Here is a 57,315-nt window from a genome sequence, read left to right on the forward strand (position 1 = left end):
GCCGTACGAACATTGTCCATCTGCTTGGCGGGGGAATTCTCCGACGTGAACTCGACATAGTTCATACCGAGTTCTTTCGCGCGTTGCTTGACGCCATAGGCAACCCACTGCCAGTAAGAAATATCCAGCGATGGCGCGATATACGCCACCGTCTGCTTCGCCTGCGCGAACGACGTTTGCGATGTCATGGCGGCAGCGACCAGTACGGCCGCCGCGACCAGCTGGCCGAATGGCTTGCGCGCGCCGCCCTGCTTTTGCGTTGTGATCTTGATCATGTTTGTCTCCTTGAACCTTGTTTAACGCGGCTTAACGCCGTGCCTTGGTAATGCGGTCGACGAGCACCGCGATAAGAATGACGATCCCCGTCACGGTGCCTTGCCAGAAGCTGTTCACACCGATCAGATTTGCGCCGTTCTGAATAATCGTGATCATCAGCGAGCCGAGCAGCGCGCCGATTGCAGAACCCGTTCCACCGAAGAGGCTCGCGCCGCCGATCACGACGGCTGCAATCGCCTGCAACATGAGGCTCGAACCCGCCGTTGCTTCGGCATTGCTGATGTACGAGATGCTGACGATTCCCGCAAACGAAGCCAGCAGTCCTGACATCAGATACGCGGAGAGCCGCACGCGATTGACGGGAATGCCGATCACACGCGCCGACGAACTGCTGCTGCCCACCGCATACAGCCAGCGTCCGGCGACTACCTTGCGCAGACAGAACTCGATCGCGACGAGCAGCAACACGCACCACAGCGCATAGTTCGGCAAGCCCGGAATCAGCGAGCCGGAGTTGAGCAGGTAGTAGTTGGGATCGGAGATCGGCAGCGAGTGGCCGTCCGTGACGATGAACGACAGACTCCCTGCGATCGCATACGTGCTCAGCGTGACGACGAACGGCGCGAGCCCGACGAACGTGACGAGCCCGCCGTTGATCAGGCCAATCACAAGACCCACGGAAAGCCCGGCAAGACTGCTCGCGATCGCGCCGAATCCATGTGTCATCGCGAGCCCTGTGACCATGCCCGTCAACGAAAACACCGAACCGACCGAGAGGTCGATGCCGCCCGTGATAATCACGAGCAGCACGCCGAATGCCATCAACACGAGGGGCGCCGCCGCCTGCGTGACGTTCGCGATGTTGCCGCCCGACAGCGCGGCAGGCACCACCATGCCGACGGCCAGTTCGATGATGATGATGGCGATCGCGATCGCAATTTCGGTGCGATACGTCGACAGCAGGCGGCGAGCCGTCCTGCCCGATTGACGGCCCTCGCTTGCGATCGGGTGGGTGACTGTCTTCATGGTTGTCTCCAGATTGGAATGCTTGGTAAAGCGAGAGCGTTTTCAGGCAGCCATGCCCGTCGCGTTGGCCAGATTGGTTTCATTGACATCGGCGTGGCGCAGCACACCCGTCGGGCGTCCGTCCAGATCGAAGGCGAGCACCGTGTCGCACAGTTCGACGAGTTCGACATACTCCGTCGACCACCAGACCACAGCCGTGCCCTGCGCGGCCATCTTGCGGATCAGCGCGTAGATCTCGCGCTTGGTGCGGATATCGACGCCGCGCGTCGGCTCTTCAAGCACCAGCAGCTTCGGCTTGAGCGTGAGCCACCGCGCGACGAGCAACTTCTGCTGCGTGCCGCCGCTCAACGTCGACGGCAGATCCCAGAGCGAGCCGGCGCGAATGTTCAGCGCTTCGAGAAGCCGCGTGCCCTGTTGCACTTCCTGCTTGCGCGCAACGCTGCGCCGCTCGACGATGCGCTGCGCCGCGACGAGGTTGTCGACGATGGGCAGTGTTTCGAGAATGCCCTTGTTCGCACGGTCGCCCGAGATGAAGCCGACGCCATCGCGCGCCGCAGCCGATGGACTCGCGTAGGCCACCGTCGCGCCTTTGCGCTTGACGTTCCATGCGTGATCGGCGGCCAGTCCTGTCAATGCCGTAATCAGGGCGGACGGCCCTGTAGGCGCACCCGCCAGACCCACGATCGAACCCGGCCGGATGTCCACGCCTATGCCTTCGTGTTCGATAGTAATCGTGTCGCCTCCGCTGATGCTGAGGGTCGCGTGGGCATCACTCACGTCTTGCGTCTGCGTAGCGTTAGTAGCGATTGCATTCGCCTGCTCGTCGGGCTCGACACTCTGTCCCATGCATTCGACGATCTCGCGGTCAGTGATCGCGTCGAGTGCAATGCGATCGACAGCCGTCTTGCCGTCGCGGATGATCGTGCAGACGTCGGCGATCTGACGGATCTCGCGCATCCGGTGCGAGACGAACAGCACCGCAAGCCCCGTGTCCGCGATCAGCCTGCGAATGACGGCAAAGAGACGCGCGGTTTCAGCCGCCGTGAGGTTCGCCGTGGGTTCGTCGAGCAGCAACAGCTTTGCACCCGAACCGAGCGAACGCGCGATCTCGACGAGTTGCCGCTCGTGCAGCGTCAAATCACCCACCAGACGTTCGGCGGATTCGCGCGCGAAATGCGGGTCGATCAGTGACAGCGCTTCGATCGCGATCACTTTCGCGGCGCGCTCGCTGTATTTCTGCGTCGCGCGCCGTAAGCGCGGCATTGCGATGTTCTCTGCGACCGACAGATGCGGCAGCAGCGCAAGCTCCTGGTTCACCACGGCAATCGCGCCCGCTTCGACATGCGCGGCGGCGGAAGCGCCGATCTCCTTGCCGTCGAACTCGAGCGTGCCGCCATCGCGTTCGTGCTGGCCGGAGATGATCTTGATGAGCGTGGACTTGCCCGCGCCGTTGCCGCCGAGGAACGCATGCACCTCGCCGGGTGCGATCGATAGATCAAATCCTCTTAACACGCTCGTCGGGCCGAAGCTCTTGACGATCGAGCGTGCTGACAACACGTATGGCTGTTGCGCCATGTCGAATCTCCAGTCGCGATACACGGTTGATGCACGGCAGCCGACCCGCGAGGCCGATGCAATGAAATGAGGGAATCTGGACCGTGCCTTGCTCGTCAGGTAGCGAGAAGCGATCGCGCTTCAGGAGGGAAAACCGGATAATGCATTGCTGTCTCCTGCGCAGTTGTGCACTGCGCCAAGTTGGTATGCCGGTGGAAGTCGAGACTCCCAACCTGCCGCATCGGGGTTGACGGCGTAGGTGCTACGCGCGGTCTGTGCGGGTTGTCGACAGAATGGCAGTGCAGATGACGTGCGAACAAGGCGGTTTCATTCAACTGCAACTGAAAAAATTTCACTATGCGTATTCCACCGCTCAAGGCCATCATCGCTTTCGAAAGCGTGGCCCGAACCAAAAGCGTGAACCGCGCGGCGGAAGAACTGGGGCTGACGGCTTCGGCAGTGAGCCATCAGCTCAGCAATCTCGAGTCGATCATCGGCCAGCCATTGTTCCAGCGCTCGGGGCGCGGCCTCGTGCTGACGCCCACCGGCGAGCGCTATCTCTCCGACGTCACCGGGTCGCTCGCCGATCTGAGCCGCGCGACGGAACGCGCGTCGAGCCGCCAGGAGGTCGACATTTTGCGGGTGCATTCGAGCCCGAGCTTTGGGCTGATGTGGCTGCTTCCGAGGCTGTCTTCGTTTCAGGAAGCCAATGGTGATATCCAGCTTAATCTGGCCTGCTCATACGAGAACGTCTCCTTTTCGAACGGCTACTACGACATCGACATCCGCCATGGCTACGGCAACTGGAGCAATCTGGAAGTGAAGACCGTGCGGGGCGAGTTCATTGCGCCGCTGGCCTCGCCGGGCTATCTGGAGCGGCATCCCGTCGAGACGCCGGAAGACTTGCTGGCGCATCGTCTGATCTATTCGGAAACGCCGCTCGTCCAGTGGAAACAGTGGTTCGGCAGAACGGGCGTATCCGCCAAACAGAAGACATTCGACTTCTCGTTCGACCGCTCGTATATGTCGATCGAAACAGCGGCACTCGGCCTCGGCATTGCACTCGAAAGCCTCACGCTCGCATCCGTGAAAATCCGGGACGGCCTGCTGGTGCCTGTATTCGACGAGACGTACGCCGTTGAAGTGGGCGCGCATCATCTGGTTTACCCGATGCAGAACGCCGAATTGCCGCGTGTGGAACGGTTCCTCGCCTGGATCGAGAGGGAAGCGGCATCCACCTGAATTTTTCTCAGCCATGGTTGAACGTTTCCGCGTTGATGCCGCTGCCCTGTACACCGACACTACAGGCACCAATCAACACTCAGGAGACGAAACGATGTTGCTCGAGAACAAGATCATCATGGTGACGGGCGCGGCATCGCCCCGCGGTATCGGCAAGGCGACCGCGAAGGCGCTGGCCGCACAGGGCGCGCGTATCGTGATCCTCGACCTGCGCAAGGAAGACGCGCAAGCGTCCGCCGCCGATCTCGGCCCTGAACATCTCGGCCTCGCGTGCGACGTCACCGACAAGGACGCCTGCGTAGCCGCTGCGCGTGCAACGCTCGAAAAGTACGGCCGCATCGACGGCCTCATCAACAATGCGGGCATCACGCAGCCGATCCGCACGCTCGAAATCGGCGCCAAGGACTTCGACGCGATCATCGACGTCAATCTGCGTGGCACCCTGTATATGTCCCAAGCCGTGATTCCGGCGATGAAGGAGCAAAACGGCGGCAGCATCGTCTGCGTGTCGTCGGTTTCCGCGCAGCGCGGCGGCGGCATCTTCGGCGGACCTCACTATAGCGCCGCCAAAGCTGGCGTACTCGGGCTCGCCAAAGCGATGGCGCGCGAGTTTGGCGGAGATCACATCCGCGTCAATTCGATCACGCCGGGTCTTATACAGACAGACATCACGGGCGGCAAGCTGACGCCGGAGATGCGTGCCGACATCATCAAGGGCATCCCGCTCGGCAGACTTGGCGATGCCGCCGATGTCGCGAACGCCTGCCTGTTTCTGGTGAGCGACCTCTCGACCTATCTCACGGGCATCACGCTCGATGTGAACGGCGGCATGCTGATTCATTGATCGTCATAGACGCTCATTGACGACAGCGCCGCGCTTGCGCGGCATAAGTTCCAGGCACCCGGGACAACACGGGGCCGTTGCAGGAGACATCCATGAAATCCAGATACACCGCGCCGCCCATTCCAGGCGACACGATCCCTCGCAGTGACTCGCTGACGTTCGAAGCCAAGACCTACGGAAAGGTTAGCCGCCGGCTGATTCCCTTTCTGATGCTGTGCTATCTGGGCGCGTATCTCGATCGCGTCAACGTCGGCTTCGCGAAACTGCAGATGCTGAACGACCTGCGCTTCAACGAGACCGTCTACGGTATGGGCGCGGGCATCTTCTTTCTTGGCTACTTCCTGTTCGAAGTACCGAGCAATCTCATTCTTCACAAGGTCGGCGCGCGCAAGTGGCTTGCGCGGATCATGCTCACGTGGGCTGTCATCTCCGCGAGCTTCGTGTTCGTCAAATCGCCAACCGTCTTTTACATGCTGCGGTTTCTGCTCGGCGTTGCTGAAGCGGGCTTTGCGCCGGGCGTGATCCTGTATCTGACCTACTGGTATCCGTCAGCGCGCCGCGCAAAAGCGCTGTCGCTGTTCTTCATGGCGATTCCGCTCGCGGGCATGATTGGCGGCCCACTGTCAGGCTGGATCATGCACTCGTTGCAAGGCGCAATGTCGATGGCGGGATGGAAATGGCTGTTCCTGCTCGAAGCCGTGCCGTCGCTGGTGCTCGGCATTGCGATCCTGCTGTACCTCGATGACAGCATCGCGAAGGCAAAGTGGCTCACCGACTCCGAAAAGGCGCTGCTCGCCCGCAATGTCGCCGGCGACAATGCGCACAAGACGGCCCACCTGTCGATCAGGGCGTTCATCGGCGACCGCCGTCTGTGGCTGATGGCTGCGATCTACTTCTGTGTCGTGCTCGGCCAGTACGGTCTGACTTTCTGGCTGCCGACCATCGTCCGCAAAGCGGGTGTGTCGGACCCGCTGTGGGTCGGCATTTTCACCGCGATTCCGTATCTGTGCGCAATCATCGCGCTGCCGCTGATCGGCATGAGCGCGGATCGCCGCCGCGAACGACGCTTCCACCTCGCGATTCCGATGCTGATTGCGGCCGCAGCCTTCGCAACCTTGCCTGCACTGGGCAGCGTCGCGGCATCGATTGTCTGCCTGAGCGTTGCAGCCGCTGGCATCCTCGCTTCGTCTTCGCAGTTCTGGTCATTGCCTACAGCGCTGCTTGGCGGCGTATCGGCCGCGGCTGGAATTGCCGCTGTGAACTGCTTTGCCAATCTGGCGGGATTCTTCTCGCCGGCAATCGTCGGCTGGCTCAATGACCTGACTGGCAAATCGACAGCGGGCCTTATCTTCATCTCTCTGGCGATCACGCTCGGCGCCGCACTCGTATTCCTGGTCCCGGCCAGATCCGTCAACCGCTGAAGCATCAAGATTTCTTTCGATATCAAAGGAGCAACACATGGACAGCGAAATCATTACCGAGGACGTCACGCTCGCTGAGCGCGCGTATCGGGTTCGGAGAAACGCCTTGCTAATGGGCGAAGTACAGGGTCAGGGCTATATCGGCCAGGCACTCGACATTGCGGACGTTCTCGCCGTCGCTTACTTCGGCGCAATGCGTTACCGCCCGCAAGATCCTGAATGGGAAGATCGCGACCGGTTCCTGCTGTCGAATGGTCACTACGCGATTGCTTTATATGCGGCGTTGTTCGAAGCCGGCATCCTGCCCGCAGAAGAACTCGAAACGTATGGCAGCGACGAAAGCCGCCTGCCGATGTCCGGCATGGCGAGCTATACGCCAGGGATGGAAATGTCCGGCGGCTCGCTCGGTCACGGTCTCACGATTGCCGTAGGCCGCTGCCTTGGGCTCAAGCGCAAGGGTTCGAGCGCATTCGTCTACACACTGTTCTCCGATGGCGAACTCGACGAAGGCTCGATCTGGGAAGGCCTGATGTCCGCCGCGCACTGGAAGCTCGACAACCTGATCGCGATGATCGACGTGAACAACCAGCAGGCCGATGGCCCGTCGACGCAGGTCATGGCCTTCGAGCCACTCGTCGACAAGCTCGAAGCGTTCGGCTGGTACACGCAACGCGTGAACGGCAACGATATCGAGGCCGTCAAGCAGGCATTCGATAACGCCCGCAATCACGACAAGCCCCAGCCGCGCATCATCGTCTGCGATACGAAGATGGGCTGCGGCGTGCCGTTTCTCGAAGAACGCGAGAAGAACCACTTTATCCGCGTCGACGCGCACGAGTGGCAACTCGCACTCGAAGCACTCGAAGCAGGGAGAAAAGCATGAGCACCGTTGAGAAAAAGCCGCGCCTGAAAACGTCGGCGATGATCGCTTCGATTGCGGGAGAGGGCCAGGTCACACGTTCCGCGCCGTTTGGCCATGCACTCGCCGAACTCGCGCGTACCAAAGCAAACGTGATCGGCATGACAGCCGATCTCGGCAAGTACACCGACCTGCATATCTTCGGCAAAGAGTTCCCGGACCGTTACTACCAGATGGGCATGGCCGAACAGCTGCTGATGGGCGCAGCCGCCGGCTTTGCGCATGAAGGTGCGCAGCCGTTCGTGACGACGTATGCCGTGTTCGCCACGCGCCGCGCGTACGACTTCATCCATCAGGCCATCGCTGAAGACAATCTCGACGTGAAGATCGTGGCGGCGCTGCCGGGTCTCACGACCGGCTACGGCCCGAGCCACCAGGCCGCAGAAGACCTCGCGCTGATGCGCGCGATGCCGAACATGACGGTGATCGATCCGTGCGACGCGCTCGATATCGAGCAGATGGTGCCTGCGATCGCCGCGCACAAAGGCCCTGTGTATGCGCGTCTGTTGCGCGGCAACGTGCCCGCCGTGCTCGACGAATACGACTACCAGTTCGAACTCGGCAAGGCCAAGCTGCTGCGCGACGGCAACGAGGTGTTGCTGATCTCCTCGGGGATCATGACGATGCGCTCCCTGGAAGTCGCGAAAGCGCTGGAGGCGGACAACATCGGCGTCGGCGTGCTGCACGTGCCGACCATCAAGCCGCTCGATACCGCCACAATCCTCCGCGAAGCGAAGCGTACGGGCCGCATGGTGATCGTCGCGGAAAATCATACGGTGATCGGCGGACTCGGCGAAGCAGTGGCACGCACGCTGCTCGGCGCGGGCGTAACGCCGCCGTTCCGGCAGATCGCACTGCCTGACGAGTTTCTCGACGCGGGCGCCCTGCCAACGCTGCACGACCGCTACGGCATTTCAACGGGGACGATGGCCGCGTCTATCAAGACTTGGCTCGCGTAACCGATCAAATGACTGGCTAACCCTACCGATTTACGCAACGTAACAGTTGCTGCCAAGAACGGCCGCATCCCGACGGGAAGCGGCCGTTCGCTTTGGATGATCCAATGGCCGTTTGTGGCCCGAGTCGAGGCATTGCCGCCCGGAATCTGCTCGCCCGGGAACGGCCATTGAGCTATGGCCGACGAACGGCGACCTCGACCGGCTGCTTGTGACCGACTCCTGCCTGATACGGGGCGGCCGTAGACCGCGAGCAGGCTGACATACGACGGCTATCATCGAGCCTGCGGAAGTTGGCGACTGCTGACATCAAATCGCCCCGGGTAGCTCCCGCTGTTCTGCGGTGGGCGCGGGCGGCTAGGGCAGATCTGTGGATAACCGGCGTTGCGCTCCCCCTGCACTCCCTCAAAAGCATGAGAGCTATTTTCGCAACCGAAAAGCAAAGAACTGCATAGCGGCAGCCCGGCTACGCCGGGCTGAAAACGTAACTAAAAAGGCATATTCAACAGAATTAGATACATCACCTACTGCGACGAAGAGCTGAGTGGCTCGTGCCGTAGGGACTTCAGGAGCTATCGCCACACAAAAATGCTCATAAGAGCTTTAGCCAGGTCTGAGTCCGCATCGAAACGTAAGGCGCGTCGCGCCGCTTGAACATCAGACCCTCCAGCCCCAGGTCACACGCGGCCTGAAACACCTGCGCCGGCGGTGCGGCGAAATGCTGGCTGATTCGAATCCGCTCGGTGGGCTCGCCGATAAGCTGCTCCAGAAGCGCTCGCCGGGAGGTCAGGGGCACCTTGCGGAGGTCCTGGCCATCCCAGAAAGGGACGTCGAAAAGAAAGTACACGGTGTTTTCACTGCGGAGCCCGGTGATGGCATTCTGGAGCGCATTGAAGTCAGGGAGTCCGTCCTTGAGCACCACCAGCTCACCATCCAGCCAGGCTTCTGTGATTCCAAGTTTTTCGACTTCCGAGGTAAGACTCTTCAGCTTACTGGTCCAGTCGTGGCCGCCTCTCGTGAACAGGCGGGCGTGTCCATTGTCAATGCGCGCCATCATGCGATAGCCGTCGAACTTCGTCTCCACTACCCATCCGTCATCTTTCGGTAAGGATGCCGCCAAGGTGGCAAGCTGCGGCTCCAGCGTCGCGGGCAGGTCGGCGTTGACGGCGAGTGACAGGTCAATCTCTGATCCCGTCACGGATGACATCCCGGCAGTCGCTCGAGGCTCGCGCTCCTCGACCGGCCCAAGCGGCTTGCCGACGATGCTGTCGGGCAGCGCTTTGATGACGTCGTATTGCGCGAGCGGTCGGGCACATTCGTCACGCTTCTTGAAGAGCATCCACTGGTCCTGCCGGTCTTCAGGCCTGGAGATGCGCACCAGCTCCCAAAGCCCCGCGAGCTTTTGCCCGTGGAGCCTGAAAATGAGCTTACCGGCCTTCATCCCTTCATGCGGGTCTGCCACCGGCTCCCAGGTGCCGCAGTCCCAAACAATAACGGTGCCAGCGCCGTATTGTTTCGGCGGGATGGTGCCTTCAAAGTCTGCGTAACTGACGGGGTGGTCCTCCACGTGAATCGCCATCCGCTTTTCCTTGGGGTCGTAGCTCGGCCCCCTGGGGATAGCCCAGCTCAACAGGATACCGTCGAGTTCAAGACGAAAGTCGTAATGAAGGCGGCTTGCCCAGTGCTTCTGGATAACGAACAACAGACTTTCGACGGGCGTTGCGGGGCCGGGAACCTGAGGAGCAGGCTCGGGCGTGACCTTGAAGTCACGTTTCCGTTGGTAGCGGGAGAGCGGAGGGCGGGTCCTGTCGGAGCGGGCAGCCATGGCCTAGTCTACGGCGGGTCCAGCCGGTCCGCCAACGACTCAACCTGGCCGATTGTCATCTGATGCCGAAGAGTGCAACGGCACGCTCGCACCTGAGCACTATCGTTGCACAACGTGCCGGGCTAATATCGCCAGACCATTTACGGGTGACTCAGATGAGTGAAACTGACGCGCGACCGAGGCCGCGCATTAATCGGTCGACGCAACCAGTCGAACAGGGTGTCAGCGTCATGAAGCCCCGGTGGCGGAGGTCTGATAAAAAAATAGCCCATCTCCACTAAGGGACAGGCTACGAAACACACTCCGGGAATGGGAATCAAAAATTTTCCCGGACTGAAAACTCTAACCACCCAATATTTCACAATCAAGTACTGAGAGACCTATTTGCTTCGCGATTTTCGAAGTAGGAGCAAGGTTGTTCGTCCGAGAAAGACTCGGCAAAGCGACTTTGAACGGCCGAGTTCGACCCGAAGCGGTCGGACGCATTTCCCCAAAACGGTCATCCAATGTGCCACATAACTTCATTCCGTATCGTCCGGTCCAGGGACGAACCGCTGCCAAATTGCTGGCATTCGTTGGATAGTAGTTCCATCTACTTTGTAGATCTCGATTTCTCGGCAAACTCCATCAACGACATGCAGGAGAACACTGATTTGAACTCCATCTACATCAGGACCATATAACTCAGTTGGAACTCGATGTAACACTGGTGCCGAGATCGGCTGTGGAACGTTAATTTCAAGACTGCGGTCCTCATCGATCAGTCGCAGGACACAGTGCTGAAGTTGCTTGATCACTTCCGCACGGCCAGGAAACTCAGCAGCGGTCAATTCGGAGATCAGTTCTCTTTCGGCCGCCGATAGCGAGCGAAAATTATTGATGTCTGTACTTCTATACATCGCAGCCTCCCCTAGCAGCGGTCACTATCAAGTACACCAGAAAAGCCACTCCAGAATGCCCAAGCGCGCATCCAGATTATGCTGACGCAACTGGCCGCAGACATGGCCGTCGTCTGGTGACCTATGGCAAGAGGTCCTCGAACGGAGATTCAGCCGGGTACGGCCAAGCCGCACGCACCTGCACTTCGGCACATCGAACACTCATACTCAGCCCTATGTTTGGTTCAAGATCGAACAGAAACGTTCCATCGAGTTCGCGAGACAAGGTCACTTCACTCACAAAGCTGTCATCTAGCATCGCGTTTAGATCGATCTCGCATGCTTGAACGTCGAGCAGGGCTATGGCGACTCCATAATCAATCTGACCAACCCGGTCGGTGCGGCTGCGTGGGAGTCTATGTTTCAATTCAAGCAGTACGTCGACCAGTTCCAATTTCCGTGGATCGAACAGCACCCCCGGCGTGGCAGATTTCACGCGTTTCGCCCGCTCCATGCTCACTGAGCACACCATGGCATCGTGGAACGTTGGGTACTCGTTGAATAGCTTGAGCAAAAGCTCGTTTCCCGCAGCGAGGTGCCACGCCGATTGATTTCGTTCGTGTTTCAACGGATCCCCCTATCGGACACATCAGTCGTGGTTTCGGCCAGCCAGCAATATATGCGCGGAACGATTGACGATTTGGACGCCCGCGTCGAACGTCTCAAGTTGGCCGATGACTGCCTCATGCAAACCGCATGAACTTCGGAATCCCACTCCGTCGCGACCGGCAGTACGCGACCCTAAGCCGCCGGCCATGAGTCTTGGAAGCGGACGGTCATCACATTAAAGGTTCACCAGCACCAGCAACTTCTCTGTACAGTGATTCATCGCATGTCACTAAGAACAAGATTGGTGTTCCAGCTCCGAGTACGTGTATCGGCCGTAAGGCAGCAATCTGTGCCCAAAATTCTTCTGTCAGTGCATCGCCGTCCTTAAGCGGTGAAAATCCAAAATGATTCACAAATGACCGATGGGGGCCAAAGTTCCTACGATTATCGTAAACGTACCACTCGTCGAAGCCCGGCGTCGGCAATTGTGAAATAGTCTCGATCCGTGGGCTAACTGCCAAGTCTCCGAGGCTGTACCAACCGCTTGCTACTTCAAAATCTGTCGGCCTGTACGGGCCACTGTCGCAGGACGCGATTGCAACATGCTTTTCTATAACTATGTTCGGGAAGCGCTGAAGAATATCTTCAAGAGAAGGATCCCAATCACTTTCCCATTCGATAACCCGATAACCAGCTCGCAAGCCTGTACGCATGATCTCTGATCTCCAGAGAATGGTTTAGCAACGCAGCCCTTCTTCGATATATCTATCATACGAAACAAATAACTGCTCAATCATACTGAAATCTGGGATAAATATGTATTCCAATACTATAAATAGAATCTTCAGTAAAACGTGTAAACTGCCCCAAAAAAAACACCAAGGCAACAAACATCATGGCCCAAATAACCATAATGGCCAGCAACTTAAGACGATACTTCAGATACTGCGATTTGGACATTTTTTGTGGAGCCGGCCAAGCTATATAAAGAAATTTCAGCATTGTTCACCGCTAGCTATAGGTTAATTACTGATGGACTGACTGGCCTCAACCTAGGCTACGGTCAGAGTAGCTTCCATTAGTGGCTTGACCATCCGTCCGTCGATTGAAAATCATCTAGCGGGCCTCCCCACCGCCGCACTGAGACCGATGACAACCGTCTCAGGTCGACCCGCGGCGGTCATTCAAAACTCAGTCCACCGGCATTGCTGCTTGCTGGTGGCCCACAAAGGTTAAGTCACCTTATGGCCGCAGTGCACACATTTGCTAGACCAAACATTACCCCATCCAAATATCCAACCTACTTTGGTGAAGAAAGATCTTTCTCCGCAGCACGGGCATACAAATGTATAAAGCCTTACCAAAGCGCGATAAGCACGAAAGAACAGCACCCATACCCATAGCCCGAATGCCAACAACGAGATTGGGGGGAACCTAGTTTCGAAGAACCACACAAACTCCATGAGGCCGAACATAACCACCGGCCATAGAAGAAACGTAAGCGTCAGCGGATCCCGTCTTGAATCTGGCATGCTCGAGTGTGAACGTGTTGCTTTCGTGAGAATGGGGCAATGCGATGGAAGACGAGAACATTAAGGCTGCAACGGCGATGGGCGCACGTCGCCCACGGCAAGGCGAAGCGTTCTGGGGCGAAATGGTTACCATCTGGAAAGCGAGTGGGATCGGCGCTCGGCGATTTTGCCGGGAACAGGGTCTTGCGCTAAGCACCTTCAGTCTGTGGCGCAAGAAACTTTCAAGCCCCATCAAAGAGACCAGGCAGCCGCTCGCGGTTACTGCGGATGCGGCATTCATCGTCTCCAGTCTGGATGCTGAACTGGTGCCCCCGGAGCCGTCCGTGGCAAGGCCCACCGCTGACGCATCGCCGTCGCGTGACCGGGTGACGCTCTCGCTCGCGGGCGTTCGCCTCGAACTAAGCGGCGTTCACGCCGAGCGCATCGTGCGATTTGTGCTCGGGCAGCTCGGAGGTGGCCGGTGCTGATTGCCTCGGACGTTCGCGCGTACATCTGTCGCGACCCGGTAGACATGCGCAAGGCAATTGACGGGCTGTCGTATCTCGTCGAGCCGTTGCTTGCCCAGAAGCCTGCATCGGGCAACCTGTTCGTCTTCGTTGCGCGCGACCGCTCCAAAGTGAAGATTCTTTATTGGGACCGGACCGGCTTCGCGCTTTGGTATAAGCGGCTTGAACGAGGCCGTTTCCCGTCACCCTCGTTACTCGCCCAGCGCGGCTTCACGCTCGCCGAACTCAACGCATGGCTCGAAGGCATCGAGATTCCGGCGCGAGAGCCGCACCACACCGTGGCAGTGACGCGCGTGGCATGACGTGCTCCCCCCAGCCCGAGCTTGTAAACGTGGCTCGAGTTGGGCATCATGATGCACATGCCACCCACCGCCGTCACTGTCGCGGATCTTCCCGTCGAGCCCGATGCGCTGCAAGCATTCGCGCTTGAACAGAACCGGCTTGCACGGGTGTTGTGGGAGCAGCTGGAAATCCTCCAGCATCAGATTGCGCAGTTGAACCGGGCGCGCTTCGGCGTGAGTTCTGAGCGCCTGGCCGGCCAGGCCGAACTGTTTGATGCCGCCGCGGAAATCCCGGTGCCGCCCGTGGCCGACGCAGTACCTGTGGAGGGCCACACTCGCAAAGGGCGTCCTGCTTTGCCGAAGGACCTGCCACGCACACGCATCGAATACGATCTCAGCGATGAGCAGAAGATAGCTTTCGATACGCTCGAACGGATCGGCGAAGAACGCAGCGAGACACTGCATTACGAGCCGTCCAGGCTCACCGTCATTGAACACATCCGCTTCAAATACGTGGCGAAGAAGGATGGCGAGTCGACCATCGTGACTGCAAGCGCGCAGCCGTCGCCGCTACCGAAGAGCAATGCCAGCGCGAGCCTGCTCGCCAATGTGCTGGTCAACACCTATGTCGATCATCTGCCGTTGAATCGCCAGGAAATGCGCTACGCGCGCCGTGGCGTGTACTTGCCTCGAGCCACGCTGTGCGAATGGAAGCTGGCATCGGCCGAGCTACTATCGGTACTGCTGCCCGGGTTGCGCGCCCACCAGTTGAAGGCGCCGCGAATGCACGTGGACGACACAACACTGCCTTTGCTCGAGCGAGGCCACCCGTCAACGCGTACAGCGCGATTATGGGGCTACCTTGGCGCGGGCCAGCATAAGGAGAACGGTGTCTGGGTCGACCACCCGCCGGCGGTCGTGTTCGAGTTCGCTGAGTCGCGAGCGGGCGCACATCCGCTGCTGTACCTGAATCAATACCAAGGCTATCTGCAAGCCGACGCGTATAGCGGCCATGCTGCGCTTTATGAGCGAGGCGATATCGTCGAGGTCGGATGTTGGGCTCATTGCCGCCGACGGTTCTTCGAGATTGCCAAGGCTCAGAAGGACCCAGGGCTCGCGGCTCACGCGCTGCAGTGGATCGCCCGGCTGTATGCAATTGAATCGCGAGTCAAAGACCGAACGCCAGACATCAAGCTTGCGGTCCGGCAGGCAGAGACGTTGCCCGTGCTTGCGCAGTTTCGTCGGTGGTTAGATGCAAACGTCATCGGTTTGCTCCCACAAGCGCCGCTGGCCAAGGCCTTCGGTTATACGCTGCGACACTGGGAGGCGCTCATCCGATATACGGAGAACGGTGTCCTGTTGCCAGACAACAATGCGCTTGAGCGGCAGATCAGGCCGATTGCCCTCGGAAGGTCGAACTGGATGTTTGCGGCATCTCCTCGCGGCGCCCGTGCAGCTGCAACGATGTACTCACTCATCGGTACGGCTCGTCTGAACGGTATCGAACCCTACGCGTGGCTTGAGCAAACGCTCGAACAATTGCCGTCGTATCCCGTCAATCGCGTGCACGAATTGCTGCCGCTCGCCCGCTAAAACACCTCTGCACATGGACATTCCAGACTCGCTTCGCCAGGCGCCTAGCGCCGAGCTCTATCGCCTCTATCTTGCGATCGGAAAAATGCTTGACGATCCCCGTCGCATTCTCGAAATACGGCAACGCCTCCATCTGGGGATGGCAGTCAACTACATTGGCGATAACCCGCTTGGTCCGCCGGCACAAGGCACGATTGTTGAACTCCGGCAAACCCAGGCGGTGGTTCAGGACAGCGCGACGCGACGCCGGTGGGGCGTGCTCTATGCGGCGATCATCATCCCGGAAACGTCAACCGGTCAGCCTCATGTCGAACCGACACCGCCGCCGAAAACGCAGCGTGAAGAGTTCTTCGTCGGCGACACAGTTGGCTTCACCGACAAGCACCTCAGCGAGCGCGTGGGCATCGTCGTCAGGCTGAATGCCAAGACCGCCTCTATTGCCGTCAACGACACCGATGGTCACTGGCGCGTTTCGTACTCTCTATTACGAAAGATCGTCGACATTTAGCCGCGCAAAACCACCCTAACGGGTTCCGCTGACGGATACGAAGAAACGCTTGCAGGCGTAGTGCTCGAAGCGAGACCCTTCGTTCTGCGGTTGCCTCCAATTTGTCCCGCCGCATAAACGCATGGCCGTCTTGCGAATGGACTAAGGTTGCCGGCTTCTGGCTGCCCTTTGGACCGAAAGGTGCGAGGTAGATTGCCGGCGCCTTCAGAAGCGACGCACGATCGCTCGTGTGTTTATGACCTCGTGCTTGGGCGATCTGTTGGGCCAGTTGCGATAGAGATTCGGGCGTTTGGTCATACCAGCTCAACGATTCGAACTGCGCGTAGGCCAAGGGAAGATCAGGCCTGTGAATGCTGACCTCGAGTTCCGTGTATTCATCGGTCCGCAGATAATGCGCCCGTGACAAGAACAAGGTGCGTCGCACGCGGTAGTAGCTAAAGGTGCTGGACAGGTTCTTCATGCCCCAAGCTTGCCTGTGTGGCCACCAGGCGTCATACATGACCACATCTCCATCAAACGCGATCACGCGAACAGGATGCCCTGTCCAATCCGTTTGGAAAACAGCACCAAGTTCGAGTGGCGGGTAGTTCATGTGTAACTATCCTTTCTACACGGACCAAGCAGGCGTATCGCTCTCTCGCCACCGAAGCGTCACACGATGCTCGACATAACGCGGACCGTCGTGCCTTTGGAGATGTCGATATCGCGCAACTAGTCACTGTCGGGCAAATACGGTTCAACGCGCACCACGCGCGCAACTGCGCAATAGAGTAGGAACGAAAAGCCAGTTGACGGATCCAGATCGACCTGGATGCGGCCATCGTCGCACCGCGAAAAACGCAAGTCATTTATCCACGAGGGATGGGTTACGTTTTCAGTGACGAACTCCTCCCCCTCCACGTCCTTGAGCAGAAACGTAACCTTGCAATGCTCGTCATTACCTTTCCACGCCGGATTGTCCTGCCCCCAGTGATGAAGTGTGAACTCCATGTCCGTATGCGCTTTTCCACTGGACGCGCGTCGACGCAGGGTTACGGAAAGCAGTTCGGCATCATGAAACTCAGGCCAGTAGCCGAAGATGCGGCGAATCAGCCACGCATCGTTGACCGCGCCCTCGTCGGTTTCCTTGCGGTTCCTGTATCGGTCCGATTCCCATGACTCCGGCAACCTCTCTACCATCTCCTCCAGCATGTTTCGGAGGTATTTTTCCGCTTGTTCGTGCGTGCCCCGGAAATTCAGCACGCTTGCCCCACTCCCGAGGCGGCCATCGCAAGCTTCCTGCACAATTTCGAAACCGTAGATAAACGTCCCGTCGTCGGGTTGATAGAGGTGGTAACCGATGTCATAAGTCAGGCCGCGTGCGTTCTTGCGGATGTACTTGAACGTATTCTCGTAATTTGACTGAAGTCTCATTTGCCTCCCCCGCTTATATAAACCAGCTGGATCGGATCGCCTGGCTATCACCACCGCCATCCGCGCAGATTCGCGGCGCTATAGCCCAATGGCTCTACGTCTATGTCGACAAGCTCCGCACCATAGTCGCGCATGGTGCGCGAGCAGGTCAAACGGCGCGACGGACATGCTTTCTCCCCGGAGGTGACAAATCGATTGAAAATCAACGAACCTCGACGCAGCCAAAACATGGTCGACTCAAATTCAAGATTGTCAACGATTCGGGGGACGTTGTCGAACGACCGTTCTTGGCCGATTTCTGCCAGATCCCCGGCTAGTGTTGATGTACTTAATTCGTGCACGGGAATCCATTGCACAGTAACGACGTTCAAGAGCCCTGGATACGGCGGTACGCGTTGTAGTGTCGAAGGGCGCCTTGCTTGTCCCCTCGGAGTTCCTTGAGTCGTGCAAGGTTGTAGTGCGCATCCGCGTAGTCTGGCTCAATCGCGAGGCACTTTCCGTAGCCATTCAGCGCTTCGTCGGCGCAGTCCAGCTCTTCCAGCGCAACGGCGCGGTTAAAGTGCAGTTGGCAATCGTCCGGGAAGAATTCCAGGGCCCTGTCAAACACTGCCAGCGCTTCCTCGCAGCGTCCCTCTTCACACAGGAGAACGCCCAGGTTGGTGTAAGCGCCATAGTGCGCCACAGGCAGCAACTCCAGGACTCTCCGATAAGCATGCTCGGCCCCCTGCCGGTCCGTGGTGGTCAGTTGCTCACCGAGCTCAAACCACTCCTCGGCCTGGATGTGAGCCTCCTTTGCGCTGCGAGGGGAGCCGTCCAGAAACGCCACGTCACCTTTCAGGGGAGCGACCTCAAAGTCGAGCAGCAGCTGGCCCGACTCGGCTTCCCATTGGTCGGGACCTATCCGCACAGCAATTGTGTTGCCAACAGCGGTAATTCGAATCCCGGTCAAGGGCAGTTCCTCCGGGAGCGAAGCTTTGAGGCGCGTCAACGAGCGCAATATCTTGCGCGAGGGAATGTTGGCCGTCTGGAGCCGATAGGCCGTACGCAGCAGGACAGCATCGTGAAAGCTGAAGCGCAGTTCGTTCCGGGGGCCGCGGGCAGGGGTCACAAAGCCGGCTTCGACCAGGCCGGTCAAAACTCTGCGCGATATACCAAGCAGGGACTGGAGACTGCGCAGAGAGTAGTGATGCTCCAACGCGTGGCGCGTCACTTCCGGGCCCGTACCCGAGCAGGTGGTTCCTCAGCCTTCTCGGCGCGCTTGACGCCTTTGCGCTCCTTCGTGGCAACGGCCGCGACATCGCCGGCAGAAGCCCTGGCCCTGGTGGCAGGCGGCCTGGCCTTGCCTCCTCTGGCCAGGCTCGCGCGCAGCGCATCCATCAGGTCGATGACCTGCCCGGTAGCGGACACTTCCACCTGTTCGGGCGTAACAATATCCTTGCCGGCGATCTTCTCATCGATCGCCTTGAGAACGCGCTTCTTTTCCTCGTCTTCGTACTGCGTCGGGTCGTAGTTCTCCTCGGCAATCTGGTCGATGAGCTGTAATGCCAATTTAAGCTCAGGCTCAGAAATCTCGGCTTGCTCGATGTGCAAGTCCTTCAACGAGCGCACCTCATCGGCGAAGAGCAGCTGCTGAAAGACCAGGCCGTCTTCCGTGGGACGAACCTGCACCATATGCGTTTTGCCCCTGGAGGCCCATTTGGCCACCGCGCAGCGACCGCTCTTGAGCATGGCTTCCTTGAGCAGGTTGTACGGCTTTCCGCCCCGCTTGTCCGGAGCCACGAAGTAGGCCTTGTCGTAGTAAAGAGGGTCGACGGTTTTCTCCGGAATGAAGGCCACTATTTCAACCACGTGACTTCCGCCCTCTTCGAGCGCCTTCAGTTCGTCTGAAGAAAACACGACAAACCGGTCCTTCTCGAACTCATATCCCTTCTGCAAGTCCGCACGCTCCACGAGCTGCCCGGTCTTCTCCGAGATGTACTGTTGCTTTGCGCGGGAGCCGTCCTTGCACATGTAGTTGAACTTGACAGCGGTTTCGCTCTCGGTGGCGCTGTAAAGCTTGACTGGAATTGACACCAGACCGAAGGAAAGCGACAGCGATGCGATAGAACGACCAGGCATGACATCCTCCACACAACAGGTGGTGGGCGGGGCAGCAACCAGGGCAGGCACTCGTGCTCGTGCTCGTGCTCGTGCTCGTGCTCGTGCTCGTGCTCGTGCGACTCAGCTTAGCCTTTTCATCGCTGCCGTCAACAGCTGCCGGGTCGACCAGTAGTCATGCCAAGGGTCGTCGGTCTGGAAGCTGAGGTACTCGCGCGCAGTAGCCACGGTCCACTGCGACCCACTTTTCAGCGACATGAGTTGCTCCCAGGTCACGGGCATGGACACCCCCAGGCCCGGCCGGGCCCGGGCAGAAAACGCGGCCACGGTGGTCTGGCCCATGCCGTTGCGCAGGTAGTCGACAAACACCTTTCCCTGACGATTTGAAGGGCCCGATTTTGCAGTGAATCGTTCGGGAATGGTGCGGACCAGGTGCTGTACAAAGGCCCTGGAGAAACCCTTCACGGTCTCATAGTCGAGTCGCGGCGCCAGCGGCACCACAATGTGCAAGCCCTTGCCGCCGCTGGTCTTCAGCCAGGCCTTAAGCCCGAGTTCGGTCAGCAGCGTGTGGACAAGGAGTGCCGCCTCCTGCACCTCGAGCCACTTCAAACCTTCGCCGGGGTCCAGGTCGAAGATGACCCGGTCAGGCTTGTCGAGGCGCTTTACCGTTGAATTCCATACGTGGAATTCAACGACGTTCATCTGGGCGGCCGACACGAGTGCGTCCAGGGTGTCGACGGTCAGCAGGGCGCCGTGTCCCGGCCACAGGTCTGGTTCGTGTTCCTTGAGCCCGGGCATCCTGGTCTCCGGATGTTTCTGAAAAAACAGTTCTTCGGTGATGCCGTTGGGCGCACGCACCATCGAGAGTGGGCGGTCCTTCAGGTGGGGCAGCATCCAGTCGGCTACGCTTTCGTAGTACCGGACCAGATCGAGTTTGGTGATGCCGGCCACCGGGTCGATGACCCGGTCAGGGTTCGTTACCTTGACCGACCTTGCCGCTGGCGCCGCGACTGCAGTCCTGGCGGCCTCCCGGGTGATATCGCCTGCCGGCTTGTCGGTGCGCAAACCCTTGAACGAGGCGTGTCGCACGTGACCGTCTCGCGTCCACTCGGCGAAGGCAACCTCCGCCACCAGCAATGGCTGGACCCAATGCTCGCTGCCCGCAGCGCGCGTGGTCCGCCGCCCTGGTTTAAGCGCCTTGGGATCGAATGGCGCAGCAGGCACTTCAAGTGCGGTCACGCGGGTCCACAGATCCCGGGCGGTCCTGGCATCCCAGCCTGTGCCGACGCTGCCGGCAAAGCGAAGCCTGCCATCCACGTGGTAACCCAGTAGCAGGCTCCCGACCTCCTGTGATGCCGCACTTCGATTGGTGAAACCGCAGATGACGAACTCCTGGCGGAGCCTGCATTTTGCCTTTAGCCAGGTCTGAGTCCGCGTCGAAACGTAGGGCGCGTCGCGCCGCTTGAACATCAGGCCCTCCAGCCCCAGGTCACACGCGGCCTGAAACACCTGCGCTGGCGGTGCGGCAAAATGCTGGCTGATTCGAATCCGCTCGGTGGGCTCGCCGATGAGCTGCTCGAGGAGCGCTCGCCGGGAGGTCAGGGGCACCTTGCGGAGGTCCTGGCCGTCCCAGTAAGGGACGTCGAAAAGAAAGTACACGATGTTTTCATTGCGCGGCGCGGTGATGGCATTCTGGAGTGCATTGAAGTCAGGGAGTCCGTCCTTGAGCACCACCAGTTCCCCGTCCAGCCAGGCCTCCGTGATTCCCAGCTTTTCGACTTCCGAGGCAAGACTCTTCAGCTTACTGGTCCAGTCGTGGCCGCCTCTCGTGAACAGGCGGGCGCGTCCCCTGTCGATGCGTGCCATCATGCGATAGCCGTCGAACTTCGTCTCCAGTATCCAGCCGTCATCTTTCGGTAAGGATGTCGCCAGGGTGGCAAGCTGGGGCTCCAGCTTCGCGGGCAGGTCGGCGCCGACGGCAAGTGACAGGTCGATCTCTGGTTCCGTCATGGGTGACATCCCGGCAGTCGCTCGAGGCTCGCGCTGCTCGACGAGGCCAAGCGGTTTGCCGACTACGCTGTCGGGCAGCGCCTTGATGACATCGTATTGCGCGAGCGGTTGGGCCCATTCGTCACGCTTCTTGAAGAGCATCCATTGGTCCTGCCTGTCTTCAGGCCTGGAGATGCGCACCAGCTCCCACAGGCCCGCGAGCTTTTCCCCATGGAGCCTGAAAATCAGTTTGCCGGCCTTCATCCCGTCGTGCGGGTCTTCGACCGGCTCCCAGGTGCCGCGGTCCCAGACAATGACGGTGCCAGCGCCATACTGTTTCGGCGGGATGGTGCCTTGAAAGTCTGCATAACTGACGGGGTGGTCCTCAACGTGAATCGCCATCCGCTTTTCCTTGGGGTCATAGCTAGGACCCTTGGGGATAGCCCAGCTCAACAGGACACCGTCGAGTTCGAGACGAAAGTCGTAATGAAGGCGGCTTGCCCAGTGCTTCTGGATAACGAAGGAGAGCCTTTTGACGGGCGCTGAGGGGCCGGGAACCTGAGGAGCAGGCTCGGGCGTGACCTTGAAGTCACGTTTCCGTTGGTAGCGGGCGAGCGGAGGGCGGGTCCTGTCGGAGCGGGCAGCCATGGCCTAGTCTACGGCGGGTCCACCCGGTCCGCCAACGACTCAAGGGTGTGGGATCGAGCGTACCTTCATTTGGGCGGTCAGGCACTAATGGGTTGCCGGCCAGATAGCGCACGTCGACGAGCCACGCGAAGCGAAGGATGTGCACCGGCAAGACTTGCCAACGAATTCGGTCACGCGCCAGATGACGCGGAACCGAATACATTGGACTTGCCGGATTTGTGACGCAAATTTGTTGGACCAGCCGGAGGGTAGGATTGACCCGTCGTACGCCGGTTTCGAAAGGCTGCGTGCGGCCAGGAACGGCCGGTCGACACCATCGCTCAGATCGTCGACAATCGCCATGCGATCAGAGCGAATATCGCTTGAGGAACCGCTAATGCGATCCTGCCAAAATGTCGTTGCCTAAACTCTTAACCGCGATAAAACAGGAATCAGTTGGTAGACCATGGTCGGAATACCCGGAAATTATCCAAAGACCCGCGGACAAAGGATTGTGGGGATAGTGGGCGCTGTGATTGCTTTTGGTTTTATTGCGTACGTCATACTCAAAAGCATCTTCCGATGGTGAAGTGGCAGGATCCGGGCCATGAAGCGACGGTCGATATCCCTCTCCGAATCGTCGACAATTTTCCCGTCGATGTTCCAATTTGCTCGACTGCACATTACTGTCCGTTCCAAACGCCCGAGTAAAGGTCATAGACGGTCAAGTGTCGTAGTGCCTCTCTAACCTTTGCCTCCCCGACAGTGTCAAGCAATCGGGTCGGGATAGAAATCCCGACATGCTCCCGGCCAATCGAAAATACTTCGGCTTTACCGTCGAGCAGGTCAAGGCTGCGCTCAACATCGCTCAGGGATACCCCACGAGCTATAAGTTGAAGGCTCATGACCGCTTCACCCGAACCTCGGCGACGTCTCCGAGCGCTTTTTCCAGCCGCCCCCCCAGATCGTCCACAACCCTTTGTCCACGCACGTCATAGTGCGCCACAAACCTTGTCGGCAGAGGCACGTGTTGTCGGCCAAAAAGTATCCGCGCCCGTACGAACGCAACGCTTAGGTTCAGTGCATCTTCCGTCTCGACATAGTGATTGGCGATCAGCGTGTGTTCTGTGGCGTCGGTTGCAGAAAACTCTGGCGTAAACATGATATTTTGATCCGAGACATCCCAGACTGTTGAACGGCCGCTTTCGGGAAATCTGAAGGCCCGCTTCGGGTCGATCACAGGCGTCGCCGCTCGGCCCAGAAGTAGCATCGTCGCGATGACTCACGAAGCCGTGAAGGTGTTTGAGGAGAACAGAGCCCCAACGCATATTTGAGACACGCGTCCAAGCCCTCATCGGGACCAGTAGAAATCCACGGGGATAAGCTCGACGACCCATCCACCTTCTTCGCCCAGCGTGGCCGCCGGGTGCATGGAGGCGATGCGCAACGCCTCGTCATGGGTATCCGCCTCGATGATGAACAGGCCGCCCACGACTTCCTTCGACTCGGTATAGGGCCCATCGGTGACGTGCGTCTTGCCACTGCGCGGGCGGAGCGTCCTCCAGTTGTCCAGATCGCCAAGCGATGCGGAAATCAGTACCTTGTCGGTAGCCCGCATCTTGTCGTCCAATGCGGGGCATTGGCTCACCAATTTCTTGACGTCGTCTGGCGCCATCGCGGCGAATTTATCGGGGGTGAAGTAGGCCAAGCCGAGGTATTTCATGGGAGATCCTTTGGGTGTGAATAACCTGACGACGAAGCTGATGATCGAAAATCGACAATCTTCTGAAAAGTTTGTAGCGGGTCTCGCCAGACTGTCCGCTTTTGGGGTCGCGCGGTGCCGACCGCCGGGCTCGTGCTGCACATGCGGATCGCGTGAGGCAGAGGTCGGCCAGGAGCGGTCCGTCATCCCCAACCGAAAAACGTCCGTTGTTGTTGGGCCAAGCGCTATTCGCGGGGAAACGGCTTCGAGTCATCGATGTGTTGCCTGACCGGAATCCAGGGGAGTGCTCCTGGCAGCCATCCTCTCAGCCATCCACGCTTGCAGCGATTTCACCGCTGGTTGAAGCTCTTCCGCCTTGGGGTGTACGAGATAGTATCCGTTGGACAACGGCAGCGCTTTGTCGAACGGTTCAACAAGCGACCCTTCAGCGAGCTCGGCTTCCACCAAGATGGGACTTGTCAGGACCAGCCCTTGCGCGTGCACGGCCGCCTCGATTGCCATCAAGGACTGGTCGAACTGAATGCCGTTGATCGCCTCGATCTGCGCATCGGCAAGACTGCTGAAGCGTGTCAGCCACACCCTCCAGTGAGGATGCAGCGTGTTGTGAAGCAGCGTCGCGGATTGAAAATCTTCGGGTCGCTTCAATTTCCACTTCTTCGCGTAAGCAGGGCTGCAGTATGCACGTGCCTCGTCGGTGTAAAGCAGTTGCACCGCGAGTTGCGGATCGATGCCGTCGAAATATCGGACCGCGAGGTCAACGGCGTCGAATTCAAAATCGACAAGCGTGGTGGTCGTGTTCAAGCTCAATGCGATTCCCGGGTGAGCTTGCAGAAAGTCGGCCATTCGAGGGGCGAACCACTTTGCGGCAAAGCTCGGCGGCATCGATAGCCGAACGCCCTTGTTGTGACGCTCCCGCAGGCGGCGGCTGGCATGGATGATCTCCAGGAGCGCCGGCTGGATCCGTGCGAAATACGCGCGACCTTCCACGGTCGGCGTTACCTGTCGTATCTGCCGTACGAACAGGGCGACACCGAGCCAGTCTTCGAGCTTCTGGATCTGCTGGCCCACCGCACCGGGCGTCACGTTCAGTTCCTGGGCAGCCAGAGAAAAACTGCCGAGCCGCATGGCAGCTTCCAGAGCCACCAAGGCTTTCATTGGAGGAATTGGTTGCATAGCGCAGTTTTTCTATTGCATGGAAGAAATTAAATCATTTGTAGCGCATAGGCGGCATGAAGACAATCAAGACTCCAAGCCCTCCATCGAGATTATCGCCATGAACCCCGCCTACCTCGCCTTCGCCGCGCTCGGCCTCATCTGGGGCACCAACTTCATGTTCATGAAGTGGGCGAGCGTCGACATATCGGCATCCCAGATCGTATTTCTTCGGACGCTGTTCGGTTTCCTGCCAATCCTCGCCATGGCGCTGTTCAGGGGTGAGCTGAAATGGCGTCATCTGCGCCACGCGCATCATTTCTTCGTGATGTCGCTTCTCGCCACTGTGGTCTACTACTACGCATTCGCGAAGGGGGCGGCGCTGCTGCTATCCAGCGTGGCGGGCATGCTAAGCGGAGCGATCCCGCTGTTTTCTTTCGTCGTCGCCTGGGTGCTATTGCGGCAGGAACGCCCGACCGCGCGGATGATCGTCGGCATCGCGAGTGGATTCGCCGGCGTGCTGCTGATCGCGCAGCCGTGGAATGCGCACGGCGCAGGCGTCAATTTGCTCGGGGTGTCCTACATGGTCGCCGGCTCGCTGAGCGTCGGATGCTCGTTCGTGTACGCGCGGCGCTTTCTCTCCGGCCTCGACCTCTCGCCACTGGCACTGTCGACCTGGCAGATCGGCTTCGCGCTCGTCGTGGTCAGCGGCGTCACAGACTTCCACGGTATGGCACGTGTAACGGGTGACACGCGTGCCGCGCTTGGGCTCGTCCTGGGTCTCGGGCTGACAGGAACCGGAGTCGCCTACATTCTGTATTACTTCATCGTCAGGCGGCTCGGCGCGGTCGCGGCTTCCAGCGTGACATATATCCCGCCTGTCATTGCCTTGCTGCTGGGATTGTCGATCGGCCACGAACCGATGCGACCACTCGATCTGCTCGCAATGGCGGCTATCTTCGCGGGGGTGTATCTGCTGCAGAGCCGGCGGCGCGCGATGCCAGCTGCCGCTTCGCGGACGCGATCGGCGCTCAGTTGAGTATGGCGGCTTTCGTCGAATCATTTCGACCGGTGTCCGAGGCACATATGTGTCAGGGCGACTGTGGTATCAGCGCAGACTGAGTGTGCCGACGCGGCGGCGGAAAATGGCGGACTCCAGCAGCGCGGGGCCCGACTGGATTCAGAAAAGCGCCACGCGGCCCGCTTCAGGCTGTGCTGTTCCATTCAGGGTGGCCGCCCGAACGTCAGCTTGGCGTTCGTAAGCCGACGGCCGCGGGCAACGCGGTGAATGTCCCGTCAGGGTCGCCCAGCGTCAGTCGCTTCCTCAAAACGAACCTTCATCGGTCGGCGTACTAGAGCACCGCCCGCGACCTCGTTGCACCGCACGTTGCCACCGACTTATTCCGGCCGATTCCGTCCAGCCCAGTCAATTCCGTGCTTTCGAGTCTAGCTAACCGCACTAGTCCAACGAATTCCGTGTACCGGCACCGGCTTCACATTTTCTCGGGATAAGCGCTACACTAGATACTGTATATTTATACAGTACTCATGCCCCATGAGCGCCCTGCCGCGTCACCCTGAAGAAATCCACCCTGGCCTCTGGCGCGCTTCGCAGCTGGCCGCCGGCTTCGACCGGGTGGTGTCGTGCGGCCACGCCGCGCTGGCCGCCGAGCTGCCGGGCGGCGGCTGGCCCGCGGGCGCGCTCACCGAACTGCTCACACCGCAGCCGGGCTGTGGTGAACTGCGTCTGCTGCAGCCCGCGCTGGCGACCGTTGGGTCCCGCCCCTTGCTCCTGCTGCAGGCGCCGCACCGGCTGCAACCCGCCGGACTGGCGTGGCTGGGCGTTCCCGCAGGACAGGCCTGCGTGCTGCGCGCACCACGCACGGCTGATGCGCTGTGGGCCGCCGAGCAGATCCTGCGTGCCGGCACCTGCGGCGCCCTGCTCTTCTGGCAAGCCGAAGTCCGGCAGGAAGCGCTGCGGCGCCTGCATCTGGCCGCGCAGGCCTCGGACACCCTGCTGTTCCTGTTTCGCCCACTCGCGGCCGCCCAGGCGACGTCGCCGGCGCCGCTGCGGCTTGCACTGCGAGCCGCCAGGGGCGGTATTGAAGTGACGTTCGTCAAGCGCCGCGGACCACAGCGCGACGAACCCGTTTTCGTTCCTCTCGTACCTTCACCTGCCCTGTTGAGCCGATATGCAACTCTGGATCGGCGTACATCTGCCGCACCTCGCCCTCGAGTCGTTTCTCCCGCGCTGGTCGACGCCACGCAATGAGGCCGGGTTTGTCGTGCTGGAGAAGGACCGCGTTGTCGCGCTCGACGACGTGGCGCACTCGGCCGGGATCGTGCCCGGCATGCGCCGCGGTGGCGTGCTGACGCTCGTCCCCGACGCGGTCATCCGGGAACGTGATCTCACCCGTGAAGCGGAGCTTGTTCGTGGCGTGGCGTTCGCCCTGCTGCAGTTCACCCCCCACGTGGTGCTGGCGGAGGAATCGGTCGTGCTGGCCGACGTCTCGGCGAGCCTGCGTCTATTCGGCGGCATCCGGCCACTGCGCCGGCGGGCGGGTGAAACGGTGACCACGTTCGGCGTGACCGCGACACTTGCCGTTGCCCCTACGGGGCAGGCCGCGTGGCTCTTCGCCAGGTCATCGGCTGGCATCGCGCTCACGTTGCGCTCCGTCGACCGTATGCTGAGTCGCGTGCCGTTACCTGCCCTGCCGCCTGCGCGCCCCTACGCCGAATGGTTCGACGGATTGGGATGCACAACCGTGGACGACGTCCGGCGCCTGCCCCGCGCAGGCCTCAGGAAGCGCTGCGGCACGGCGCTGCTGGATGCGCTCGATCGCGCGACGGGCGCGGCGCCCGAAGTGTACGAATGGCTGGAGTTGCCCCCCGCCTTCAGCGCGCGGCTCGAGCTGCCCGACCGGATCGAGCACGCGGAAGCCGTGCTGTTCGCGGCGCGGCGCCTGATCCTGCAGATGACCGGCTGGCTGTCGGCGCGACAGCTGGCGATCGCGCGGTTTGTACTTGAGCTCGAGCATGAACGCGGCCGCGCGGCGGTGCCACCGACGGCAATCGAAATCGCACTTGGCGAACCGACGTCACGCGAGGACCACCTCGTGCGCCTGCTGAAAGAACGGCTGGGCCGCGTCGAACTGGCCGCGCCGGTCATCGCCGTTCGCCTCGATGCAAAGGACGTCCGCGAAGCGGACGCACCCAGTGAGTCACTGTTTCCGGAGCCCGGCGGCTCGCCGCAGGATCACGCGCGCCTGGTGGAGCTGCTCCTCGCCCGGCTCGGCGCGCAGAACGTGCTCAAGGCGGCTCCGGTTGCCGACCACCGCCCGGAAGTCGCCGCACGCTGGCTTCCCATCGGCGAGACCGTCAGGTCCACGCTGCCGCCGCCGAACCTTCCGCGGCCCACGTGGCTGCTCGACAAGCCGGTACAGCTCATCATGCGCGGCCACCGTCCGTTCTACGGCACGCCGCTGCGCATGGTCTCGCCGGGCGAACGGATCGAGGTCGGCTGGCAGGATGGGCATCCGGTGACGCGAGACTATTTTATCGCGGAGTCCGAAGACGCGGTGCACTACTGGGTCTTCCGGGAGCGCGTAAGCGCCGTCGAGGAACGCGAGCCGCGCTGGTTCCTGCACGGCCTGTTCGGGTGATCGCCCATGGCGCCGACCTACGGCGCACTGCCCGACTATGCGGAGCTTCAGTGCGCGTCCAACTTCTCCTTTCTGCACGGCGCATCGCACGCCGAGGATCTCGCTGCTCGCGCCGCACAGCTCGGGTATGCCGCGCTGGCCGTCACGGACGAATGTTCGCTGGCCGGCGTCGTGCGCGCGCACATCGAGGCGAAGAAGGCCGGGCTGCCTTTCATCGTCGGGTCGCACTTCCACCTGACCAACGCCGACGGCTCGCCGGCCCTGTCATTCACCGCGCTGGCGATGACGCGCGAAGGCTATGGCAACCTGTCCGAGCTGATCACGCTCGGCCGCATGCGCGCACACAAGGGCAGTTACCGGCTCGCGCCGCTGGATCTCGCGCACCCGGAGAAGCCCTTTGGACACCTGCGGGGACTGCCCGAGTGCGTCGCGATCCTGTCACCGGACTACCCTGCCGATGAAGACAGACTGGATACGCAGGTCGAGTGGTTCGTCCAGACCTTCGGCGATCGCGCATGGGTCGCACTGACATTGCACGCGCGTGCAATGGACGATATTCACCGCGGCGCCGTTGAACACGTTGCGGCGCGTCACGGCGTTCCCGTCGTCGCGACCGGCGCGCCCGTCATGCACGTGCGTTCGCGCAAACCACTGCAGGACGTGCTGACGGCAATCCGGGTCGGCAGACCGGTCGCCGAATGCGGCTATGATCTCGCGCCCAACGCCGAGCAGCACCTGCGATCGCGTCTGCGGCTCGCCAACCTGTATTCGCAGCGCACGCTCGAGGAGACGCTGCGAATCGCTCGCCTGTGCACGTTTTCACTCGACGAGCTGCGCTATGAGTATCCCGACGAGCTGGTGCCGGTCGGCCATACGCCGACCAGCTACCTGAGACAGGAGACCTACATCGGCGCACATCGCCGCTGGCCAGCGGGCATCCCGCATCAGGTACAGCAGCAGATCGAACACGAGCTCGCGCTGGTCGGGGATCTGCGCTACGAGCCGTACTTCCTGACGGTCTACGACATCGTCCGGTTCGCGCGCAGCGAAGGCATCCTGTGCCAGGGGCGCGGCTCGGCGGCCAACTCGGCCGTGTGCTTTGCTCTTGGCGTGACCGAGGTGGATCCTGCGCGCTCCTCAATGCTGTTCGAGCGGTTCATCTCGAAAGAGCGAGGTGAGCCGCCTGACATCGACGTCGATTTCGAGCATCAGCGCCGTGAAGAAGTCGTGCAGTACATCTACCGCAAGTACGGGCGAGATCGGGCAGCACTGACGGCCGCCGTGACGACGTACCGTCCACGCAGCGCACTGCGCGAATCGGGCAAGGCACTCGGCGTGGATCCGGCGATCGTCGATCGCGTCGCGAAGGCTTACCAGTGGTTCGACTCAAGCCGCGATCTGCTCAACCGCTTCGCCGAGGCCGGTCTCGACCCTGAAGCACCGCTGATCGTGCAGTGGGCGAATTTCGCGGCGCTGCTGCTGGGCTTTCCACGACATCTGTCGCAGCACAGTGGCGGCTTCGTGATCAGTCGCGGCAAGCTGTCGAGGCTGGTGCCAATCGAGAACGCCGCGATGGCCGACCGCTCGATCATCCAGTGGGACAAGGACGACATCGAGGCACTTGGCCTGCTGAAGATCGACGTGCTCGCACTCGGTATGCTGTCGGCCATCCGCCGCGCGCTCGACATCATTTCGGAAAAACGTGGCGAGCCGTTCGAGCTGCAGGACATTCCTGCCGAAGATCCCGACACCTACGGGATGATCTGTCGCGCCGATACGGTCGGCGTATTCCAGATCGAGTCGCGCGCGCAGATGAGCATGCTGCCCCGCCTGCAGCCGCGCTGCTTTTACGATCTGGTGATCGAGGTGGCGATCGTACGTCCGGGCCCGGTACAAGGCGGCATGGTGCATCCGTACCTGCGCCGGCGGCAGGGGCTGGAGCCCGTCACCTATCCGAGCCCGCAGATGGAGCAGGCGCTCTCGCGCACGCTCGGTGTGCCGATCTTTCAGGAGCAGGTGATGCAGGTCGCGATGCTCGCGGCAGGATTCACTGCCGGCGAGGCTGACCAGTTGCGTCGCGCGATGGCGGCGTGGCGTCGCAAGGGCGGACTCGAAGCCTACTACGACCGCATCGTGAACGGGATGCTCGAGCGCGGCTACGACCGCGAGTTTGCCGAGGCCATCTTTGCGCAGATCCAGGGCTTCGGCGAATATGGCTTTCCGGAGAGTCACGCGGCCAGTTTCGCGCTGCTGGTCTATGCGAGTGCATGGCTGAAGCACCATGAACCGGTCGCGTTCCTCGTCGCAATGCTCAACAGCCAGCCGATGGGTTTCTATTCACCCTCACAGCTCGTGCAGGATGCCAGGCGCCACGGCGTGAAGGTACTGCCGGTCGACGTGACGCTGAGCAACTGGGATTCGGCGGTTGAAGGCCAGACAACCTCGTCCCCGGTCCGCCTCGGCATGTCTCTGGTACGCGGCCTGAAAGAAGAAGCCGCCGCGCGCATCGAGCTCGCGCGGGCTGTTCGGCCCTTTACCGATGTCTCCGATCTGGCACGACGCGCGCAGCTCGATCGCAAGGATCTGCAGGCGCTCGCGGCAGCCGACGCATTGCACTCACTCGCCGGCGACCGGCGTGCAGCGCTGTGGCATGCGGTGGCTGCGGTACCTGACCGGGATCTGCTGCGCGGCGCGACTGATGACGACGCGACGCCGGTCCTCGCGCCGATGACGGAAGGCCAGCAGATCGCCAGCGATTACCGGACGCTCGGTCTGACACTCGGCCGGCACCCGCTAGAACTGCTGCGCCCTCGCCTGCTTGCCCAGCGACTGCTGCCGGCGTCGACGCTGGCCGGATTCCGGAACGGGCAGCTCGCACGTGCCTGCGGCATCGTGACGGTCCGGCAGCGGCCCGGCACGGCCAAGGGTGTGATGTTTGTCACGCTGGAGGATGAGACCGGCCAGGTCAACGTCATCATCTGGCCGTCCCTGCTCGAAAAGCAGCGGCGCGAAGCGCTCGGCTCGTCACTGCTTGCCGTGTACGGCGTCTGGCAGCGTGAGGGTGAAGTGCGCCACCTCGTCGCGCACCGGCTGATCGACGTGTCCCCGCTGCTCGGCTCGCTCGTCACGTCGACACGAAACTTCCATTAAGAACCGGCGTACCATATTCGCGCACCTTCTTCCAGGGAGAGCGAGCATGTGCTATTCGGCCCAGATCCAGGCGGACTACCGCAAGTACGTCAGGATGTTTGGCGCACACATGAGCATCCGGGAATTCGCACAGCTGTACTGGGAACGCGCCGAGGGCAGCAACGTCAAGATTCCGAAGGCGATGGACGCCGCGTTCTCGGTGCCCCACACCGACGATGAACGGCGGATCAGGGAAGCCATCGACCGGTTCAACGGCGAGCAGGCAACCAGGCTGGAGCAGGAACTGTTCAAACAGCGCGCGCGACTCGCCGACGCGGAACGCGCCCTGCAAAGCAAGACGACGAAGGCGGCCACCGAAAGCAAACGGATCGCAACCAGCAAGATCGAGTCGGCGCTGCGCGGGCTCGACGATCTGCGGCGCACCGAACCGAAAGACCGCGATTCGCGAATTTTCCCCGACAACTATGCTCCGGTGATGGTCATGGAAGACGGCAAGCGCGTCATCAAGCCGATGCGATATCACTGTCGCCCGGCTGGCAAGCCTGCGTTCTACGACAGGAAATATCCCGGACTCTACAATGCCAGGCTTGACAACCTCGAAGGCTTCTGGAAGGGCGTTTTTGGGTATTCGCACGGACTTATCGTCGCGAATGCGTTCTATGAAAATGTGAAACGACATCGCCTTGAAGGGCGCGAGCTCGCTGAAGGCGAACTGGAGGAAAACGTGGTCCTGGAGTTCAAGCCGCGGCCCGCTCTGGACATGCTCGTCGCCTGCCTGTGGTCGCACTGGCAAAGCCCTGGCGAGCCTGATCTGCTCTCGTTCGCGGCCATCACTGATGAGCCGCCCCCTGAAGTTGCCGCAGCCGGCCACGATCGCTGCATCATTCCCATCAAGCCGGAGCATATCGACGCGTGGCTCAATCCCGATCCACGCAATCTCGCGGCACAGTACGCGATTCTCGATGATCGGGAGCGACCGTACTACGAGCATCGCATGGCGGCCTGAGCCGGGACCGATCATTGAAGGCATCGGACCGCGCGCAGCCCGGGGACGGCGGGCATGGCGGCCGCCCTCTTCGGTACGCAAAGAGCTTTCGCACTCGGAGATCGGCCTGTTGTGAGTGTTCAACTCGTGGCAGCCAGCGGCGCGTAGGGCCGCAAGACTGGCGCAAGCCTATCTGGCGATAGAAATGGATTGCATTAACGCAACTTTCCTGGCCTTCGCGCGGGTTGCCTAACAGGCTGGTCTGAGGGTCCGTACATCCATCGCGCCGCAGGCCGGCGTGTTGCCAATGCGCAGTGGCATTTTTCCCGAGGAAATGAGGCACCGCGGGCGATATACTGGAAAGGAGCGCCCGGCGTTTTTTCTCTCGTAACAGGCTCGATTTTCGAGCGTATTCCGAGAAAGGAAGCATGGAACCTAAACGCGCCAAAGTCCTTACCCCCGCCAAATTTCGCCATCTGCTGTGCGTCACCGAAGAGACAAGCCGATTCCCCGAACGCGACACCCTAATCCTGCTGCTTGGCATGACATGCGGGATGCGAGTCACCGAAATTGCACGCATTGAAATCCGTGATGTACTATCCAAATCGGGCGCGCGACGCGAAGAGGTCAGCTTGCGAGGCTCGATCACGAAGGGCTGTCGCCCCCGTTGTATCTACCTAGCACACGAGCGCACAATCGCCGCGTTCGACCGCTATATCGAATGGCGCTACCGACGCGGTGCCGGCGCGGCTCTGGATCGACGGGAGTATCGCGGTCTCATGCCCCACACCCGGCTGATCCTCACTCAGAAAGGCAGCGCGTTCGAGTTGAGCGTTAAGCGGCGGGTCAACTTCGATGGTGAGACGGTCGAATACCTCGCGGCCGACAGTCTCCAAAGCTATGTCACAGGTCTGTACCGTGCCGCTGGCCTCGGTGCTGATCATAGCAGCCACAGTGGACGAAGGACGTTTGCAAGCCGCCTGGTTGCGCAGGGCCACTCGCTCGACACGGTGCAGCTGCTGCTTGGGCATTCCCATCTGGACCACGTTGCCCCGTATCTGGAGGTGACTCGGCGGGAACGATGGGAAGCTGTCGCGACATTCGACAGGGTCTTTGATAAAGATTGATGCGTGGATGCCGTTAACTATCGTTGGATGCAGATTCCACGTCCAAAGCAGATTCATGCAATTCGCATAATCGGCCAAATGGACTATCGTGGGACGGAAATGCCACTGCTGCGGCAATACACATATAGATTGAGGGCTTCGCCATGGCGCGCCGAAAATATAGACGTAAAAGTCACCTCGCCGAGGCGATAAACCGCTCCAGTCCAGGATGGCAGATGTTCTGGGCGGTTGTGGTCATCCTTGCATTCATATTTTCGATGGTGATGTATTTTTCGCACTGATCTGGCATCCCGCCACGGCGATATGATGGATAACACACTGCACACCGTAGGCATTTTGGAGTTGCCTCAATGAACCTAAAGACGCTTCTCTTCCTAGTGCTAGTGAGCCTAGTGGTGTCTGCATCAGCTCAAACGCGCATCGTATGCAAACCGGAGAACAAGAGCGGCAACACTACCGCTGACATTTGGCCCGAACCATACTTGTTGCAGAACAAGCTTTGCTTCGACATTGGGGTGAAATCCGGATCGGCGTGCGTCACTAATGGCGAAAGTACATCTTGGATGACCGAAGCAGTGATTGTGAGCATCGACGGTGTTTCCCAGGGGCGAGACGATACGTGGTTCCGGGTCGTACAACCGTCCATCAGCAGTGCGCAAATCTCCGTATGTCATGGGAACACAATCACTACATCGCGGCGTGTGCTGCATGTGGCCATGAAGGCGAATGCATAAGGTCGTCGGACGACTGGAATCGCTCGTCAACCTCTTATGTTGGATTTTCGAACAAGGCACCGGAGGTCACGGCCGTTGCTAGGAAGCGAGCAGATAGCGGCGATATGAGTCCAATATGCCCGAAGTGCGGCGGGACCGAAATAAAGATTGGCCAGTATCTGAAAACATCCTAAAGCCCAACGGAAAAGAACGTGATGGAGCTACGGTTGGATATTACGCGGCTCCGTTCGAAGTCGACGCTCGACAACACGAGATCCATTGCCCATCGGAACAGCGGCCGCGCCGCTTGACAAGGAAAACTGTGGACAAAGCTACACACCGACAAACTTCGTCATGCAGTGCAATCCATGCCGCGGCAGAAGTGGGTGCGGCGACTACCTACTTTATCTATGTGCTTCGTCTGACCGGGGACAACTTTTACGTCGGACTGACGTCGGGACGGCCGTCATTTCGTATCGCCCAACATGGCGGCCGGCGTGGCGCTGCATGGACTAAACTGCACACACCTGTCGCCCTGATTGAAACGATAGACTCCCGCACCGGCAACATGGAGCGGGCGTCGGAGTTGGAGAATATAGTGACGTGGCAGTACATGCAGCGGTACGGCTGGCAGCGAGTGCGAGGCGGTTTCTTCACCCGGTGTGATGAAGAGGAGACGCGAAAGAACCTAGCAAAACACGGATTTCTCGAAGCCCCTCAAAACCGGCGCAGATAGGAAAAGCGAGACGAAGAATGAAGAAACAGATGCAGGCAATTTCGGTCGAGGTCGACGACGATGGCATGGTCGTGCTCACTCAGCAGGTCAATGACATCAATGAACCCGATCCAGAGATTTACCTCAACCCTGAACAAACGCCTCTCGTAGCGGGATGGCTCTATGCAGCGGCGGGAGATGCGACCGGACAGGGCGCAGCGCCGGATAGCGAAAGCATACCGGCGAGATACTTCGCGCGCGGCCCGGAAGCTGACGCCGAGAACCTAGAAGTGTTCTGCAACGCGCAGGGCATGATCGTCTTGAAGATCGACGACGACGCGTTTATTGAGATAGCTCCCGCGATGGCGAAGCGCCTACGGGAAAAGCTCTCTGCGGCGATCCGCGCATCAATCGGGGAAATGCTTCGTCCCGACAACGAGGCATAGGAAAAGATCATGGAACCGAAAGGCAACGTCCTGTACGTGTACCGGTGCGCGGAATGCGGTCATCGAGGCGAACAGCGGCTTGCTGATGACTCTCAAGCGACGGGGCGCTGATGTGGCTCCCCGCTCACCCGACCTAGGAAAACAGACACATGGAAAAAATCACTAAACATCTACTCGACGTCACCCGCGTGCACTCCGGTGCACAGGATATCGAGCCAGGTGTCACCCTTCCCGCAATCTTCAATGTTGGTGATTTAGTTACCCTCGACTTGATATCCGGAAACGCTGTCCTCACGGTGCTGCTTGATGAAATTCATGGCAGCACGTTAATTGGAACCGTCGGTGAAGGGTCAACTGATAGCGTAGGACCAGGTGATCGCGTTTCATTCGTTGACCCGGATGCCGACCACGCTTAACGAGGCGGAAAAGCAGGCGGCGCAAAATGAGCCTCGACGTTGGACTTATCACCGGAGCCACAACATGAAATGCAGAGTCGTCTGGATTGCCTGTTTGTTGATAACAGTTACCGGGTGCGCCAGGCAGCCCGAACCACCAGTTCACCAAGCAACAACAGAATGGACTTGAGCACCGCTGGTCATCCTGCCTCTTCGCCAACGTCGACAAGCTAGATGATCGGACCTCTGACGCCCATACCATAGCGATAGCCCTTTCCTCGACCTGCGATCCAGAATATCAGGCCTGGGTGAATGCGCTGGCTTCCGATCTAACAGATTCTGGTGCCCGCCGCATGTTCATGCAGCGAGTTGAGATGGATCAGAACCGAGTGGATAGGATTATCCCGATCGTCCTGATGCACCGAAAACCGCCCGGAAATCAAGAGAATCTCGCGAAATAGGAAAAGCCTTATGACGCTCATCGTGAGTTGGCTCGATCACTGGCAGACACTCGCCGGCTCGCTCATGGGAGGGCTCATGGGCGTGATCGGCGCGCTGATCGTCGCGTCGATGGCGGTGCGCCGGCAACGCTGGGTGATGGCCTCGGCGCTACTTCCAGACACGCATCAACTTATCGCGGCCCATGACGCGCTTGAACGGGCGTTGCGAGCCATCGATCCGCCACTCGGGCGATGGGCTCAACCTCAGTGGCGTGCCGAGCGTCTTCGGCAGCTGCGCCCGTTGGTGTCGGTGCTTCATGACAGCGTGACCGTGACCCAGCTCTCTGACCTGGATGCGCGATTAAGCGCGCACTTGATGCACTGTCAGATGAGGCACAAGGACTTGGAGACGCTTCTTCAGCAATTTGACGACGCGCTAAATGGCTCGCGAGCACCGATGCCGCAGGCCAATGTTCGCGGGGCGATGGCAGTGGTGCAGCGAAGTGCAGATCGAGTTCAACAAGCCTGGTATCTATGCGTCGAACACGCGACGCTCACGGCGTACTTCATGGACCGGTTGGTTTTCAATCCCCGACCAAACATATGGCACCGGCTGCGCATGCGTTGGTGGCCAAACGAGCTCGATCGTCGCTCGGCGCATCTGCTGAAGACGGGAACGATCCTCGGCAAGCAGACGCAGCACGTCGCCGCAGCCGAAACGCTGGCGGATTCGCTCTCGCAGACAAGCGATCACGAATAGGAAAAGAATAAATGCAGCGCTTCGAAACTACCGCGGAATTTAAATGCCCAGCGTGCGGTGAGCTTACGCATAGCCGCGTCGCCGTCGCTGAGCCGGCATGGGGTAGTGCTGACAAGATGTCAGACCTTTACTCCGACGACCAGACCGATATCCAATGCGGAAAGTGCAAAGAGTGGTTTTCCGCCGAGGTTACGTGCAGCGGTGGATTTGATTGCCAAATCACGTTGAATGACCATCCCGATACCACCGTCCATTGTGGCACTGTTGGATATTCCGCTCCGGATTTAAACGATCCATTTTGGTGGAACGATGACATCCCGGAGAAACCTGAAGAGATTCTTCTCGATTCATACCACCAAGTCAGGAAATTGCTCGCGGAGCATGGGGGAGACACTGGAACGGACCTTATCAACCGGATGGTGTTCGCGCAGCAGGTAAGTGCGTTCGAAGCATACTTAGGCGACACGCTCGTGAACAGCGTGCTGAATGATGCGAACGCGGTGGGACACCTTCTTGCCTCAGACAAGAATCTCAAAGATCTTTCGTTTCCGCTTGTGGAGATTTCCAAAAACTCCAATCTTGTATCAGACACTGTAAAAACGTACCTTAAAGGTGTGCTCTATCATCGCCTTGAGACGGTCTCCTTTCTGTATAAAACTGCGATCAACGTAGACATCTGGAGTTCGCCGGAAACGAAGGCAAACTTTTCAAGGCAATCGTGTATCGCCATGACTGCGTACACAGAAACGGCTATGACAAGGCGAACAAGAGGCTAGACGTGTTTTCGAAAGGATATGTCCAAGACGTCGCGGATGCGATGAAGGAAATTGTCACGCATATTGAAGGTCAGTTAACCGCGGAAAAGACAGGACAGCGATGAGCGAAGAGGCACGGGCGGCGTCGTACGAGGACCTTGCTACGGTGCGCAAGGCGTTTAACGAATATTTTGACGCTTCCGTAAAGCCGCTACTTGGTCTATCCGATCGTGAACTGGAGCGGCTCAATTTTACGCAAACGGCGACGCGTATCCCGGATGCTGACATTCGCGAAGAGTATCGGGACCGAGGATCAAGACTCCTCGATGCCAATATTTTGTACTACGGGCACAACGCCAGTCCTATCGGTCCCGTTGAACGCAACGCAGCTTTCCATGTGGCGTCGACGCTCTTAGTATCGGCGTTGGCTTACAGATACGTGTCTGGAACCTTCTCGGCGCTGGTTGCCGCTGCCATATGGTACTGGCTTGTGGCCGAATATGGGTCGAGGAGGAGAAAGGGGGCTGAATCGGCGGCAACGGAACACAACGCGGAAGTCGCGGAATGGACAAAAACAATAGAGGATTGGCGAGCCGACAGGACGACCCTAGAACTTGTCAATTGAACACGGAAAAGTCAACGACGCGCGATGGGTCCCGCAGGCCAGGCGGTATGCGGTAACAAACAAGGCAAGACAAAATGAGCAAACAACAGCAGTTCCTCTGGGCGGTCCAGACAGCTCTCTTGGCAAACGCGATCAACCTGTCATTAGAGCCCTCCAACGCAATCGCGAATCGCCACATTATTTCCGCGTCGGGGACTCTCGGAACATTGGGTGATGCGCTGTATGCGAGCGAGCGGATTCCAGATGACTTATCGGCAATCGAAGCAGCAAACGATTTCTGCGGCTATATGTTAGCGAATCTGCGAGGAGAAGGCGATACAGTGCCTTCGTGGTTCGCCCGGAGCTAAGGCACGGAAAGTCGCGCTACGAGCGCGACACAACCAAGTGAACAGACTGGAGTTTCACGCGATGCACAATTTCGTCTCGAGCGAAATCGAAGAATTCCGTGCGCGGACTCGCGTTCGATTTGCGGGTGCGTGTCGAAGATTCCTCGACTTGTCGGCGGCCGCATCTGCGCATTTAGCGACGCTGGTGTTTGACGGACGATCTCCGGCTGAGCGCGTTGCAATAGCGTACTGGTCAAAGTGCGTTCGGGCTTGCCAGGCCGCATTTCTGTTGGCCGAGCGCGGCATGGTGGCTGATGCGCAATCTACGCTACGCGGTGCCCTCGAGACACTGTTTCACGCTGTTGCCCTTGTGCGCAAGCCCGATCTGTTGGACCGCTTTCGCAAGCGTGACGACGCTGAGAAGCGAAAGCAGGTCAATCAGATGTTCAAACACAAGGATATCGGCGCCGCGCTGACCGACGATGACAAGGCGCGTCTTCGACCTCTCTCGGAGCTGCCCGGCGACTCATCGTTTTCCGTGTGGGACGCAGCGGACGCAGCCGAAATGACTCATCTCTATGAGATGATCTACCGTACTCTCTCGCAGAACGCGGCCCACAGCACATTGACATCGCTTAATCACGAATTGATGTCGAAAGCCGAAGGGGGACCAAAGCTGCGCTTCGGGCCTACGGATGACTATCTCGAATGGACAGTCAATTTAATTTCTGAGTGCCTTGCGGCGGGCATATCCGTGATGCAGTCGGTTTGCGAGCCGCACAAGACAAAGGAAAAGAAAAGTGAGACTTGCTAACATTGGCTGCTGTTGCTTACTATCGCTTCTCGCCGGATGTGCGATCGAGGGTTTGGGTTGGCAAGGTCACGTCGACGCGTACAACAACGCGGCAGCAGACGGCCGCGAGTATGCGTCCCTCCACAGGGAGACAAAGGATGCCAAGTGGTATGCCGGATGGTGCAGCGCGATACGACCGCATTTCGCGCGAATGGGTGACGTGCGCGATCGGGTTGACCACTACTGCGCAGCGATGCAAGCCCAACCCGAAAGCGCCGAGGCGATTCGGATGGATCTCGTCGCAACGCTGAATGCAGGGACGTCATCGGCCACTACTTCGCGCGATTCCGCTTACTCGGCCTTTGGTGCGTCCGCCCAATTGCAGCAGGCGAAGCAAGTTCATTGCACGACGACCCAGTTCGGCAACGCCACTAACACAGATTGTCGCTAGACGGCTAGGAAAAGTTAACGCATGGACTGGAACGTTTTCGCCACCATCGCTGCTCCTATCGTCGCCCTTCAGGTAGGTGCTCTGCTGAACCGCATCTTTGAACGACGGATGAAGCTGGTCAGCTTCATATCGCACGCGTCGGCTATTCCGGTGCGGCCGGCGGACGGCCAAGCGTTTCAAGCGTTTCAGGTGAACACGCACACGATTGTGGTACGCAACGCCGGCAAGGTAGTTGCCACCAATGTGCGACTGGGGCACGCCGTTCTACCGCCGAATTTTGGAGTATGGCCGAACGTGGGGCACGAGCTGGTACGCCGCGAAGACGGTTCTGCTGAATTGGTCTTTGCGCAGCTTATCCCGAACGAACAGGTGACGATTACGTATCTGTACCATCCGCCGCTCCTGTGGAACCAGATTAATTCCTATACGAAGTGCGACCAAGGCTTCGCGAAGATCCTTTCCGTTATCCCTTGGCAACCACCACCGAAGTGGGCCACACGCCTTGTCTTGGCACTCACGCTGATCGGAGTGGTTTCCGTGCTGTATTTTCTCTGGCAGTTTGTGATTTGGCCGATCGTCGGCCGAGTGATTGCGTAACGGAATGCACGTCCATGACATCCATCACACTCGAACTACCTACAGAGGAAGCGCAAGGTATACCGCTTAGCCAGCTTCTTCCTCACCCGAGCGGCCCCATTCCTGGGAACGAAACTATTTTCACTGTGAATCTGACAAGCGCTCAGTGGTCTGCTGTCTCGCACATCCTGGCGGCGGATCGGATCCCCTACAAAATTCTGCGAGCGGGTCGCCCTCATTGGGAAGCTCATAACGGCGCGCACTGGTGAATGGGAAAGCCGAAGCTGAGCAGTAACCCACAAAGACTAACGAGTAGACGAGACAGGTCGCATGGAAAAAACCTCGAATATCATCACCGGCGACGCGTCGCAATCTGGAAGCCCATTGGCAAATCCTAAGAAGGAAGGCGATGACCCGTTCGGTCTCGCTCGCGCTGCCGAAAGCATCCGACATGCTTTTGTAGATAGCACGGACATTCGGGAGCGGGAAAAGACTGTACGCGATGCAAACGCGCACGCGCAAAAGATGAAAGAACTCGATGACGCGGAGTCAGAACGCAAGCGCACATTCAAGTCCAATTGGGTCGTGGCAGCGGCGTTCTGCTTTTTTCAGGCGCTGATCGCGCTCTACGGATTCAAGTCGAACAATGTGACATACATCCTTACTGCGGCGAATGGTTTTGGCGGGTTCTTTATAAGCCGGAAGTTTTGACGAGTAGGGAAAGCTGATTCTGCGGCGGGACATAATACAACCATGCTACCACTAGGAGTACCATTTTTGAGTGAGAAGCAACGCGCCTTTCGCAGCAACGAAAGCCTTTCGGAAGAAGCCGTGACGCGCGACGCCATCGCGCCGTTCTTATCGGCACGTGGCTACACAGTTTTGCACGACCAGCGTACGCAGACCGGCACCGCGATCGCGCAGTTCTTGCGTGTGCAGGCACCCGATGGTCAGATACTGCAGATGCGCGTACGTTTGTGCTGGCGCCGCACGGACGGACGTGCGAACGAGCGGAAGATCGCGGCCGCGCAATTGCGGGCTCGACTGATCAACGATAGCTGGGACGATACGCTCGCCTTCGTAGTCGCGCGTGACCGGGCCGAAGGCAATACGCATCATCTCTTCGTGCAGCGCGACGGTGCGGACCTAGTCTATGCCGCGCTAATCCCCCGCGAGGAACTTGCGCCGATCTGGCTCGGCCAGCGCGACGTAAGTGCGAACTTGATCGCCAAGGGCCTGTTGGGCAGGATGTCGAAGAACCATGCCATGAACGGGACCAGCCCAACAATCTGGTTGCAGGACGACCGTAAGGCGTACGGACATGAAGTCGCGGACATATTATGGAACTGGCCCGGCGTCATCGATTTGGCCAAGCTCGGGATTGTGCCGGCGTGCGGCGAGGAACCTGTTGACGATACCTACGACGACTGTCCAGTTAGCGACGCGTGGCGCATCGGCAGTGACGGAGCTGAGCGTCGTCCTGTGGTGCGGTCGGAGGTCAAACGCGATCCGCAGGTTCGCCGCGCGGTGCTTGCACGCGCACTCGGCTGTGAGCGCAACGGATGCGAGAGAAAGCAAGACTACTCCGGCTTTCTCGACGTGCATCACATCCTCGGGGTAGAAAAAGGAGACCGAGTCTGGAACTGCGTCGCCCTGTGCCCGAACTGCCATCGGGATGCCCACTATTCGCCTGAAGCGCTGGAGCTGAATATCCAGCTCCTTGCATACGCCGAGCAGTTCCACCCGTCGCAACAGGCGACTCAATCGGCATAGCCGGACCTGCTGCGCGCAGGATTGATCGACAAGGAAAAGGCAATGGCGACGCTGCAAACGATTGTGCCAGACGTCGAGGTTCTACTCGACCTCGCGCCGGAAGAACTTGCGCCGATCCTGCTCAAGCTGGCGAAGCAGAATCGCCAGAACGGAATGTTCACGACGGCCACGGCAACCCAGTACCTGTACGGTGCGAATTATGACGCGAGCGGTGGCTATCCGCGGCAACGCCAGGCGGAAATTGATGTAGCACTCGCCGAGGCATGGAACTGGCTGCAAGTGACCGGGCTGATGGTGCCGGCAAGCGAGCCGAACGGCCGCAATGGCTGGTTCGTGGTGAGCCGCCGCGGTGAGGTTCTGGTGGATGACCAGGGGTTCCGCGCGTTCCGGGATGCCGTGGAGTTCCCGAAAACACTTCTACACCCCGCTTTCGCCGATAAGGTCTGGCTGAGTCTTGCGCGGGGCGACTATGACGAGGCTGTGTTCGCCGCCTTTAAGTCCGTCGAGGTGGCAGTTCGGGACGCGGCAGGTCTCGCACCCACGGACATCGGCACCAGTCTGATGCGCAAGGCATTCGACAAGGCGTCGGGCCCGCTGACTGATATGTTGCAGCCAGAGGCGGAGCGCGAAGCGCTGGCGCACCTGTTCGCAGGCGCTATCGGTTCTTATAAGAACCCGCACTCGCACCGCACCGTAACAATTGCTGACGCGCGCGAGGCGCAAGAAATGGTCATGCTTGCGTCGCATCTACTGCGCATTGTGGACGCACGCCGTGTCCCGGAGCCGGTTGATCATCAGGATTGAAGTTTCCGATGCGGAACTCCAAGAAATGGACTGCAGTTCTGTCGAAGAATTTGAGGAGCAGATCCGCGACCAGCTCGATAACGGCGTCGTGACCAGCGACTGTGGTACTGGCTCGGAGTGGATGGCAGAGTACGAGCTCGAAGTCATCAAGGTCGACTGACCGCGGACCGGAAAAGTCATGTTCGAAAAAATGCTACGCCTTTCCGGTCTGCATCGCCCACGCGAGGAAACCCACTGCTCCCGGGAAACGGACGTCTCTTACAGTGAGCCGATCGGTTCTAGTGACCTATTTATCATCAAGGCTTGCGGCGGACGTTACGGTGGCGAAATCGGTCGGGTTGTGGCAGAACCGTTTGAACCAACGAACTGTTGTTACGTGATGGATGTTTTGGTTGCCCCCCAACATCGAAAGCGGGGAATCGCGACAAGCCTTCTTACACGCGCACTGCAGCATTCCGGGCGCGCGACGCTGGTGCCGGTTTCGATTGAACGCGATGCAATTGCATTCTGGTCATGCTTCGCAATCAAAGGCGAGTTACAAGTAAGGCTTGGTTTGATACACAACGAGGTGCAAGCGCTCCGCTACGCGATGCGCCCGATCAAGCTATAGGCAAAGCGCTCGCGCCAGCGGGCACTGGTCAAGCAGGAAAACATGTTTGGATATTTGAAGCGGAAGCCAACGGCGCGGTTTTGGGTGATCTCGACTCTGGTCGTAGTAGGCCCACTCGGTTGGTTGCTCCCGCCGTCGGACTTGACGAGCAAAATCATGTTCGCAGTAGGCATCCTGGGCGCTTACCTTGCAGTCGGAGCAGCGAAAAAAAATCACCGCTAGTTACGAAGGAAAAGATAATGATGAAGACGGGAAACGGGGCGGGACTGATCACGAGAGTTGTGATGCTCTCTGCTGCTGTTTTCATCGGCGGATGTGCTAGCACCCCTCCAACGAAGATCGGCGGAGATACCTACTATTCGTCAAAGACGAATACGGCAGGAATCTTCGGGGACGTGAGCGCGGTGAGCGGGAAGTTGATGGTCGAGGGCAATCAGTTTTGCGCTTCGATGGATAAAGAGTTCGAACTGGTGACGCAAACAACCACCTCCAATATTCCTGGCGTTCGGTTGGGCGGGGCGTCGATCACGTTCAGATGCGTCGTGCATGCCAACGACGTTCATATGCGCCCGGACAATGGCGTCACGACAACTACGACTCAATAGACCCGTCGCCGGATGGTTGTAAAGAGATAGGAAGAGCCGGTGCAGCCGGCGCAAGGAAAAGCGATGGAACACGAAGCACTCTACGATGCAATCCAGAATGCGTTTGACGTACTCGCCGCGCATGACGGCAGGATCGAAGACGAACATCGCGCTCTCGTTGCTGGGCTGATCGAGCGATGCGAGATTGCCGCGATGAACACAGATGCCGACCTTGGGCCGTGGGAGCGCAGAGAATTCGCTTTGGCTCGTGCGGCGCACGCAGCTGGCTGGCTTCGTTTGTCCTTGACTGCGGCGCATAAGGCGTTGCAGGTAAGCGAGTTGCCGAGGGATCAATACGATTACGGCTGGACCTACAGCCAGCATCAGATTGAAAAGTCTGCTGATTGACCGGAAAAGCGGCCTTGCCGCGCAACAAGGTAAAGACCATGGACGAGGCATCCGAGGCTCGCTTGCGAGCCATTTTTCAGAGCATCAAGACGGGCAGGAGGATCACTCGTAGCGACGATGACTTCGCCGTTCGATGCCACCGTTTATGGCCGAAAGAGTACGTCGCACTTCGGGCGGAAGTTGTCGGGACGATGCTCCACCAGTTTGATCCGCTCGGCCGTTTGATGGCTTTCATGTTGACGCGCGGCATATCGCTTGGGTGGCTTAGGCTTGGATTCTCTTTGTCTCTCCTTTGGGTTTTGGGAGCATGCGCTTTTGCAGCGTACGACTTCGCGATCCTGTATCACTTGCGTGCCGGATGGGAAGCGGCAGGTCATCCGGGATGGGAAGTCCGGAATCTACTCGTTACCTGTGGAGCGTCGTCTCAATCACCGGTAAGCAGTTGCTCGCTGGACCTCGGTCGAACGGTCTCGCTCGTGATTGGCCCGGTCGCTGCGGGATGGATTTTGGCAATCGGTCTAGCAAAACTCTATCGCTGGGTTCGCGACGGCTTTCGCGCCGATCAGCGTTGACAAGGAAAAGCCAATGGCGGACTCGCAATCTCCTGAACCGGTCAGCAACTACGAGAAGGTTGTGGAGCGTGCACGCTCTCAAACCCCGGAAACACAGCATACACTGCGTTCAGAGATGTTTGGAGCCTACACGGCGTTTGTAGGGGCTGCACTTCTCGTCTCCGTAACCAACGCAGCGGCGATCGGAGGAGGTCGATTGGTCGTTGCGCTGTTAGCCGTTGCCCTTCCGGCGCTTGTCGCACAACTGTTGCTTGACCGCAATGGTGAACGCGGCGATCTCGCTGCTGCGCGGATTCCGTCACGGCGTGTATTCAATTTGAAGCCATATTTGCGTGAAAGTGCCAGGAATCGCTTCCTGTTTGCTCCAAACCCGGTGGGGTTCGTGAAAGCCCCACCACTGTCCGCCTGCAAACCAACCCGTTTCGCCATCAGTTGACCGAATGCGGTATTTCAGCGTGAACAGTGGTGCCCACTCGCCGACAAGGAATATTCGGCAACCTATGACGCCACCGCGGTACAGCTCGGGAATCCCACCTGGGGTACCTACTGGCTCACCTTGCCGCCCGTCGTGTTCGGCTTCGACAATGCTCTCATAATCGCCAACGGGTCGCGGCACCGGCGGCGTAGTTGACTGACTAATATCTCGTAGCCCGCACAGTTGCATGTACACGACCAACTGCGGAGTACGGTCAAGGGAAATTCGCAGCGCTACCGGTTGGGGTCCGGGCCCGGGATAACCTGCCCATTCGCCGCTCCAGAACAATTTACCGCGTGTGTCGTTCCAGTAATGCACATAGACGGCCGCCGTTGTGCTCATTTCCGGGGGCGACAGTGCAGGGGAGGCGCGTCGTTGAGGAGGCGGGGCTCGCCGGTCGTGCCTCTTGCTCCACCGTGCTATTCCCCAAAGTGCCGAGAGACCGGCGATACAGGGTAAGCGCGCGATTTCGCACACCTAGCTTCCATTATTGATACGGCTCACGATTGCGTCCGCAACCCAACTTTGCGGACGCAATCCATGACAGAAGATGACCTGAGCTTTTTGCCCTTGCGTGTGACGCGTGTCGGTGTCGTCGGCAAGCGAAGCTTCGACCCGGCGGACAAGCGACGACTGGTCGAAGCCTGTCTGCGGCCAGGCGCCTCACTATCGGGCCTCGCCCTGAAGGCGGGCGTGAACGCCAACCAGTTGCATAAATGGGTCCAGACGCGAGAACGGGGCCGGCCTCCAATCAGGCATGACGTGCCGGTCGCATCATCAGTGTTTGTTCCAGTCGTCGCGATCGACGAGCCGACAGCGGTCATGGCGTCCGCGCCCGCGTCGCTCCGCGCCACCGGGGCCGAGTCACCCTGCGTCTCGCTACGCTCAACGCGACTGGCACGGCTGTCGGCTCACCTGCCCAACGGCGTGAAGCTTGAGCTCGAATGTTCAGCAGATGACGTGGCAATCGTTAATGCGATGGTTACCGTATTGGGAGCGTGCTGATGTTCCGCTTCGAGGCGGACCTGACGGTCTTCCTGCATCGCGAACCGATCGACTTCCGGGCCGGCATCAATAGCCTCGTGACGCTCGTCGAGCAGTCCATGCAGCTCGACCCGTTTGGTCGCGCCGTCTTCGCCTTCCACAACCGCAAACGCAACCGCGTCAAACTGCTGTTCTACGATCGTAACGGTTTCTGGATGATGTTGAGGCGCCTCGAGGAAGACCACTTCGTATGGCCGCGCCGGCAGCAGAGCGTCGTCAAGCTGACGAGCGAGCAGTTGCACTGGCTCCTGGAGGGCATCGACATTGATGCTGTACGCCGCCATCCGGTACGGTCGTACCATCACGCCAGTTGAGCATCGGGCGGCGCCCGTCAGCAATAACTGGCCGGCCTGTTACAAATTCCCGTAAACCCATCGCGGGCGACACTTCGCTATCCTGGAGGCATGAACGAGGACGACTTCTCCCGATTGCCGCCGGCCGCCCAGGCCTATATCCGTGAACTCGAGACACGCAACCGACAACTCGGCGAACGGATTACCCAGCTCGAAGAGCAGTTTCGCCTCGCGCAGAGCAGGCGCTTCGCCCCGAGCAGCGAGAAGCTCAAGGATCGCGTCTTCGACGAGGCCGAACAGATCGCCGACACCGAACTCGACGACATGGACGCTGGCGCTACTGACGAAACGTTTGTACTCCCCCACACGGGTCTGCCGGATCCGCCGGCATCCACGGGATGCAAACCGGGACGTAAGCCGTTACCGGCGCATCTGCCGCGTCAGCGCATCGAATACGATCTGCCCGAGAGCGCGAAGGTATGTCCGTGCTGCGCGCACGCACTGCACCGCATGGGCGAAGAGACCAGCGAACAGTTGCATATCGAAGTAAAGGCCTCGGTGCTTCAGCACGTGCGCTTCAAATATGCATGCCGTCACTGCGAGCGTCACGCGGAGCGCACGCCGGTGATCACGGCACCCATGCCCGCCCAGCCGTTGCCGGGCAGCAATGCCAGTGCGGCGATGATCGCCACGGTCACTGCGGGTAAATACGTCGACGGGACGCCGCTATACCGGATGGCCCATGCGCTGGCACGCGCGGACATCGAAGTCGGACGCGGCACGCTGGCGAACTGGATCATCCGGCCTGCCGAGTTGCACTACAGCCGTCTGTATGAGGCGCTGCGCACAACGCTGCTGTCGCAACAGCTGATTCACGGCGACGAGACAACGGTACAGGTGCTCAAGGAGCCGGGCAAAGCCGCCCAGAGTACCTCGTATATGTGGGTGTACCGCAGTGCCGAAGACTGCCCTGACGTAGAACGCATTAAAGATGTCAACGTTGCGACTATAAAGTCGTCAACTCGGGACTTCGTGCGCCCCGATAGCGTGGCGAGCCATACTCAGTAAGGGTTTGCCGGACGCGAAATAAAGTCGTCACTTCGCTCTTGATATGAGGCGCTCGACGCACGCCCGCCGACGGTGGTCAAGGAATATTGCGGCCGACGTATGCCGACCGCATCGGGCAGCACGCGGCCAAGAACGGACCTTCAACTCGAAGACTCAGATCGTTGACGATCGACAGACAAACGTGCGGTGCTACCGCGTCAGCGACACAGGTGGGCGCATTGTGGCGGGGTGACACTGCCTGCTCCACGGGTCAGCGAGCGCTTCCGGGGGACACCACGGGGCCGGTGACGCGTATCGAAGTATTGGCGAGCGGGGAGGACGCGAAAAATCCAAGGACGGCAGGTTCGTTCGCGAAAAGCTGCTGATACGATGCCTCGACCACTTTTAGGTTTAGCAACGCGACCTGCTCGGCAGATAGCCCATTGTCGAGAAATGGACAGGCTTCATCAACTTCGCCAAGCCAAAGCGCAAGCTTGGGCGACAAGGGGTAAAAGATCGTTACTGTCTGAGTTTCCATCGGTCGCAGGTTTATCACAGGTTGGTCGCCAGTGATGAAAGGTATATTCGAGTGATTGCGCAACAACGCGAGCCTTCTGCGTTTTCGCTCACGATAAAGTGAAGCGCCGACATTCTGTGCAAACATAAAGCTCAACATGCTCCATGCACGTCGTATATCGGCGTCTCCCACAGGCTTGATAGTGGCAGCAACACGTTCCTTGATCCCCTTGGTCCGCATATGTTGCTTAGTCAGAAAATCAAGGAACGCGATGCAGCGTTTGTCATCATAAAAACTGATGTCGCCATCAAGGGCGCATTTCAGTAGAGGGATGAACCGAGCCTCGACATCTGAGTGAAGCTCCTCCAACACGTTCGAGGCATACTCGTCCAGCAACCTTGTTATTGATTTGCTCTCGGCGGCTCCGGGAATCGCCTCGACCTCGCGAACAGGAGACATTAGCTTGTCCACCAGTGACTGGAAGCTCCGCTGCGCGGACGGATGGGACTTTTCGAACATCAATTGCACCATTTTCTCATCGGCGGCCGTGAGCTTCTGGAATTTGTAAAAGTCCTTCTCGACTGCGATGCGTGTCGTACCTGTAGGAAAGACCCGATCATTTTGCGGACACCAGATGCTGCCGCCAGTGGTCCACGGCCTCAGATATAGCTGCCATACGTGATGGTGACGGCGCTTGGGTTTTTGTTGTTCGGTCATTCCCGACTTTGGCGTGATTGCAACCGTCGAATATTAAGCCATTCCAACTACAGTCGCTCAATCAGCGCGGTCCGCCGAGCTCGATTCAGTCGGCCGTAGGTTCTTGCCCTCGCGGGACGCCTGCAGCGGACTGCGCACTCACGATGCCTTGGCGCACAGCGAATCGAACAATGCGCCCGGCCGACTCGTGATCGCCGAAGCCCTTCGCTGCGGCAGCGAACGAGACCACGGCCATTTCGATGCTATGGCGCAGGTATTTGGCGAAGGCAGCCGGGGCGGATGGGTGTGGAACGCCGGATACGTGATACCCCGGTGGATTGCCTCCGTACAGCTCCATTAGTTGCGAGCAGTTCCCATGGACATAGCCGGAGTTGACCGCGTATGTTCTCTTGATCAGACTGCCCACCGTCTCGCCGTCCGGTAAAACCGGTCCCCCTGCATACATCGCATCGATATATTTTCGCAGCTTCCAGCGCTTGAATTCCGGCCGCTCATTGAGGTCCGGAATCCCCGACGACCGCACGCTTTTGTAGTATTCGCGAAAGAACGACGCTAGGTATTCGTGGTGTTCCGGCTGTAGGCCGAGCTCAAGACCTCGCGCCAAGAACATAATGTCCTCGACAGTTTCCTCAACCATTGGAAGGTCTGAACAACCCGTTTTTTTCCGTTGGACTTCTACCGAACATCCAATGCGAGGATTTCAACCTCACTCGCACCGGATCAAGTCGCTACCGGTCACGTTGTTGTTCATCGGTGCTGTGCCCGCAGGCGGCATTTTTGTGCCTCACTGCACCTCACAGCTTCCTTCGCGCCATCCAGAGATTGGCCAGCGCGAACTGCGTTTCGATCTGCGCCGTATTCTTCGCCAGGCCCCGATACCGCGCCTTCAGATAGCCAAACTGAGATTTAAGCACCCGGAACGGGTGCTCCACTTTTGCTCTCACGCCGGCCTTGAGCCGCTCGATCTGCTCGTAGATCCTGTCGAGCCGGTTGCTGCGGTCCAGCTTCCGGCGCTTGCCCGGGCGCATCGCGACGTGCCACTGCACCGTGCCCGTTTCGCCCCGCTTTTCGATGCCCACATAGCCCGCATCAGCGAAGGCAACCGTCTCCTTGCCGTGCAACAGCTCATGCGCCACGGTGACGTCATGAACATTGGCCGCCGTGCACTTCACTGTGTGCACCAGACCCGATTCGGCATCGACTCCGATGTGCGCCTTCATGCCGAAGTACCAGCTGCCGGCCTTCTGCGCCGGACTCATCTCGGGGTCGCGCGTGCCCGCCTTCTTCGTCGATTTGGGCGCCGAGATCAGCGTCGCGTCGACTGCCGAGCCTACCTTGAGCATCAGGCCTTTCGCCTGCAGGATCTCATTGACCGTCGCCAGCATGCTGGCCGACAGCTCATGGGCCTCAAGCAGATGCCGGAAGCGCAGGATCGTGCTCTCGTCAGGCAGCCGCGTCATGCCGGTGCCCAGCAGCGCGAACTCCCGATACAGCGGGATGTCGTGCAGCGCTTCCTCCATCGCTGGGTCTGAGAGACTGAACCAATGTTGCATGAAGTGAATGCGCAGCATCGTCGCAACCGGAAACGGCGGGCGCCCCGTCTTGCCCTTCGGGTAGTGCGGCTCGATGAGCACAATCAGTTTCTGCCACGGCACCACGCGCGTCATCTCGTCGAGGAATTCGCGCTTGCGCGTGCGCTTCGTTGACAGATCCAGACCAAGACCAAGTTGCGACATTGCGCTACTCCCTGAATTGTCCTGATCCCAGGATACTCCACGCTCACGTTAATGCCAGGACTTTTGCAGAGATTCCCATTCTCACCAGTGCGGCATGCTCGATTAGATAGCTGACCTCAAGCAGCATAATCGCAGCGCGCGAGGTGCTAACAACGCGGGCCATTTTCGGGACGATTACCTGCTTTACCCCCTGTTCCGCATAGCGGGGCGCACGTCTTCCAGGATAGATCTCCGTCATTTGCGGCGGGTCAATCATGCCTGCAAGGCGGTGCAGAGTCTCTTCCATCAGTGCCAGCGCGTCGATCACGATGGTGTTGTCGTTGTTCATTGTGTTTTTTAGTTTATCTAGGGATGACCCAAGTGTATCGGTTCCGTGTCTGTCAAATTGGGGTGCCTCCAAGAAACGAATATTTTTGTACACTATCGGGCTGTGGCCGTCCCATAGCGCTTATCGCCGCCGAGCCACGTATTCTCGTTGCCCCAGTAGACATCCTGATCCGGCTCCCACGTGTCCTCGCGGCCACCCGCGAAGCCAAAGGTCTTGAAGCCCATCGTTTCGAGCGCGACGTTACCGGTCAGAATCAGCAGGTCGGCCCAGGAGATTTTCTGCCCATATTTCTGCTTGATCGGCCACAGCAGGCGACGCGCCTTGTCGAGGCTCGCGTTATCGGGCCAGCTGTTGAGCGGTGCAAAACGCTGTTGCCCGCGGCCGCTGCCCCCGCGTCCGTCGAACGCCCGGTATGTGCCGGCGCTGTGCCACGCCATGCGAACGAAAAGCAGACCGTAGTGGCCGAAGTCGGCGGGCCACCATTCCTGCGAGTCGGTCATGAGCGCGGCGAGGTCTTGCTTCACCGCGGCGAGGTCGAGGCTCCTGAACGCTTCGGCGTAGTTGAAATCCGGGTCGAGCGGATTGGACTTGCGCGAATGCTGGCTCAGCAGGTCGAGCCGCAGCTGTTTCGGCCACCAGTCACGGTTGGTCGTACCGCCGCCGGCGGTGTGATTGAATGGACACGTTGCTTTACTTGACATGATTGTTCTTGATCTGTGTGATTGATTCCAGCGCCACCTGCACTCACATGCCCCACGACTGCCCTGGACTCCCGTCGTGCACGCGGCATGCAACCTGCCTCGCCGCTTCACCTAAGCTGCGGCAAACTCGAGCCGATCGTCTTCACAGCGGTCTTGCCGCGGCGGAGCAGCTTGACCTGAGACCGCGCGATGTCACTCCATGTCTGCTCCGCTCGACGCACGGCGCAATCGAACGACTCGTCTTCCACCGTGCAGCGACCGTCTACGGTGATCAGCCATCCCTTGCGCGTACGCGTGCAACTCACGCGCCCGTCTTCCATGAGGTCGGCGTACCAGCGCCAGACACGCGCATCGTCAGCGTTCGCGCGAACGGCGGCAGCCAGACGCGTGATCTCGAGGCTATGCGGGTGCGAGCCTTGCAGTTTCAAACCCATTTCATTCCCTTTTCGAAGCCACTCAAAACCGGGCGCCAGGCGCAAAAAGCCTGTTTCGCGTTCGTCCAAAACGCGAAGCGACTACAGCCGGGAGCGCCCCAGCAAACCGTTCAGGTCCGACGCAGGCACGTTGCTGCGCCATGCCAAGCCGTGCGCGTGCCAGCGTATGCCCGACAGGGTCGCGCGCTGCAGTGCGCGTATGAACCGCAGCGGGGCGAACTCACGCATGCCCCGCCGCACGGCGGGGCATGGTGGCCGCGATTGGCATCGAGCTTAGGCGGCGCGCGGCTGAAGGTCCTTGTGACAGGCCGAAGAGTTCCGAACCGACGCGCGTTGCCTCGCAAGCGAGTGACGCAGATCTCGTCGTAGCGCCTCAGGACTTGAGGAACTCGAGCAGCTCGGCATTGACCTGATCGACGTGCGTGCTGCACATGCCGTGCGGCGCGCCTTTGTAGACCTTGAGCGTCGCGTTCTTGACGATCTTCGCCGAGAGCTTCGCCGAATCGTCGATCGGCACGATCTGGTCGTCGTCGCCGTGCAGGATCAGAGTGGGCACACTGATCTTCTTGAGGTCGTCGGTGTAGTCGACTTCAGAGAACTGCTTGATGCACTCGTACTGGCCTTTGATCGAACCGGCCATGCCCTGGCGCCAGAAGTCCTGCACGAGGCCCTGCGAGACTTTTGCGTCGGGGCGGTTGAAGCCGTAGAACGGCGTGGCCAGGTCCAGATAGAACTGCGAGCGGTTCGCCGCCACCCCGGCGCGGATGTTATCGAACACCGACATCGGCAGACCGTTCGGATTGTTCGCAGACTTGACCATTTGCGGCGGCACGGCGCCGATCAGCACGGCCTTGGCCACGCGCTTTTCGCCATGGCGGCCGATGTAATGCGCCACCTCGCCTCCGCCCGTGGAATGGCCCACGAGCATCGCGCCCTTCACGTCGAGCGCGTCGAGCACAGCCGCTAGATCGTCGGCGTAGGTGTTCATGTCGTTGCCCTCGGACGGCTGGCCCGAACGGCCATGGCCGCGGCGGTCGTGCGCGATCACCCGGTAGCCACGATTCACCAGGAAGAGCATCTGCGCGTCCCATGCGTCAGCCGAGAGCGGCCAGCCGTGCGAGAAGACGACCGGCACGCCCGTGCCCCAGTCCTTGAAGAAGATCTGCGTGCCGTCCTTCGCGCTCACGTAACTGCCGCCGTGAAGATGCGAGGTGCCGTGCGCATGCGCCGAGCCGCCCGTCACGGACGCGGCTGCGTTCGCGGACAGGCTCGACATGGCGGCCACGGCGCCAGCCATGCCCGCACTTGCCGAAAGCAGCCTGCGGCGCGACGCCGAAGGCCTGGTCGAATCGATTTGCTTTTTGTTCATGCTGGATCTCCGTCGTTGCATCGCCGCGCGCGGGCGTGGCGACGACCTTGCGTGTTGAGATGGATAGCGTTGCGGCGAGGAGCGAGAACTCGCTGAGAAACGCCACATGCCGGCTGGCACTCTAAAGACGCAAGCGGCCAAAGTCCTTGGCGCAAACTTAAAAGTCCTGAGATGAACCCGTCATGCCTTTGCGCACAGCGAGGCGCAAAAGTTATGGGCACGATTCGGCGGCGTCGACGCGCTCACGCACGACCCAAAGCCCGATCGAACGGATATGCCGCATGCGCCAGAGATTAAATATTCTTAATCGGACACTTCCCGATCCAGACGAACCTATACTTTTTCCGCGAGCCTTTTCGCGTAGTTCCCGTCACGCCACGATCACCAACCAAGACTCGCATCATGAATCCGTACATCCTTTCGCTGCTTGCCGATATTCTTGCCGGCGTCGTCTACGGCGTGATCGACGTTCAATCCCCGGACCTCTAGCGGATGAACAACGTCGAGTTTTTTCACTACCTCCTGTTGTTGATCTGCGGCGCGGGCGCCCTGACGTGGCTCGCGGAGCGCATCGCGATCCCGCCTGCCGTCGTCCTGCTGCTCGGCGGGTGTGTGATCGCAGTCGCAGGCAGGCGCGTACCCGATGTGGACCCGAACCTGCTGCTCACGGCCGTGCTACCGCCGCTGCTGATGTCGAGTTCGTTCTATACGGCGTGGAAGGAATTCCGACGCGGCATCGGCACGATCGTTTCGCTCGTGCTCGGGGCCGTGACGTTCACCACCGTCGCGGTGGCTGTCGCCGTGCATGCCTTCAACCCGAACCTGCCATGGGCGGCATGCTTCGCGCTCGGTGCGATCGTCTCGCCACCCGACGCGGTCGCCGCCAAAGCGATCCTTCAGCGCCACCCGCTACCCGCCAGGCTCGTGGCCGTGCTGGAAGGCGAAAGCCTCGTGAACGACGCGTCGGGCCTGCTGCTCTATCAGATGGCGGTCTCGGCAGCGCTAGCCGCGACGATCACGGTCACGAGCGGAACAGTGCTGTTCTTTACGCTGACCCTGATCGGCGTCGCGGTCGGCATCGTGTGCGGCCAGGCCATGTGTTGGGTGTTGCCGCGTCTGGGCGATGCGATGCTCGGCATCGTCGTGACCTTCGTGATGGCGTGGGCCAGCTACGGTATCGCGGAGGCCGTCGGCGGATCGGGTGTGCTGTCCGTCGTGACCTGCGGTCTCGTGCTCGGCATCCGCCAGCATCGGGTATTCGACGCCGATATGCGCATCAAAGCCAAGGCGACCTGGGAAGCGGTCGTGTTCGTGCTCGAGGCGCTGGTCTTCATCCTGATCGGCCTCACACTGCATGCGCTTCTCTCACGGGTGAATCACGAATCGGCCGTGTTGATGGCCGGGCTGCGTGTCGCATTGCCAGCAACTGCCGCAGCCATCGTTGCGCGTCTCGCATGGGTGTTTGCTGCGATCTGGCTGCCCGACCAGTTGCGCGCGAAACGCTCGGGTCGCCAGCCGTGGACCTTCAAGGAAGCGGTTGTGCTCGGATGGGCGGGTATGCGCGGCGTAGTCAGTCTGGCGGCCGCAATCGCGCTGCCAGCTAATTTCCCCGGCCGCGACCTGATCGTCTTCAGCACGTTTGTGCTGATCATCGCGACGCTTGTCGTGCAGGGCGGCAGCCTGGCGCCGCTGATCCGGCTGCTGAAACTGCGCCCGACAGCCCGTCACACCATGTCCGAGCATGAGGCGCGCGCCCATACGTTCGGCGCCTCTCTTGCTGCGCTAGAGGAAATCGACGAGCGCTCGTCCGGCATCGAACGCGCGACGGTCGAACGGCTGCTAGCCGAATACCGGATTCGCGTCACCGCGAACGAAAGCGCCTACCAGTTGGGCGCGGACCGCATCGAACACCGTGCGCACTTCCTGCGTGTCGAACTCGAACTCGTCGGCGTGTCGCGCGGGGCATTGCTCGGCCTGCATCGCGACGGCAAGGTAGACGACGCGGTCCTGCATCGCATCGAATCCGAGCTTGATTTCGAGGAACTGCGGCTGTTGCGGCTGCTCGAGCCGTAACGGCTTGCATCCGCGTCGACCGTCAACGAAAGATATTGATCATGCCCACTACGATTAAGGCTATGCTCACGCCGCGCGAAAGCGACATCGGCAACCTGATCGTGCGTCGCGTGCTTCCCGCTCGTGCCGCGCGCCTCATCGGACCATTCATTTTCTTCGACCATATGGGGCCCCAGCTGTGCTGCCCGCTGACAGCGGCGTGGACGTGCTCCCGCATCCGCATATCGGCCTCGCGACCGTCACGTACCTGTTCGAAGGCTCGTTCGTGCATCACGACAGCCTTGGCTACCGGCAGAAGATCGTACCCGGCGACGTGAACTGGATGACGGCCGGGCGCGGCATCGTCCATTCAGAACGCACGCCGCTGGAGGACCGGCCGGTTGGTCAGGCAATCCATGGCATTCAGACCTGGGTCGCGCTGCCCGTCGAACATGAAGACGCCACGCCCGCGTTCATTCATCACCCGGCCAATACGCTGCCGACGTTCACGCGCGACGGGGCAACCGTACACGTGATCGCCGGCACGGCTTTCGGCAAGACCTCGCCGGTCGAAGTGTTTTCACCCACGCTCTACGTCCACGCCGAGTTCGCGGCTGCCGGCCGCCTCGCACTCGATGCCGAGCACGAGGAGCGCGGCGTCTATCTCGTCGACGGAGATCTGAGCATCGACGGGACGCCGTTGTCTCCTGCAACGATGGCCGTGCTGGAGCCGCGCACAACGGCCGAACTCGCCAGCGCGCATGGCGCGCGCGTGTTGCTCCTCGGCGGCGAGCACCTGCCGGGCGAACGCTTCATCGAGTGGAATTTCGTTTCCGGTTCGCGCGAGAAGATCGTGGCTGCGCGGCAAGCCTGGGCTGCGCAGACCTTCGGCAAAGTGCCTGGCGAAGAGCACGAGTGGACGCCCCAGCCCGAGCGTGGCGCACATTGAGCATTGTCTGGC

The 57,315-nt window shown here is 59.8% G+C and carries 55 protein-coding genes and 4 pseudogenes (1 of these 59 running past the window's edge); 37 read left to right on the forward strand and 22 right to left on the reverse strand.

The genetic code is table 11. From position 1 onward, the window contains the following. The 3 genes in view from AC3WOG_RS35910 to AC3WOG_RS35920 are tightly spaced (at most 42 nt apart) and all read right to left on the reverse strand, a layout consistent with a single transcriptional unit that may run on beyond the window. Window positions 1–275, reverse strand: the 5' portion of a protein-coding gene (locus AC3WOG_RS35910) for a substrate-binding domain-containing protein (protein ID WP_492582618.1). 742 nt of this gene lie to the left of the window's left edge; 275 of the gene's 1,017 nt are visible here — the first part of the coding sequence; its start codon is at window positions 273–275; its stop codon lies off the left edge, out of view. A 31-nt stretch (window positions 276–306) separates the two neighbouring features. Continuing rightward, window positions 307–1,302, reverse strand: a complete 996-nt coding sequence (locus AC3WOG_RS35915) for an ABC transporter permease (RefSeq protein WP_492582619.1) — start codon at window positions 1,300–1,302, stop codon at window positions 307–309. Window positions 1,303–1,344: 42 nt separating this feature from the next. Then, the gene (locus AC3WOG_RS35920) at window positions 1,345–2,877 is read right to left on the reverse strand and encodes a sugar ABC transporter ATP-binding protein (protein WP_492582620.1); all 1,533 of its coding nucleotides are present in this window, start codon (window positions 2,875–2,877) and stop codon (window positions 1,345–1,347) included. A 336-nt stretch (window positions 2,878–3,213) separates the two neighbouring features. On the opposite strand from AC3WOG_RS35920, the gene AC3WOG_RS35925 reads away from it, so the two are divergent. The 5 genes from AC3WOG_RS35925 to AC3WOG_RS35945 all read left to right on the forward strand — a co-directional run bounded on the left by AC3WOG_RS35925 (window position 3,214) and on the right by AC3WOG_RS35945 (window position 8,241). Next, complete coding sequence (locus AC3WOG_RS35925; protein ID WP_492582621.1) at window positions 3,214–4,098, forward strand: LysR substrate-binding domain-containing protein; 885 nt, start codon at window positions 3,214–3,216, stop codon at window positions 4,096–4,098. Window positions 4,099–4,192: 94 nt separating this feature from the next. Then, window positions 4,193–4,942 (forward strand): SDR family NAD(P)-dependent oxidoreductase, encoded by a 750-nt coding sequence (locus AC3WOG_RS35930; protein WP_492582622.1) that lies wholly within the window; start codon window positions 4,193–4,195, stop codon window positions 4,940–4,942. 92 nt (window positions 4,943–5,034) lie between these two features. Beyond that, window positions 5,035–6,363 carry an MFS transporter gene (locus tag AC3WOG_RS35935; RefSeq protein WP_492582623.1) on the forward strand — a complete coding sequence of 443 codons (1,329 nt, stop codon included), beginning with the start codon at window positions 5,035–5,037 and terminating at the stop codon, window positions 6,361–6,363. A gap of 37 nt (window positions 6,364–6,400) precedes the next feature. Next, window positions 6,401–7,246, forward strand: a complete 846-nt coding sequence (locus tag AC3WOG_RS35940) for a transketolase (protein ID WP_492582624.1) — start codon at window positions 6,401–6,403, stop codon at window positions 7,244–7,246. Next, window positions 7,243–8,241: a transketolase family protein gene (locus tag AC3WOG_RS35945; RefSeq protein WP_492582625.1), complete on the forward strand. Its 999-nt coding sequence runs from the start codon at window positions 7,243–7,245 to the stop codon at window positions 8,239–8,241. The genes AC3WOG_RS35940 and AC3WOG_RS35945 overlap by 4 nt, the downstream gene beginning before the upstream one ends. Window positions 8,242–8,839: 598 nt before the next feature. On the opposite strand, the pseudogene AC3WOG_RS35950 reads toward AC3WOG_RS35945, so the two are convergent. The 4 genes and pseudogenes from AC3WOG_RS35950 to AC3WOG_RS35965 form a co-directional block, all read right to left on the reverse strand. After that, window positions 8,840–10,063 (reverse strand): annotated as a pseudogene (locus tag AC3WOG_RS35950) (DNA polymerase ligase N-terminal domain-containing protein); the annotation flags it as partial. Between the two features lie 521 nt (window positions 10,064–10,584). Next, entirely contained in the window at window positions 10,585–10,962 is a 378-nt protein-coding gene (locus tag AC3WOG_RS35955; RefSeq protein ID WP_492582626.1) for a DUF6984 family protein, read from the reverse strand. Window positions 10,963–11,083: 121 nt separating this feature from the next. After that, entirely contained in the window at window positions 11,084–11,569 is a 486-nt protein-coding gene (locus tag AC3WOG_RS35960; RefSeq protein WP_492582627.1) for a hypothetical protein, read from the reverse strand. 211 nt (window positions 11,570–11,780) lie between these two features. Then, entirely contained in the window at window positions 11,781–12,263 is a 483-nt protein-coding gene (locus tag AC3WOG_RS35965; protein ID WP_492582628.1) for a hypothetical protein, read from the reverse strand. Window positions 12,264–13,126: 863 nt separating this feature from the next. Here AC3WOG_RS35965 and tnpA (AC3WOG_RS35970) point away from each other — a divergent pair. Genes tnpA (AC3WOG_RS35970) through AC3WOG_RS35985 form a run of 4 tightly spaced genes read left to right on the forward strand, consistent with a single transcriptional unit; the run spans window position 13,127 to window position 15,970 of the window. Continuing rightward, a complete protein-coding gene (gene tnpA, locus AC3WOG_RS35970; protein ID WP_492582629.1) occupies window positions 13,127–13,549 on the forward strand; it encodes an IS66 family insertion sequence element accessory protein TnpA in 423 nt (140 codons plus the stop codon). Next, entirely contained in the window at window positions 13,543–13,890 is a 348-nt protein-coding gene (gene tnpB / locus AC3WOG_RS35975; RefSeq protein WP_035936519.1) for an IS66 family insertion sequence element accessory protein TnpB, read from the forward strand. The genes tnpA (AC3WOG_RS35970) and tnpB (AC3WOG_RS35975) overlap by 7 nt, the downstream gene beginning before the upstream one ends. A gap of 48 nt (window positions 13,891–13,938) precedes the next feature. After that, complete coding sequence (gene tnpC / locus AC3WOG_RS35980) at window positions 13,939–15,462, forward strand: IS66 family transposase (RefSeq protein ID WP_492582630.1); 1,524 nt, start codon at window positions 13,939–13,941, stop codon at window positions 15,460–15,462. A 13-nt stretch (window positions 15,463–15,475) separates the two neighbouring features. Then, window positions 15,476–15,970 carry a hypothetical protein gene (locus tag AC3WOG_RS35985; RefSeq protein WP_492582631.1) on the forward strand — a complete coding sequence of 165 codons (495 nt, stop codon included), beginning with the start codon at window positions 15,476–15,478 and terminating at the stop codon, window positions 15,968–15,970. A gap of 711 nt (window positions 15,971–16,681) precedes the next feature. Here the strand turns inward: AC3WOG_RS35985 and AC3WOG_RS35990 are convergent. The 8 genes from AC3WOG_RS35990 to AC3WOG_RS36025 form a co-directional block, all read right to left on the reverse strand. Continuing rightward, window positions 16,682–17,383, reverse strand: a complete 702-nt coding sequence (locus tag AC3WOG_RS35990; RefSeq protein ID WP_492582632.1) for an Imm50 family immunity protein — start codon at window positions 17,381–17,383, stop codon at window positions 16,682–16,684. Between the two features lie 47 nt (window positions 17,384–17,430). Further along, window positions 17,431–17,754, reverse strand: a complete 324-nt coding sequence (locus tag AC3WOG_RS35995) for a hypothetical protein (protein ID WP_492582633.1) — start codon at window positions 17,752–17,754, stop codon at window positions 17,431–17,433. Then, window positions 17,751–18,593, reverse strand: coding sequence for a tetratricopeptide repeat protein (locus AC3WOG_RS36000; RefSeq protein ID WP_492582634.1), 843 nt, complete (start codon window positions 18,591–18,593; stop codon window positions 17,751–17,753). Before AC3WOG_RS36000 ends, AC3WOG_RS35995 begins: the two co-directional genes overlap by 4 nt. Then, a complete protein-coding gene (ku, locus tag AC3WOG_RS36005; RefSeq protein ID WP_492582635.1) occupies window positions 18,590–19,501 on the reverse strand; it encodes a non-homologous end joining protein Ku in 912 nt (303 codons plus the stop codon). Before ku ends, AC3WOG_RS36000 begins: the two co-directional genes overlap by 4 nt. A 102-nt stretch (window positions 19,502–19,603) precedes the next feature. Beyond that, entirely contained in the window at window positions 19,604–22,117 is a 2,514-nt protein-coding gene (gene ligD, locus AC3WOG_RS36010; protein WP_492582636.1) for a DNA ligase D, read from the reverse strand. Between the two features lie 880 nt (window positions 22,118–22,997). Next, on the reverse strand, window positions 22,998–23,336 hold the full coding sequence (locus AC3WOG_RS36015) for a hypothetical protein (protein ID WP_492582637.1): 339 nt from the start codon (window positions 23,334–23,336) through the stop codon (window positions 22,998–23,000). Window positions 23,337–23,447: 111 nt separating this feature from the next. After that, the gene (locus tag AC3WOG_RS36020; protein ID WP_171929655.1) at window positions 23,448–23,819 is read right to left on the reverse strand and encodes a YciI family protein; all 372 of its coding nucleotides are present in this window, start codon (window positions 23,817–23,819) and stop codon (window positions 23,448–23,450) included. A gap of 249 nt (window positions 23,820–24,068) precedes the next feature. Then, window positions 24,069–24,992: a LysR substrate-binding domain-containing protein gene (locus AC3WOG_RS36025; RefSeq protein ID WP_429345597.1), complete on the reverse strand. Its 924-nt coding sequence runs from the start codon at window positions 24,990–24,992 to the stop codon at window positions 24,069–24,071. Window positions 24,993–25,092: 100 nt separating this feature from the next. Here AC3WOG_RS36025 and AC3WOG_RS36030 point away from each other — a divergent pair, with 100 nt between their 5' ends. The 26 genes and pseudogenes from AC3WOG_RS36030 to AC3WOG_RS36155 form a co-directional block, all read left to right on the forward strand. Then, window positions 25,093–26,010: a DMT family transporter gene (locus AC3WOG_RS36030; RefSeq protein WP_492582638.1), complete on the forward strand. Its 918-nt coding sequence runs from the start codon at window positions 25,093–25,095 to the stop codon at window positions 26,008–26,010. Window positions 26,011–26,526: 516 nt separating this feature from the next. Next, the gene (imuA, locus tag AC3WOG_RS36035; RefSeq protein ID WP_492582639.1) at window positions 26,527–27,243 is read left to right on the forward strand and encodes a translesion DNA synthesis-associated protein ImuA; all 717 of its coding nucleotides are present in this window, start codon (window positions 26,527–26,529) and stop codon (window positions 27,241–27,243) included. Continuing rightward, window positions 27,164–28,633 (forward strand): Y-family DNA polymerase, encoded by a 1,470-nt coding sequence (locus AC3WOG_RS36040; protein WP_492582640.1) that lies wholly within the window; start codon window positions 27,164–27,166, stop codon window positions 28,631–28,633. The genes imuA and AC3WOG_RS36040 overlap by 80 nt, the downstream gene beginning before the upstream one ends. A gap of 6 nt (window positions 28,634–28,639) precedes the next feature. After that, on the forward strand, window positions 28,640–31,783 hold the full coding sequence (locus tag AC3WOG_RS36045) for an error-prone DNA polymerase (protein ID WP_492582641.1): 3,144 nt from the start codon (window positions 28,640–28,642) through the stop codon (window positions 31,781–31,783). A 46-nt stretch (window positions 31,784–31,829) separates the two neighbouring features. Then, window positions 31,830–32,789: an SOS response-associated peptidase family protein gene (locus AC3WOG_RS36050; RefSeq protein ID WP_492582642.1), complete on the forward strand. Its 960-nt coding sequence runs from the start codon at window positions 31,830–31,832 to the stop codon at window positions 32,787–32,789. A gap of 407 nt (window positions 32,790–33,196) precedes the next feature. Further along, a complete protein-coding gene (locus AC3WOG_RS36055; RefSeq protein WP_492582643.1) occupies window positions 33,197–33,895 on the forward strand; it encodes a tyrosine-type recombinase/integrase in 699 nt (232 codons plus the stop codon). A gap of 1,466 nt (window positions 33,896–35,361) precedes the next feature. Next, on the forward strand, window positions 35,362–35,769 hold the full coding sequence (locus AC3WOG_RS36060; RefSeq protein ID WP_492582644.1) for a hypothetical protein: 408 nt from the start codon (window positions 35,362–35,364) through the stop codon (window positions 35,767–35,769). Window positions 35,770–35,918: 149 nt separating this feature from the next. Beyond that, complete coding sequence (locus AC3WOG_RS36065; protein ID WP_492582645.1) at window positions 35,919–36,185, forward strand: hypothetical protein; 267 nt, start codon at window positions 35,919–35,921, stop codon at window positions 36,183–36,185. Window positions 36,186–36,635: 450 nt separating this feature from the next. Next, window positions 36,636–37,364, forward strand: coding sequence for a hypothetical protein (locus tag AC3WOG_RS36070; RefSeq protein ID WP_492582646.1), 729 nt, complete (start codon window positions 36,636–36,638; stop codon window positions 37,362–37,364). Window positions 37,365–37,375: 11 nt separating this feature from the next. Continuing rightward, window positions 37,376–38,140, forward strand: coding sequence for a hypothetical protein (locus AC3WOG_RS36075; protein WP_492582647.1), 765 nt, complete (start codon window positions 37,376–37,378; stop codon window positions 38,138–38,140). A 100-nt stretch (window positions 38,141–38,240) separates the two neighbouring features. Then, a complete protein-coding gene (locus AC3WOG_RS36080) occupies window positions 38,241–38,744 on the forward strand; it encodes a hypothetical protein (protein WP_492582648.1) in 504 nt (167 codons plus the stop codon). Between the two features lie 74 nt (window positions 38,745–38,818). Further along, on the forward strand, window positions 38,819–39,091 hold the full coding sequence (locus tag AC3WOG_RS36085; RefSeq protein ID WP_492582649.1) for a hypothetical protein: 273 nt from the start codon (window positions 38,819–38,821) through the stop codon (window positions 39,089–39,091). Window positions 39,092–39,152: 61 nt separating this feature from the next. Continuing rightward, window positions 39,153–39,884, forward strand: a complete 732-nt coding sequence (locus AC3WOG_RS36090; RefSeq protein WP_492582650.1) for a DUF5677 domain-containing protein — start codon at window positions 39,153–39,155, stop codon at window positions 39,882–39,884. 451 nt (window positions 39,885–40,335) lie between these two features. Then, entirely contained in the window at window positions 40,336–40,911 is a 576-nt protein-coding gene (locus AC3WOG_RS36095; RefSeq protein ID WP_492582651.1) for a hypothetical protein, read from the forward strand. A 309-nt stretch (window positions 40,912–41,220) separates the two neighbouring features. Continuing rightward, window positions 41,221–41,601: a hypothetical protein gene (locus AC3WOG_RS36100; protein WP_492582652.1), complete on the forward strand. Its 381-nt coding sequence runs from the start codon at window positions 41,221–41,223 to the stop codon at window positions 41,599–41,601. A gap of 66 nt (window positions 41,602–41,667) precedes the next feature. Continuing rightward, entirely contained in the window at window positions 41,668–42,663 is a 996-nt protein-coding gene (locus AC3WOG_RS36105; protein WP_492582653.1) for an HNH endonuclease, read from the forward strand. 42 nt (window positions 42,664–42,705) lie between these two features. Beyond that, window positions 42,706–43,467, forward strand: coding sequence for a TIGR02391 family protein (locus AC3WOG_RS36110; RefSeq protein ID WP_492582654.1), 762 nt, complete (start codon window positions 42,706–42,708; stop codon window positions 43,465–43,467). A 25-nt stretch (window positions 43,468–43,492) separates the two neighbouring features. Further along, the gene (locus AC3WOG_RS36115; protein ID WP_492582655.1) at window positions 43,493–43,627 is read left to right on the forward strand and encodes a hypothetical protein; all 135 of its coding nucleotides are present in this window, start codon (window positions 43,493–43,495) and stop codon (window positions 43,625–43,627) included. A gap of 18 nt (window positions 43,628–43,645) precedes the next feature. Continuing rightward, window positions 43,646–44,077 (forward strand): GNAT family N-acetyltransferase, encoded by a 432-nt coding sequence (locus AC3WOG_RS36120; RefSeq protein WP_492582656.1) that lies wholly within the window; start codon window positions 43,646–43,648, stop codon window positions 44,075–44,077. 239 nt (window positions 44,078–44,316) lie between these two features. Further along, window positions 44,317–44,682 (forward strand): hypothetical protein, encoded by a 366-nt coding sequence (locus tag AC3WOG_RS36125; RefSeq protein WP_266260723.1) that lies wholly within the window; start codon window positions 44,317–44,319, stop codon window positions 44,680–44,682. A gap of 39 nt (window positions 44,683–44,721) precedes the next feature. Further along, window positions 44,722–45,069, forward strand: coding sequence for a hypothetical protein (locus AC3WOG_RS36130; protein ID WP_492582657.1), 348 nt, complete (start codon window positions 44,722–44,724; stop codon window positions 45,067–45,069). A gap of 38 nt (window positions 45,070–45,107) precedes the next feature. Next, the gene (locus AC3WOG_RS36135) at window positions 45,108–45,641 is read left to right on the forward strand and encodes a hypothetical protein (RefSeq protein WP_492582658.1); all 534 of its coding nucleotides are present in this window, start codon (window positions 45,108–45,110) and stop codon (window positions 45,639–45,641) included. Window positions 45,642–45,654: 13 nt separating this feature from the next. Continuing rightward, window positions 45,655–46,077 carry a hypothetical protein gene (locus AC3WOG_RS36140; protein ID WP_492582659.1) on the forward strand — a complete coding sequence of 141 codons (423 nt, stop codon included), beginning with the start codon at window positions 45,655–45,657 and terminating at the stop codon, window positions 46,075–46,077. Window positions 46,078–46,656: 579 nt separating this feature from the next. Further along, on the forward strand, window positions 46,657–47,121 hold the full coding sequence (gene tnpA, locus AC3WOG_RS36145) for an IS66-like element accessory protein TnpA (RefSeq protein ID WP_492582660.1): 465 nt from the start codon (window positions 46,657–46,659) through the stop codon (window positions 47,119–47,121). Further along, window positions 47,121–47,474, forward strand: coding sequence for an IS66 family insertion sequence element accessory protein TnpB (gene tnpB, locus AC3WOG_RS36150; RefSeq protein WP_154567977.1), 354 nt, complete (start codon window positions 47,121–47,123; stop codon window positions 47,472–47,474). The genes tnpA (AC3WOG_RS36145) and tnpB (AC3WOG_RS36150) overlap by 1 nt, the downstream gene beginning before the upstream one ends. A 90-nt stretch (window positions 47,475–47,564) precedes the next feature. Further along, window positions 47,565–48,428 (forward strand): annotated as a pseudogene (locus tag AC3WOG_RS36155) (transposase); the annotation flags it as partial. Between the two features lie 343 nt (window positions 48,429–48,771). Here AC3WOG_RS36155 and AC3WOG_RS36160 read toward each other — a convergent pair. The 7 genes and pseudogenes from AC3WOG_RS36160 to AC3WOG_RS36190 all read right to left on the reverse strand — a co-directional run bounded on the left by AC3WOG_RS36160 (window position 48,772) and on the right by AC3WOG_RS36190 (window position 54,230). Further along, a complete protein-coding gene (locus AC3WOG_RS36160) occupies window positions 48,772–49,734 on the reverse strand; it encodes a DUF4238 domain-containing protein (protein ID WP_492582661.1) in 963 nt (320 codons plus the stop codon). Window positions 49,735–49,819: 85 nt separating this feature from the next. Further along, entirely contained in the window at window positions 49,820–50,371 is a 552-nt protein-coding gene (locus tag AC3WOG_RS36165; protein ID WP_492582662.1) for a hypothetical protein, read from the reverse strand. A gap of 157 nt (window positions 50,372–50,528) precedes the next feature. After that, complete coding sequence (locus tag AC3WOG_RS36170; RefSeq protein ID WP_492582663.1) at window positions 50,529–51,470, reverse strand: IS5 family transposase; 942 nt, start codon at window positions 51,468–51,470, stop codon at window positions 50,529–50,531. Between the two features lie 43 nt (window positions 51,471–51,513). Further along, the gene (locus tag AC3WOG_RS36175) at window positions 51,514–51,798 is read right to left on the reverse strand and encodes a hypothetical protein (RefSeq protein ID WP_492582664.1); all 285 of its coding nucleotides are present in this window, start codon (window positions 51,796–51,798) and stop codon (window positions 51,514–51,516) included. Window positions 51,799–51,896: 98 nt separating this feature from the next. After that, window positions 51,897–52,499, reverse strand: a pseudogene (locus AC3WOG_RS36180) (peroxidase family protein); the annotation flags it as partial. Between the two features lie 107 nt (window positions 52,500–52,606). Continuing rightward, entirely contained in the window at window positions 52,607–52,933 is a 327-nt protein-coding gene (locus AC3WOG_RS36185; protein ID WP_429259606.1) for a hypothetical protein, read from the reverse strand. 373 nt (window positions 52,934–53,306) lie between these two features. Then, the gene (locus AC3WOG_RS36190) at window positions 53,307–54,230 is read right to left on the reverse strand and encodes an alpha/beta fold hydrolase (protein WP_492582767.1); all 924 of its coding nucleotides are present in this window, start codon (window positions 54,228–54,230) and stop codon (window positions 53,307–53,309) included. 564 nt (window positions 54,231–54,794) lie between these two features. Here AC3WOG_RS36190 and AC3WOG_RS36195 point away from each other — a divergent pair. Then, a complete protein-coding gene (locus AC3WOG_RS36195) occupies window positions 54,795–56,375 on the forward strand; it encodes a cation:proton antiporter (protein WP_429259604.1) in 1,581 nt (526 codons plus the stop codon). Between the two features lie 41 nt (window positions 56,376–56,416). Beyond that, window positions 56,417–57,303, forward strand: a pseudogene (locus AC3WOG_RS36200) (pirin family protein). Window positions 57,304–57,315: the final 12 nt, after the last annotated feature.

The organism is Paraburkholderia sp. FW306-02-B, from assembly GCF_058782725.1.

Coding starts and splice junctions, on each gene's coding strand:
- AC3WOG_RS35915 (WP_492582619.1), bottom strand. CDS start 1,302: ATGAAGACAGTCACCCACCCGATCGCAAGCGAGGGCCGTCAATCGGGC.
- AC3WOG_RS35920 (WP_492582620.1), bottom strand. CDS start 2,877: ATGGCGCAACAGCCATACGTGTTGTCAGCACGCTCGATCGTCAAGAGC.
- AC3WOG_RS35925 (WP_492582621.1), top strand. CDS start 3,214: ATGCGTATTCCACCGCTCAAGGCCATCATCGCTTTCGAAAGCGTGGCC.
- AC3WOG_RS35930 (WP_492582622.1), top strand. CDS start 4,193: ATGTTGCTCGAGAACAAGATCATCATGGTGACGGGCGCGGCATCGCCC.
- AC3WOG_RS35935 (WP_492582623.1), top strand. CDS start 5,035: ATGAAATCCAGATACACCGCGCCGCCCATTCCAGGCGACACGATCCCT.
- AC3WOG_RS35940 (WP_492582624.1), top strand. CDS start 6,401: ATGGACAGCGAAATCATTACCGAGGACGTCACGCTCGCTGAGCGCGCG.
- AC3WOG_RS35945 (WP_492582625.1), top strand. CDS start 7,243: ATGAGCACCGTTGAGAAAAAGCCGCGCCTGAAAACGTCGGCGATGATC.
- AC3WOG_RS35955 (WP_492582626.1), bottom strand. CDS start 10,962: ATGTATAGAAGTACAGACATCAATAATTTTCGCTCGCTATCGGCGGCC.
- AC3WOG_RS35965 (WP_492582628.1), bottom strand. CDS start 12,263: ATGCGTACAGGCTTGCGAGCTGGTTATCGGGTTATCGAATGGGAAAGT.
- tnpA (WP_492582629.1), top strand. CDS start 13,127: ATGGAAGACGAGAACATTAAGGCTGCAACGGCGATGGGCGCACGTCGC.
- tnpC (WP_492582630.1), top strand. CDS start 13,939: ATGATGCACATGCCACCCACCGCCGTCACTGTCGCGGATCTTCCCGTC.
- AC3WOG_RS35985 (WP_492582631.1), top strand. CDS start 15,476: ATGGACATTCCAGACTCGCTTCGCCAGGCGCCTAGCGCCGAGCTCTAT.
- AC3WOG_RS35990 (WP_492582632.1), bottom strand. CDS start 17,383: ATGAGACTTCAGTCAAATTACGAGAATACGTTCAAGTACATCCGCAAG.
- ku (WP_492582635.1), bottom strand. CDS start 19,501: ATGCCTGGTCGTTCTATCGCATCGCTGTCGCTTTCCTTCGGTCTGGTG.
- ligD (WP_492582636.1), bottom strand. CDS start 22,117: ATGGCTGCCCGCTCCGACAGGACCCGCCCTCCGCTCGCCCGCTACCAA.
- AC3WOG_RS36020 (WP_171929655.1), bottom strand. CDS start 23,819: ATGAAATACCTCGGCTTGGCCTACTTCACCCCCGATAAATTCGCCGCG.
- AC3WOG_RS36025 (WP_429345597.1), bottom strand. CDS start 24,992: ATGCAACCAATTCCTCCAATGAAAGCCTTGGTGGCTCTGGAAGCTGCC.
- AC3WOG_RS36030 (WP_492582638.1), top strand. CDS start 25,093: ATGAACCCCGCCTACCTCGCCTTCGCCGCGCTCGGCCTCATCTGGGGC.
- imuA (WP_492582639.1), top strand. CDS start 26,527: ATGAGCGCCCTGCCGCGTCACCCTGAAGAAATCCACCCTGGCCTCTGG.
- AC3WOG_RS36040 (WP_492582640.1), top strand. CDS start 27,164: ATGCAACTCTGGATCGGCGTACATCTGCCGCACCTCGCCCTCGAGTCG.
- AC3WOG_RS36045 (WP_492582641.1), top strand. CDS start 28,640: ATGGCGCCGACCTACGGCGCACTGCCCGACTATGCGGAGCTTCAGTGC.
- AC3WOG_RS36050 (WP_492582642.1), top strand. CDS start 31,830: ATGTGCTATTCGGCCCAGATCCAGGCGGACTACCGCAAGTACGTCAGG.
- AC3WOG_RS36055 (WP_492582643.1), top strand. CDS start 33,197: ATGGAACCTAAACGCGCCAAAGTCCTTACCCCCGCCAAATTTCGCCAT.
- AC3WOG_RS36060 (WP_492582644.1), top strand. CDS start 35,362: ATGAAGAAACAGATGCAGGCAATTTCGGTCGAGGTCGACGACGATGGC.
- AC3WOG_RS36065 (WP_492582645.1), top strand. CDS start 35,919: ATGGAAAAAATCACTAAACATCTACTCGACGTCACCCGCGTGCACTCC.
- AC3WOG_RS36070 (WP_492582646.1), top strand. CDS start 36,636: ATGACGCTCATCGTGAGTTGGCTCGATCACTGGCAGACACTCGCCGGC.
- AC3WOG_RS36075 (WP_492582647.1), top strand. CDS start 37,376: ATGCAGCGCTTCGAAACTACCGCGGAATTTAAATGCCCAGCGTGCGGT.
- AC3WOG_RS36080 (WP_492582648.1), top strand. CDS start 38,241: ATGAGCGAAGAGGCACGGGCGGCGTCGTACGAGGACCTTGCTACGGTG.
- AC3WOG_RS36085 (WP_492582649.1), top strand. CDS start 38,819: ATGAGCAAACAACAGCAGTTCCTCTGGGCGGTCCAGACAGCTCTCTTG.
- AC3WOG_RS36090 (WP_492582650.1), top strand. CDS start 39,153: ATGCACAATTTCGTCTCGAGCGAAATCGAAGAATTCCGTGCGCGGACT.
- AC3WOG_RS36095 (WP_492582651.1), top strand. CDS start 40,336: ATGGACTGGAACGTTTTCGCCACCATCGCTGCTCCTATCGTCGCCCTT.
- AC3WOG_RS36100 (WP_492582652.1), top strand. CDS start 41,221: ATGGAAAAAACCTCGAATATCATCACCGGCGACGCGTCGCAATCTGGA.
- AC3WOG_RS36110 (WP_492582654.1), top strand. CDS start 42,706: ATGGCGACGCTGCAAACGATTGTGCCAGACGTCGAGGTTCTACTCGAC.
- AC3WOG_RS36115 (WP_492582655.1), top strand. CDS start 43,493: ATGGACTGCAGTTCTGTCGAAGAATTTGAGGAGCAGATCCGCGACCAG.
- AC3WOG_RS36120 (WP_492582656.1), top strand. CDS start 43,646: ATGTTCGAAAAAATGCTACGCCTTTCCGGTCTGCATCGCCCACGCGAG.
- AC3WOG_RS36125 (WP_266260723.1), top strand. CDS start 44,317: ATGATGAAGACGGGAAACGGGGCGGGACTGATCACGAGAGTTGTGATG.
- AC3WOG_RS36135 (WP_492582658.1), top strand. CDS start 45,108: ATGGACGAGGCATCCGAGGCTCGCTTGCGAGCCATTTTTCAGAGCATC.
- AC3WOG_RS36140 (WP_492582659.1), top strand. CDS start 45,655: ATGGCGGACTCGCAATCTCCTGAACCGGTCAGCAACTACGAGAAGGTT.
- tnpA (WP_492582660.1), top strand. CDS start 46,657: ATGACAGAAGATGACCTGAGCTTTTTGCCCTTGCGTGTGACGCGTGTC.
- tnpB (WP_154567977.1), top strand. CDS start 47,121: ATGTTCCGCTTCGAGGCGGACCTGACGGTCTTCCTGCATCGCGAACCG.
- AC3WOG_RS36160 (WP_492582661.1), bottom strand. CDS start 49,734: ATGACCGAACAACAAAAACCCAAGCGCCGTCACCATCACGTATGGCAG.
- AC3WOG_RS36165 (WP_492582662.1), bottom strand. CDS start 50,371: ATGGTTGAGGAAACTGTCGAGGACATTATGTTCTTGGCGCGAGGTCTT.
- AC3WOG_RS36170 (WP_492582663.1), bottom strand. CDS start 51,470: ATGTCGCAACTTGGTCTTGGTCTGGATCTGTCAACGAAGCGCACGCGC.
- AC3WOG_RS36175 (WP_492582664.1), bottom strand. CDS start 51,798: ATGAACAACGACAACACCATCGTGATCGACGCGCTGGCACTGATGGAA.
- AC3WOG_RS36185 (WP_429259606.1), bottom strand. CDS start 52,933: ATGGGTTTGAAACTGCAAGGCTCGCACCCGCATAGCCTCGAGATCACG.
- AC3WOG_RS36190 (WP_492582767.1), bottom strand. CDS start 54,230: ATGGCTGGCGCCGTGGCCGCCATGTCGAGCCTGTCCGCGAACGCAGCC.
- AC3WOG_RS36195 (WP_429259604.1), top strand. CDS start 54,795: ATGAACAACGTCGAGTTTTTTCACTACCTCCTGTTGTTGATCTGCGGC.